Origin of the sequence: Streptomyces sp. NPDC017529, from assembly GCF_044329785.1 — a bacterium.
Taxonomy (GTDB): domain Bacteria; phylum Actinomycetota; class Actinomycetes; order Streptomycetales; family Streptomycetaceae; genus Streptomyces.
The window spans coordinates 1-41,368 of the sequence record NZ_JBIRJY010000036.1; the positions used below are offsets into that span (position 1 = coordinate 1).

The 41,368-nt window shown below is 72.7% G+C and carries 24 protein-coding genes; 4 read left to right on the plus strand and 20 right to left on the minus strand.

What is annotated here, in order from left to right:
- From ACH4K4_RS37775 to ACH4K4_RS37795, 5 genes are all read right to left on the minus strand, one after another.
- Positions 1-11,406, minus strand: an 11,406-nt coding sequence (locus ACH4K4_RS37775; protein WP_398174591.1) for an amino acid adenylation domain-containing protein, incomplete at its 3' end; no start/stop codon positions are given.
- Between the two features lie 55 nt (positions 11,407-11,461).
- The gene (locus tag ACH4K4_RS37780) at positions 11,462-12,289 is read right to left on the minus strand and encodes a 2OG-Fe(II) oxygenase (RefSeq protein ID WP_398174594.1); all 828 of its coding nucleotides are present in this window, start codon (positions 12,287-12,289) and stop codon (positions 11,462-11,464) included.
- Between the two features lie 191 nt (positions 12,290-12,480).
- Entirely contained in the window at positions 12,481-14,109 is a 1,629-nt protein-coding gene (locus tag ACH4K4_RS37785) for an ABC transporter substrate-binding protein (protein WP_398174597.1), read from the minus strand.
- 14 nt (positions 14,110-14,123) lie between these two features.
- Positions 14,124-16,262: a hypothetical protein gene (locus ACH4K4_RS37790; protein WP_398174600.1), complete on the minus strand. Its 2,139-nt coding sequence runs from the start codon at positions 16,260-16,262 to the stop codon at positions 14,124-14,126.
- Positions 16,263-16,389: 127 nt separating this feature from the next.
- Positions 16,390-16,878 (minus strand): DNA-binding protein, encoded by a 489-nt coding sequence (locus ACH4K4_RS37795; RefSeq protein ID WP_398174603.1) that lies wholly within the window; start codon positions 16,876-16,878, stop codon positions 16,390-16,392.
- A 124-nt stretch (positions 16,879-17,002) separates the two neighbouring features.
- On the opposite strand from ACH4K4_RS37795, the gene ACH4K4_RS37800 reads away from it, so the two are divergent.
- The gene (locus ACH4K4_RS37800; protein ID WP_398174606.1) at positions 17,003-17,464 is read left to right on the plus strand and encodes a MarR family winged helix-turn-helix transcriptional regulator; all 462 of its coding nucleotides are present in this window, start codon (positions 17,003-17,005) and stop codon (positions 17,462-17,464) included.
- Between the two features lie 153 nt (positions 17,465-17,617).
- Here the strand turns inward: ACH4K4_RS37800 and ACH4K4_RS37805 are convergent, their stop codons facing one another.
- The 3 genes from ACH4K4_RS37805 to ACH4K4_RS37815 all read right to left on the minus strand — a co-directional run bounded on the left by ACH4K4_RS37805 (position 17,618) and on the right by ACH4K4_RS37815 (position 20,616).
- On the minus strand, positions 17,618-19,162 hold the full coding sequence (locus ACH4K4_RS37805) for a SpoIIE family protein phosphatase (RefSeq protein ID WP_398174609.1): 1,545 nt from the start codon (positions 19,160-19,162) through the stop codon (positions 17,618-17,620).
- Positions 19,163-19,467: 305 nt separating this feature from the next.
- Positions 19,468-19,698 carry a cold shock domain-containing protein gene (locus ACH4K4_RS37810; RefSeq protein ID WP_360139717.1) on the minus strand — a complete coding sequence of 77 codons (231 nt, stop codon included), beginning with the start codon at positions 19,696-19,698 and terminating at the stop codon, positions 19,468-19,470.
- Between the two features lie 348 nt (positions 19,699-20,046).
- Positions 20,047-20,616 (minus strand): TetR/AcrR family transcriptional regulator, encoded by a 570-nt coding sequence (locus tag ACH4K4_RS37815; RefSeq protein WP_398174612.1) that lies wholly within the window; start codon positions 20,614-20,616, stop codon positions 20,047-20,049.
- Between the two features lie 205 nt (positions 20,617-20,821).
- Between ACH4K4_RS37815 and ACH4K4_RS37820 the strand changes: the two genes are divergently transcribed.
- Positions 20,822-21,850, plus strand: coding sequence for an alpha/beta fold hydrolase (locus ACH4K4_RS37820; RefSeq protein WP_398174615.1), 1,029 nt, complete (start codon positions 20,822-20,824; stop codon positions 21,848-21,850).
- Here the strand turns inward: ACH4K4_RS37820 and ACH4K4_RS37825 are convergent.
- The 3 genes from ACH4K4_RS37825 to ACH4K4_RS37835 form a co-directional block, all read right to left on the minus strand.
- On the minus strand, positions 21,811-22,362 hold the full coding sequence (locus tag ACH4K4_RS37825; protein WP_398174647.1) for a GNAT family N-acetyltransferase: 552 nt from the start codon (positions 22,360-22,362) through the stop codon (positions 21,811-21,813). The two genes, ACH4K4_RS37820 and ACH4K4_RS37825, sit on opposite strands and share 40 nt — an antisense overlap.
- A gap of 147 nt (positions 22,363-22,509) precedes the next feature.
- Positions 22,510-23,394: a DMT family transporter gene (locus ACH4K4_RS37830; protein WP_398174618.1), complete on the minus strand. Its 885-nt coding sequence runs from the start codon at positions 23,392-23,394 to the stop codon at positions 22,510-22,512.
- A 156-nt stretch (positions 23,395-23,550) separates the two neighbouring features.
- Positions 23,551-24,822, minus strand: a complete 1,272-nt coding sequence (locus tag ACH4K4_RS37835) for a sensor histidine kinase (RefSeq protein ID WP_398174621.1) — start codon at positions 24,820-24,822, stop codon at positions 23,551-23,553.
- A gap of 470 nt (positions 24,823-25,292) precedes the next feature.
- Between ACH4K4_RS37835 and ACH4K4_RS37840 the strand changes: the two genes are divergently transcribed.
- Complete coding sequence (locus ACH4K4_RS37840) at positions 25,293-25,487, plus strand: hypothetical protein (protein WP_030019622.1); 195 nt, start codon at positions 25,293-25,295, stop codon at positions 25,485-25,487.
- Positions 25,488-25,586: 99 nt separating this feature from the next.
- Complete coding sequence (locus ACH4K4_RS37845; protein ID WP_398174624.1) at positions 25,587-27,275, plus strand: hypothetical protein; 1,689 nt, start codon at positions 25,587-25,589, stop codon at positions 27,273-27,275.
- A 75-nt stretch (positions 27,276-27,350) separates the two neighbouring features.
- Here ACH4K4_RS37845 and ACH4K4_RS37850 read toward each other — a convergent pair whose 3' ends face one another.
- The 9 genes from ACH4K4_RS37850 to ACH4K4_RS37890 all read right to left on the minus strand — a co-directional run.
- A complete protein-coding gene (locus tag ACH4K4_RS37850; RefSeq protein ID WP_398174650.1) occupies positions 27,351-29,408 on the minus strand; it encodes an ABC transporter ATP-binding protein in 2,058 nt (685 codons plus the stop codon).
- Between the two features lie 49 nt (positions 29,409-29,457).
- Positions 29,458-29,682 (minus strand): MbtH family protein, encoded by a 225-nt coding sequence (locus ACH4K4_RS37855; protein ID WP_398174626.1) that lies wholly within the window; start codon positions 29,680-29,682, stop codon positions 29,458-29,460.
- A gap of 156 nt (positions 29,683-29,838) precedes the next feature.
- The gene (locus ACH4K4_RS37860) at positions 29,839-30,657 is read right to left on the minus strand and encodes an alpha/beta fold hydrolase (protein WP_398174629.1); all 819 of its coding nucleotides are present in this window, start codon (positions 30,655-30,657) and stop codon (positions 29,839-29,841) included.
- 44 nt (positions 30,658-30,701) lie between these two features.
- The gene (gene dpgC / locus ACH4K4_RS37865; RefSeq protein ID WP_398174632.1) at positions 30,702-32,009 is read right to left on the minus strand and encodes a (3,5-dihydroxyphenyl)acetyl-CoA 1,2-dioxygenase DpgC; all 1,308 of its coding nucleotides are present in this window, start codon (positions 32,007-32,009) and stop codon (positions 30,702-30,704) included.
- A complete protein-coding gene (dpgB, locus tag ACH4K4_RS37870; protein ID WP_398174635.1) occupies positions 32,006-32,665 on the minus strand; it encodes an enoyl-CoA-hydratase DpgB in 660 nt (219 codons plus the stop codon). Before dpgB ends, dpgC begins: the two co-directional genes overlap by 4 nt.
- Before the next feature lie 14 nt (positions 32,666-32,679).
- Complete coding sequence (locus tag ACH4K4_RS37875) at positions 32,680-34,050, minus strand: 3-oxoacyl-[acyl-carrier-protein] synthase III C-terminal domain-containing protein (RefSeq protein ID WP_398174653.1); 1,371 nt, start codon at positions 34,048-34,050, stop codon at positions 32,680-32,682.
- A 143-nt stretch (positions 34,051-34,193) separates the two neighbouring features.
- A complete protein-coding gene (locus tag ACH4K4_RS37880; RefSeq protein ID WP_398174638.1) occupies positions 34,194-35,555 on the minus strand; it encodes a PLP-dependent aminotransferase family protein in 1,362 nt (453 codons plus the stop codon).
- Between the two features lie 357 nt (positions 35,556-35,912).
- Positions 35,913-37,136, minus strand: a complete 1,224-nt coding sequence (locus tag ACH4K4_RS37885; RefSeq protein WP_398174641.1) for a cytochrome P450 — start codon at positions 37,134-37,136, stop codon at positions 35,913-35,915.
- 215 nt (positions 37,137-37,351) lie between these two features.
- Positions 37,352-41,368, minus strand: a 4,017-nt coding sequence (locus ACH4K4_RS37890; RefSeq protein WP_398174644.1) for a condensation domain-containing protein, incomplete at its 5' end; no start/stop codon positions are given.

Sequence of the window (41,368 nt, forward strand, 5' to 3'; positions counted from 1 at the left end):
CAACGGACCCAACGACCACCCATCCGCCGCAACATGATGCACCACCACCACCAACACCGACTCAACACCACAACCCACAAACAACTCAGCACGGATGGGAATCTCGGAGGCCAGGTCGAACGCGTACCGAGCGGCCTGCGTCACCTCGGGGCAGTCGGCCGATGGTCTCTCCACCTGCGTGACCTTCAGGTACGCGCGGTCCGCCGCGTGGTCACGGATCACCTGGTACGGCTCACCGTCCGCCGACTCGGCGAACACCGTACGCAACACCTCATGACGCTCCACCACATCACCCAACGCCGCATCCAACGCCCCGGCATCCACCACTCCCCGCAACCGCAACACCAACGGCACGTTGTACGTCGCACTCGGCCCCTCCAGCCGATGCAGGAACCACAAGCGCCGCTGCGCGAACGACAGCGGCAGCCGGGAAGGCCGCTCGGCGCGTACGACGGCGGGACGGGCGGCCGCCGCGCTGTCGAGACGCCGCGCCAGGGCGGCCGGGGTGCGCGCCTCGAACAGGGCGCGGATGGTCAGCTCGCGGCCCAGCGCCGGGCGGGCGAGACTGACGAGCCTGGTCGCGAGGAGCGAGTGGCCGCCCAGCTCGAAGAAGTCGTCCTCGGCACCGGCTGACGGCAGGCCGAGCACCTCGGCGAACAGGCCGCACAGGATGTCCTCGCGCGGGTCGCGCGGGCCGCGTCCGGCGGCGGCCCTCTCCGGCTCCGGCAGCGCCCGTCGGTCCAGCTTGCCGTTGGGCGTCAGGGGCAGCGCGTCCAGGACGACGACCGCCGAGGGCACCAGGTGGGCAGGGAGCCGCTCGGTCAGGTGCCGGCGCAGCTCCGCAGGGCCAGGGGGGTCGCCGGCGCCGGGGACAACGTACGCCACCAGCCGGACATCGCCCGGCCGGTCCTCCCGCGCCACGACCACAGCCCGACCCACACCCGGATGAGCACCCAACACCGCCTCGACCTCACCCGGCTCGACACGAAAACCCCGCACCTTCACCTGACCATCCGCCCGCCCCACAAACTCCAACTCCCCATCAACCCGCCACCGCACCACATCACCCGTCCGATACATCCGCTCTCCCACCCCACCAAACGGACACGCCACAAACCGCTCCGCAGTCAACCCACACCGCCCCACATACCCACGCGCCAACCCCACACCCCCCACATACAACTCCCCCACCACACCCACCGGCACCGGCCGCAACCCCCCATCCAACACAAACACACGCACACCCCACACCGGCCTACCAACCGGCGGCACACCACCCCCCAACGGCCCCGACATCGACACACACACCGTCGCCTCCGTCGGCCCGTACGCATTGACGAGGCGGTGCGTGGCGCACCATCGCGCCGCCAGTTCCGGCGGGCAGGGCTCGCCGGCCACCGCGAGCGAGACCCGCCGTGGCAGAGCGCCGGCGGGCAGTTCCGCGAGGACACTCGGCGGGAGTTTCAGGTGGGTCACGCCGAACCGGGCAACGACGTCGGCCAGTTGCTCGCCTGCGAGGAGGTCGTCGGCGGGTGCGACGGCGAGGGTGGCTCCGGAGAGCAGCGCGGTGCACAGGTCGGACACGGAGGCGTCGAAGCTGAGGGAGGCGAAGAGCAGGACGACGCTTTCCGGCCCGGTACCGAAGCGTTCGATCTGTGCCGTGGCCAGCGCGGCGATGCCTTGGTGCGGGACGAGTACGCCCTTCGGCCCGCCGGTCGAGCCGGAGGTGTGGATGACGTAGGCGGGGTGCTTGGGCAGCAGGGGCGCGTTGCGTTCGGTGTCACGGACAGGGGTGTCCGGTAGGTCGGCCAGCAGGGCGCGGGTGTCCGGGGCGTCCAGTGTGAGGCGGGGTTCCGTGCCGGGGGGCAGGGTTTTGGCCGTGGTGCTGTCTGTCAGCAACAGCGCCGGGCGGGTGGCGTCCAGCAGGTACGCGATGCGCGCGGCCGGGTAGGCCGGGTCCAAAGGTACGTAGGCGGCACCTGCCTTCAGTACCGCCAGGACGGCGACGACCATTTCGGCGGAGCGGGGCAGCGCGAGGGCCACCAGCTGCTCGGGGCCCGCGCCGCGCGGGACGAGCAGGCGGGCCAACCGGTTGGCGGCCGCGTCCAGTTGGGCGTAGGTCAGGGTGGTGTCGGCGCTCCGTACCGCTGTTGCCTGTGGTGTGCGAGCGGCCTGTGCTTCGAAGAGGGCGGGCCAGGTCTGCGGCTCGGGGGCGGGCCGGGGCGCGGCGCTCCAGGTGGTCAGTACGCGGGTTCGTTCACCGGGTGAGAGGACGGGGAGATCGGCCACCGGCCGGTCCGAGTCGGCCGCCGCCGCCTTCAGGACGCGGACCAGGCGGCCGAGGATGGCGGCCGCGGTGGTTCCGTCGAAGACGTCGGGGCGGTGGCCCAGTTTGAGGTGCAGCCGCTCGCCCGGGAGAGCGGCCAGGCTGAGTGGGTAGTGGGTGCCGTTGGTGACGCGGGTTTCCGTGACGCGGACCGGGCCTGTGTCCGGTGTGTCCGGCGGCAGGTTCTCGAAGACGAGGAGGGTGTCGAAGAGCTGGTCGTGGCCGCTCAGGCGGTGCAGGCCGGAGAGGCCGAGGTGCTGGTGGGGCAGCAGCCCGGCCTGCTCGTCCTGGAGACGGGAGAGCACCTGGGAGAACGGCTGTGCCGCTTTGAGGCGTACGCGTACCGGCAGGGTGTTGTTGAACATGCCGACCATGCCTTCCACACCGGGCACACCGGCGGGGCGGCCTGCGACCGTGGCGCCGAAGAGGACGTCGTCCTGCCCGGTCAGGCAGCGCAGCACCACGGCCCAGGCTCCCTGGAGCACGGTGTTGAGCGTCAGCCCATGGCGGCGGGCCAGCGCGCGCAGGCCGGCGGTCAGCCCTTCGGACAGTGTGGAGCGGACGCGCTGGTGTTCCACCGTCCCGTCGGCGGCGTGCCCGGACGCGACCAGGGTCGGTGCGTCCACCCCGGACAGCGCGTGCCGCCAGGCGGTTTCGGCTGCCGTGCGGTCCTGGGCGGCGAGCCAGCGCAGGTAGTCCTCGTACGGTGCCGGGGCCGCCAGGCTTGCGGGGTCGCCGCCTGCGGCGTGGACGGCGAGGAGGTCCCGCAGGACCAGCGGCGCGGACCAGCCGTCGAGGATCAGGTGCTGGACCGTCAGCAGCAGCCGGTGGTGTCCTGGGCCGAGGCGGAGCAGGGCGAGCCGCAGCAGCGGGCCGCGGGCGAGGTCGAAGCGGGTGGCTCGCTCGTCGGCCGCGATGCGGTCCGCTCGGGTGGCTTGCGCGTCGCCCGGCAGGTCCGACAGGTCGTGTTCGCTCCACGGGAGCGTCACCGCCCGCGCGTGGGGCACCACCTGTACGGGGGTGCGCAGGCCCTGGTGCCGGAAGGCGACGCGGAGCGCCGGGTGGCGCTCCAGCACGGCCCGGCCCGCCCTGCGCAGCGCGTCGGGGTCGAGGGGGCCGTGCAGGTCCACGGCGAGTTGGCTGGTGTAGACGTCCGGGGCCTGCTCGTCGTACAGGGTGTGGAAGAGCAGGCCCTCCTGGAGCGGGGTGAGGGGCCAGACGTCGGCCAGGTCCGGGCAGTCCCCGGCCAGCCGCGCGGTCTCGTCCTCGGTGAGGGCGACGAGCGGGAAGTCGGCGGGCGTGCGGCCGTCCGCGTCCGGGTCCGTGGCCCGGCCCGCGAACGCGGTGAGGAGGCCGGACCAGGTGTCCGCGAGGTCGCGTACCTCGTCCTCGGTGAACAAGGCGGCGGGCCAGGACCAGGCCGCCGTCAGCACCGGGCCGTCCGCCCGGTCCTCGACCAGCGCGTCGAGAGCGAGGAGGTGGGCGGCGGGCATCGCGGGGTCGGCGCCGCCGGTGATGCCTCCCGAGCCGGGGACCGGTGCCCAGTCCCCGCCGTTCCCGGGGAGCCGGCCGAGGTAGTTGTAGCCGACGAGCGGGCGGGCCCCGCGGGCGAGGGCCGGTCCGGTCTGGGTGTTGAGGTGGCGCAGCAGCCCGTAGCCGAGACCGTTGCCGGGAATCGCGCGCAGCTGTTCCTTGACGCGCCGGTAGGCCCGGTCCAGCGCGGGGCCGCCGGCGTGGAGCCGGGCCGCGTCGGCGTTGCCCGGGTCGAGGCGTACGGGGTGGACGCTGGTGAGCAGGCCGACGGTCCGCGCCAGGTCGGTGCAGCCTGCGGCAGTTCCGTCCGCGCCGGACAGGTCCTCGCGGCCGTGCCCTTCGACGTCCAGCAGTACGGCGGTGTCCTGGCATCCCGTACGGCGGCGGCGCCAGTCGGCCACGGCGATGCCGAGGGCGGTGAGCAGGATGTCGTCGGTCGTGCCGTGCAGGGTGCCGGGTACCGGGCCGAGCAGCGGGGCCGTATGTTCGGGCGGGAGGGTCAGCGTCAGCCGCCGCACCGTGCTCGTGAGGTCGCGCGCCTCGTCGTACGGCAGCCGGGAGAGGGGGGCGTCGGGGGCGCCGAGCATGCCGGTCCACAGGGGGAGCTCGGCGATGCGGTCGTGCCGCTGGGCCTGTTCCACCAGCCGCTGCGACCAGGCACGCAGGGAGGTGCCCACCGGTTCCGGTTCGGCGCGGCGGCCGGCTGCCGCGGCCTGCCAGGCGGCTTTCAGGTCGGACAGCAGGATGCGCCAGGAGACGCCGTCCACGGCGAGATGGTGGATCATCAGCAGCAGCCGCCCCGGCCGGGTGGGACCGGCGTCGAACCAGACGGCTTGCAAGAGGCCCGCTGTCTCGCCCGACTCCGGGTCGAGCCGGCTTTGGGCGGCGTCCTTGTGGTGGCGTACCGCCGCGTCGAGCGCCGCGTCGTCCAGGCCGGCGGTGTCCACCCGGTGGACGAAATCCGGGCCCGCCGGGTCCGTGCCGGGCGCGGCGATGTCCAGGGTCCAGACCACGCCGCCGACCCGGGTCAGCCGCAGGCGCAGCGCGTCGTGGTGGCCGGTCACCGTGTGCAGCGCGGTGGTCAGGTGCCGGGTGCCCACGCCGGGCGGCACCTGGAGCAGGACCGCCTGGTGGCAGCCGGCCACCGGCCCGCCGGTTTCCCGGAGGGCGTGCATGACGGGGGTCAGGGGCAGCGGGCCGCTGTCGTGGCCGGAGGGCCCGGAGGTCCCGGCCGGCCCGGCGGGCGTCTCCGTGACGTCGCCTGCCCGCGCGGCGAGGGCTTCGACGGTCCGGTGGCGGAAGACGTCGCGCGGGGTCAGGGCGAGGCCCGCCCGCCGGGCGCGGCTCACGAGCTGGATGGCGATGATGCTGTCGCCGCCGAGGTCGAAGAAGTTGTCGTCCACGCCCGCCGCGCCGGCGTCGAGGCCGAGTACGTCGGCGAAGAGGCGGCACAGCGTGCGCTCCCGGTCGTCGCGCGGCGCCCTGTGCGAGGAGGCCGCGGTGTAGTCCGGGGCCGGGAGCCGGGAGCGGTCCAGTTTGCCGTGGGCGGTCAGCGGCAGCGCGTCGAGGACGACGACCGCGGCGGGCACCATGTGGTCCGGCAGGCGTTCGGCGGCGTAGCCGCGCAGTTCCCGTGGGTCGGCGGCCGGCCCTGCGGCGGGCGTCACGTACGCCACCAGCCGCCGGTCGCCCGGCCGGTCCTCGCGGGCGACGACCTCGGCCGTGCCGACCGCCGGGTGCGCGGCCAGCACGGCCCGCACCTCGCCCGGTTCGACGCGGAAGCCCCGCACCTTGACCTGCTCGTCCGCGCGTCCCACGAACTCCAACAGGCCGTCCGGGCGCTGCCGCACCACGTCCCCGGTCCGGTACATGCGCTCGCCCGCGCCGTACGGGCACGCCACGAAACGCTCCGCCGTCAGTCCCGGCCGGTTCACGTAGCCCCGGGCCACCGCGGCGCCCGCGACGTACAGTTCCGCCGCGACGCCCGGCGGCACCGGGCGCAGCGCGTCGTCCAGGAGGTAGGCGCGGATGCCGTCCAGCGGCCGGCCGAGGGGTGGCGTCCCGGCGTCCGGCAGCGGCCCGTCGAGGAAACCGGCGACCACGAACACCGTGGTCTCCGTGGGCCCGTACGCGTGGCCGAAGCGCGCTCCGGGCAGCAGGTCACGGCCCTCCCGTGCGGTGCGGGCCGGCAGCGCCTCGGCGCCGAGTTCGACGCGGCGCAGCGCCAGCTTCGCGGCGAGGCCGGGGTTCTCGCGCAGGGCGTGCGTCAGCTGTGCGAAGGCGGAGGGGATCTGGTGGAGTTGGGTGACGCCTTCCTCGGCCAGCAGCCGCAGCAGCTCCGCCGGGGACCTGCTCTCCTCGTACGGCACGACGACCAGCCGGGCGCCGTGCGACAGGGGGCCCCACATCTCCCAGACGGAGAGGTCGAAGGTGTGGGAGTGGAGCAGGGGCGTGGCGTCGTCCGCACGGAAGTCGAAGGTGGCGGCGGTGAAGAGGTGGGCCGCACTGCGGTGCGACACCACCACGCCTTTGGGTTCACCGGTGGAACCCGAGGTGTGGATGACGTAGGCCGGGTGGTCCGGGAGCAGGGGGCCGCTGCGTTCGTGGTCGCGTACGGGCTCGCCGGAGCCCCGGCGGAAGGCCTCGGTCACCACCGGGCCGTCCCAGGCCAACAGCGGCCCGTCCCAGGCCGGGTGCGGCGCAGGGGGCGCCGTCGCCGGTACGCGGGTGGTGAGGAGCAGTACGGGGCGGGCGTCGCGCAGGATCTTCCCGGTGCGTTCGGCGGGCTGTGCCGGCTCCAGCGGCACGTAGGCCGCGCCGGTCTTCAGCACCGCGAGCACGGCGACGACGAGGTCCGCCGAGCGCTCCAGCTCCAGCGCCACGAACCGCTCGGGCCCGGCGCCCCGTTCGATGAGCAGCCGGGCCAGGCGGTTGGCCGCGGCGTCCAGTTCGCCGTAGGTCTTGGTGGTGCCGCGGAAGGTCACGGCGGGGGCGTGGGGTGTACGGGCCGCCTGGTTCCCGAAGCGTTCCGGCAGCAGGGTCGGCGGCCCGTCCCGGCCGGTGGTGACGTCCTCTCCCGGTGCCGCGCGGCGTTCTTCGGGCGTACGCACGTCCAGGTCGCCGATCGGCAGGCCGGGGTCCGCGGTCACGTCCTCCAGCAGGCGCCGCAGCCGGTCCACGAGCGCCGCGACGGCGGGCCGGTCGAAGAGGTCGGCGTTGAAGTGGGCGGTCCCGGTCAGCGTGTCCGTCCCGGCGATGCCTCCGGGCGTCTCCGTGATGCCGATTTCCAGGTCGGTGACGAGCGCGCCGGTCTCCAGCTCCTCGGCCTCGGCGGCGAGGCCGGGCAGCCGGGGTGTGGCGTCGGGGGTGTTCTGCCAGACCAGCAGCGTCTGGAACAGCGGATGCCGGCCGCCCGAGCGGTCCGGGTTGAGCGCCTCCACGACGCGGTCGAAGGGCAGGTCCTGGTGGGCGTACGCTTCCAGGCCGGTCTCGCGGACGCGGGCGAGCAGGGTACGGAAGTCCGGGGCGCCCGAGGTGTCGACGCGCAGCACCAGGGTGTTGACGAAGCAGCCGACCAGGTCGTGCAGCGCCTCGTCGGTGCGTCCTGCGACGGGCGTGCCGACCGGGATGTCCTCGCCGGCGCCGAGGCGCGTCAGCAGTGCGGCGAGCCCTGCCTGCACCACCATCGCGGGAGTGGCGCCGCACTCCCGCGCCAGTGCGCGTACCGCTCGCAGGAGGGCGCCGTCCCATCGGAAGCGGCAGCTCTCGCTGCGTCCGGTGGCGTCGGTCCGGCGTGGCCGGGCGCCGGGCAGCGGGACGTGCTCCGGGAGGCCGGCCAGTTTCCTCGTCCAGTAGGCGAGCTGTTCGGCCTCCCGAGTGCCGCCACCGCCCCCGGTGCCCAGCAGTGCGCGCTGCCAGAGGGTGTAGTCGGCGTACTGCGCGGGCAGCGGTGCCCAGGCCGGCGCACGCCCCTGCCGGCGTTCCTCGTAGGCGTACGAGAGATCACGCCACAAGGGAGCCAGCGACCAGCCGTCCGCCGCGATGTGGTGGAGCGTCAGCGACAGGAGGTGCTCTTCGGGGCCCAGGGCGAACAGGATCGCCCGTACGGGCGGTTGCGTCGCGAGGTCGAACGCCTGGCGCGCGGCCTCGCGCACCAGGCGCTGTACGGCGTACCCGGTGGTCTCGACGACCGGCAGCCCGGGCCGCACGGCCTCCGGGGGCAGCACGGACTGCCGGGGGCCCGCTTCGTCCTCCGGGAAGACGGTGCGCAGCGGCTCGTGGCGCACCGTGACGTCGCCCAGGGCGGCTTCCAGCGCCTTTCGGTCGAGCCGTCCGGAGAGCCTGAGGGTGAGCGGGATGTGGTGGGCCGGGCGCGGCCCTTCGAGCCGGTGCAGGAACCACAGGCGGCGCTGCGCGGAGGACAACGGCAGGACGGCGGGGCGGCGGTCCCCGGCGGTCAGCGCCGGGCGACGGCGGCCTCCGGAGCCCAGTCGCGTGGCGAGGCCCGCCGGGGTCGGTGTCTCGAACACCGCGCGCAGGGGCAGCTCCGTACCGAAGACCGACCGCGCCCGGTTCGCCAGCCCCGTGGCCAGCAACGAGTGCCCACCGAGGTCGAAGAAGTCCTGTTCGGGGCCTACTTCGGGCAGGCCCAGGGTCTCCGCGAAGAGGCCGCACAGGATCTCCTCGCGGGCGTCGCGGGGTGCGCGTCCGCCGGGGCCGCGGTGCGCGGCGTCCCGGTCGGGCTCGGGCAGCGCCCGCCGGTCCAGCTTGCCGTTGGCCGTCATGGGCAGCTCGTCGAGGACCGTGACGGCGGACGGGACCATGTAGTGCGGCAGCCGGGCCGCGGCGAACTTCCGGACGGCGGTGCCGAGCGCGGCGGCGGCGCGGCGGCGGGCCGGTTCGCTGGTCAGGGCGCGCAGCGAGCGCGCGTCCCCGCCGGCGCGCACCGCCGGGCGATGGACGTCGGTGTACACCGCTTCGCCCGGCGCCGGATCGGGTACGAATACGGCGTCCAGGCTCCCGTCCGCCGCGTCGGACCAGGTGACCAGCGCGCGGTAGCCGACGGCGGCGGCCAGTTCGTGCAGTTCCTCCGGGTCGGCCGCCGGTACGGTGCCGGGCGGCCCGGCCTCGTCCAGGCGCGCGTTGGGGATGCCGCTCACCCGTAGTGCGCCGGGCCGGTCCGCGCGCAGCCGGGCGGCCAGCGCGGGCAGGCCGGGTACCTGGCTCCCCCAGCGCACCCGGGGCGCGCCGGCGAGGGACACCGCCGCGACCGGCTTCTTGCGCAGCACCACGTCGTACCGGTAGCGGCTCAGCTCGTTGTGGTACCGCCCCCGTTTGACGCGGATGTCCACCGCGCCCGCCTCCGGAAGCGACCCGCCGGGCAGAGCGGCGAAGAACCCGGGGTCGATCAGCAGTTCCTTGTCGCGTGCCATGCTCCGCCGGACCGCGGCGTCGTCCGTCCCGTGCGCCTTCCGCCGCTGCGGCGCGGCGTGGAAGTGCCGGGCCGTCCTGAGGTCGCGCACGTCGCCGACGAAGAGGGCGCCGCCGGGCGCGAGGCGGTCCAGTGCGCCGCGCAGCACGGCGAGGAGGTAGCCGGAGCCCGGGAAGTACTGGACCACCGAGTTCAGCACGACGACGTCGAAGCCGCCCTCCGGGAGCCCCGCCATGTCGTCGGCGGCCTGGCAGGTGAGCGTGGTGCGGGCGGCCAGGCGGGGGTCGGCGGCCACCTTGCGGCGCAGCCCGGCGACGGCCGCGGCGGACAGGTCGGTGCCCCAGTAGCTCTCGCAGTGCGGGGCGAGCCCGGCCAGCAGGAGGCCGGTGCCCACGCCGATCTCCAGGATCCGGCGCGGCCGCAGGGCGCGCACCCGGCCGACCGCGGCGTCCCGCCACTCGCGCATCTCCTCCAGGGGAATCGGCCGCCCGTCGGCGCTGCTCCGCCAGCCCGCGAAGTCCTCGCCCAACGGGGCGGCCCGGTCCCCGGAGTACAGGTCGTCGTAGACCTGCCGCCAGGTCTCCACCGTCTCCTCGCCGCCCGCACCCGGCCCCGCGGCCGCACCGCCCGCGGTGTCCGGGTGCGGGACGACGTAGCCGACCAGGCTCGGCCCGCCGTCCGCGTCCCGGTGGACGGCCACCGCCGCCTGGGCGACGTCCTCGTGGGCCGCGAGCACGGACTCGACCTCGCCCGGTTCGACCCGGAAGCCGCGGATCTTGACCTGGTCGTCGGCGCGGCCGGCGAACTCCAGCCCGCCGCCGGGCCCGCGCCGCGCCAGGTCGCCGGTGCGGTACATCCGCGCGCCCGGCGGGCCGGACGGGCAGGCCACGAAGCGCTCGGCGGTCGGCCCGGGACGGTTGAGGTAGCCGCGCGCCAGTCCGGCGCCCGCGATGTACAGCTCGCCCGTCGCCCCGGCGGGCACCTCGGCCAGCCGGTCGTCCAGGACGTACGACCGCAGGTCGGGGACGGTGTGCCCGATGGTGCTCGCCGCGCCGGGCCGCGCGGTGCTCCGGCTGCAGGCGGCGTAGGTGGCGTGCACCGTGGTCTCGGTGGTGCCGTACATGTTGACCAGCAGCGGAGCGCCGTCCGGGTGCCGGGCGTACCAGTCGCCGAGCCGGGCGGGGTCGAGCGCCTCGCCGGCGAGGACGACCGTGCGCAGCGGGGCGCCGCGCAGCAGGCCGGGGTGCTCGCGGTCGGCGGCCGACAGCTGGAAGAAGGCGGTCGGTGTCTGGCACAGGACGGTGACCCGCTCGCGGGCGAGCAGGGCCAGGAACTCGGCGGGCGTCCGGCTGACGGCGTACGGGACGACCACGAGCCGGCCGCCGGTCAGCAGCGCGCCGAACATCTCCCACACCGAGACGTCGAAGGCGTAGGAGTGGAAGAGGCTCCAGGTGTCGTCCGGGCCGAAGCCGAACCAGTGCGCGGTCGCGGTGAGCAGCCGGGCGACGTTGTCGTGCGTGATCTCCACGCCTTTCGGGGTGCCCGTGGACCCCGACGTGTGGATGACGTACGCGCGGTCGTGCGGGCTCAGCCGCCCGCCCCGGTCGGCTTCGGTCAGGGGCGCGGGCGAGGCGTCCTCCAGGAGCCGCCGCGTACCGTCGTCGTCGAGCAGGATCCTGAGCGTGCCGCCCGCCCGGCCACCGGCCTCCTCGGACACCTCACGCGTCGTCAGTACGGCGACGGCCGCGGCGTCGCGCAGCAGGAACGCGATGCGCTCCGCCGGGTACCCGGGGTCCACCGGCAGATAGGCCGCGCCGGCCTTGAGCACCGCCAGGACGGCCACGACGAGATCCGCCGTACGGGGCAGCAGCAGCGCCACCACGCGCCCCGGGCCGGCGCCCCTGCCGCGCAGCACCCTGGCCAGCCGGTTGGCCGCGGCTTCCACCTCCGCGTACGTCATCCGCACGTCCTCGTGGACCACGGCGACGGCCCCGGCCGTCCGGTCCGCCTGCCGGGTGAACAGCTCCCCCAGGGTCGCGGGGGGCGGGCCCGGCCGGCCTGCCGGGCCACCGCCCTGCGGCGCACCGGGCGCCACGCTGTCCTGTGCTTCGAACATCACTCTTCGTAGACCTCTCGCACGGCCCGGGCCGACGGGACGCCGGTCCCGCAGGTCAGCTCCAGTACAGGAGGGGCTCGTCGGTCCCCTTGCAGGCGATGAACGCCGCGGTGCCGACCCGGTGCCCGTCCCGGGCCGGGGTGACCGCGTGCAGCATCCGGGAGCTGAAGACGACGAGGTCGCCCGCCTGCGGGTGGATCACGTGGCGTGGAGGCTCCACGGCGGACGGGTCCAGCCCCTCGACCTCCAGGATGATCCGGCTCTCATCGCTCGTGGGGTCGCGCCGCCACAGCTGGAGGTCGCCGCCCTCGTCCGGCACCTGGAGGTAGACGTTGGCGACCAGCTGCTCGGTCACCCCGGCGATCTCGGGGGCGTCCGTCTCCTGCTCGATGCGGTCGTTGTGCGGATGGAAGACCGAGGTCGTCGGCTGGAACACGCGCAGCGCGCCGACGAAGCACGGGCGCCCCCGCAACCGCAGCAGGTTGGCGCCGGCCGGCCAGCATTCCTGGAGCAGCAGCCGCACGTGGTCCACCGGGGACAGGTGCGGCGCGAACAGGGCGCGCACCTCACGGATCGAGGGCAGGGCGGCGTCGTGGTACCGGGCGGTCCGCTCGGGGTCCCACGCCGTGTCGATGTGCGGCATGAACACCCGCCCCACCGTGCTGGTGTACTTCTTGTGGTAATTCCCCAACGCCTCGTGCCGCACGGCCTTGCGGGCCACTTCCGCCGCGATCCGCCGGTCGCAGAAATTCCGTACGTGAATGGCCGCGATATCGCGGCGGACCAGTTGGAGTAAGGATTCCGTAGTCAGTTCACAGGCGAAGTCACCGTCCCCCGCAGCGTGTGCGACGCGCGTTCCGGTACCGGAAGCGGTCGAAGTCATGGCGTCACTCTCCACTCGGCGGCACACGGCGAGGGAAAGGTCCGGGCAGCCGCCTTCCGCTCGTGCGCACCTGCCCGTTCGAAAAGCCGGGGGTACGTCCCGCATGCTCTCCCGCCGCACCGTCCGCTACACCGTCCAGGCGGGCACCCCGCTCCAATGGGGGAACAACACGACACGCAATGGACGGAACCTCACCCGGTCGCGCTGGGCACGACGCAGTCGGCGGGCTGGGGTTTCCCCGCCGGCCAGCCCAGCCCCACGAACGCCACCCGGCGGGTCCGCGGTTCGAGTTGGACCACGGACACCGGTTTGTCGTACGCGTTGCCGCCGTTGGTCAGGCAGATCCAGCCGCTGGTGCCCTTCACCCTGTACGCGGCCTCCAGGCGCGGCCACTGGTCGGCGACGCGTTGGCGCGACGGGACGGCCGCGCCGGCCGCCTGGGAATTGGCCAGGAATACGGCCGCCGCGATGGTTTGCACTCCGTCGTGGACCAGCATGGTCCTGGAATCCCCCAGTTCCACCGGTCCGATATCGCCCGCGGTCTGCCGGTCGATCAGGCGGCGCAGTTCCCGCAACTGCTCCCGCGGCTCTGTCAGATAAGCCGGCCGGTCCTTTTCCTCCGGTTTCTTGCCCGTGCTCGCCTGCCGCTCCTTGTCCCACCTGCGCAGTGCCGCGTCCCAGGAATCCGGGTGGGCCGGCGCCGCGTACTGCACGGTGATCGTGGACTCTCCCGATCCGCCCTCCAGTTTCTGCCAGTCGCTCTTGCTCATGTACCGGTCGAGCGTCGCCGCGCCCGAGCCGCTGACCATGGTGTATTTCTTCCCGTGGCACGGCACCTCGGCCAGCTTGAGGGCGAACAGCCGCAGGTGGACCGGGCGGCCCGCGAAATAGACCACCTTCGCGTCCGAGGCGCAGATGTTGTGGCCGATGATGGTGAAGTCGTTTCCGGTGTCCCCCGGGTCCGTGATGCCGGGCGACCTGAATTCCTGGTCCTTCGGCCCCGGCGGTCCCGGTTCCGGCCGGCTGAACGCCTTGGCGAGCGATTCGACGTAGATGTCGTGCGGGCGGGTGTCCTTGACCAGGACGGTCTCCGCGTCCTTGAGGCCGCCGTGGAAGTCGGCGAGCGCGTCCGCCTGCTGCCGGTTGGTCGGGATGATCCGGGCCAGCCCGGGGAACGGGGGGCGGCCGTGGGGGTCGTCGGGGTTGGCGATCTCGTCGGCGCTGACCCGGCCGGCGAGCACCGGGATGCCCAGTTCGCCGGTCAGCCGCGCGATGGCCTCCTTGGTGGCGCCGAGGCTCAGGTTGAAGCCGGTCACGGCCCGCAGGTTGTCGCTCCCCGAGTCCGCCATCGCCGCGAGCCGGTCCACCACCTTCTTCTGCTGCGCGTACGCGTCGCCGGGGTTGGCGAGGACCAGGCGCAGCAACGGCTTGTTCTCCGTCCGGTTGGCCCGGTACTGCGCCAGGTACGCCCCTTGCAGCTCGCTGCGGAGCTGCTTGCGCTCGGCGGCCAGCTTCGGTTGCAGCGGCAGCATCATCGCCACGGTCACGCTGTCCGCCGGCTGCTCGGCGACCCGCTTGTTCTCGTTGTGGATCGCCTCGCTCACCTGCGCGATCTCCCGGGTCCCGAAGTCGTACCCGGAGCCGTTGACGCCGATGCACTCGCCGCCGATCCGCTCGACCCCCTCCGCGCAGTAGTCGGGTTGCCCGATCTTGCCCGGGACGAGGAAGGCCAGGGGTACGACCACGGCCAGGACGACGAGCACCGTGAACATCTTGCGGATCCAAGTGGCCCAGAACGTGTTGTACAGCCAGTTCAGCAACGCCGCTCCCTCCCCTACCCGATGTGTCTCGTGCACGTACACGGCTTGAGCGGCTGCTTGCCGGCGAGCCGGTCGCCCCAGTCGCGCGCCGTATGGGTCAGTACGCCGGCCCCTGCCGCCGGCTCCTCCCCCAGCCGTTCCAGCAGCTTGGGCAGGGCGTCGGCGACGGCTTCGTCGACGGGCTGCGTACGGTCCTCACACAGCCGTACGGCGTGCAGCAGCCGGTCGACGCGCTTGCGCCGCACGTCTCCGGCCACCTCGGTCTCGCCCAGTGCGCGGGCGCGCCGGTCGTCGGTACCGCCGAGCAGCGGCGCCTCCGCGATGGCCAGCAGCTCCGCGCACCATTCCCGCGCGCTGCGGGTGAGGAAAGTGCGGTCGAGGTAGTCCGTGACCGTATCGGCGTCGGCGGCGGCCAGGTGGTGGTGCATGCCGTGTGCGGCGGCGGAGCCGAAGAGTTCGTCGGCCGCGTCGTCGTCCAGTGCGCGGTAGTGATCCCGCAGCAGGGTCTGGTCGCCGCGCCAGGCCGCTCCGTCGGGCCGCATGCGGTACAGGCGCCGCATCAGCAGGCGGCGCAGGCCGAGGTCGCCGACGAAGTGCCGGGGGCAGTGCGGCCAGCCGCTGTCCCGCAGCAGCTCGGCGATCCGGTACGCGGACAGGCGCTCGTCCCGGCCTCCCTGCACCTCCCGCATCAGCACCTGGGCGCACTCCGCGTCGTGCGCCACCGACAGGTGGCTGAGCAGGTCGAGCCAGTGGCCGCGCTGCTCGGGCGGGAGCCCTTCCGGTGGCTGCCGGCCGACGAGGTCGTCCAGCAGGAGGTCCGCCACCGGCCGGCCCTCCGCGCCCTCGCCCGCGCGTACCCGGGCCTCCAGCAGGGCCCAGTCGGTGTCGTCGCCGGATTCCCGGAACGCCAGTGAGGCGGTGGCCTCCCCCAACCGGGTCACGAACCGGGGGCGCCCGCCGCTCAGCCGGTGGATTCCGCTGTCGATGCGCAGCTGCGCCGCGTTGTCGCCCCGCTCCCGCCGCACCTGTAGGCGGGCCGTCTCCCGCGACTGCTGGTCCCGCGTCAGCACCGGCATACGGACGAGGAGTACGCCCCGCGCCAAGGGCGTGAGGCCCGGTATGCCGCCGGACGGGCGGTTCCATCGCGGCAGTCCGCCGTCGGAGGGCCGCCAGCTGACGGGCGCGTCGTCCTCCGTGCCACCGGCGTCGCCGACGTGGTGGAGGAAGCGCCCGCCGTCCTCGCGCCGCGCGGTCGCCAGGACGACCAGCCGGTCGTACAGCCCCCGCTCGCGGTCCTCCAGCACCGGCTTGACCAGCCGTCTGCCCAGAGCGTTGTCCGCGTGGTCCAGCAGCAGGGCGGGGCGCCCGGCCCGGGACAGCCGGCCCACCAGCGAGACGTAGGCGGCCTCGACGTCCTCCCGCAGCGCGCGGAAGAGGAAGCCCTCCGCCACCTCGCGCGGTTCACCGCCCTGCTGGAAGTGGGAGGCCAGCGAGTGCAGTCCCAGTTTCGGATGCCCGCCCGCGCCCGGGTACTCGCCGTAACAGGCCGCCAGCAGGGCCTTGCCTTCCTGGGAGGTCCGGGCGAGCAGCTCGTCGAGTACGGCGTTGATGAACGGTACGGCCCCGGGGTGTGCCACCAGCCCGGCGACGACACCGACGTACGCCCTGCCCGCCCGGTTCAGCACCCCGCGCCAGAAGGAGCCCCGCGGCAGCAGCTCGTCGTGCCGCTGTACCTCGCTCACCAGGGTGGTCGTATCGGCCAGCGGGTCGCTCGCGGCGACGGCCGCGAGCCCCGCGTACAGGCGTGGCAGCGCGATCGGCCCGCCGTCGCCCTGCCACGCGCCGAGCTGGAGGGCGACCTCGCGCAGCACCTCGGTCAGTACCGAGCGCGTCTGCGCGTGCTGCTCGGCCTGCTCCCGGTAGACCGTCAGTCCGCAGTCGACGTGCGCCGTCGGCACATGGCGTCCGAACTCGTTGCGCACACAGCGCAGAAGCCGGCCCTTGCCCATGCCGGGCCCGCCGACGAGCAGGATCACGGGCAGGTCGGGCCCGTACAGCGGCTTGCGGTTGCGTCCCGCGCGGGTCTTGCCCAGCAGCCGGGCGACCAAGCCGTCGTCAACGAGCAGCTTGTCGAATCCGAGATCGTCAGGCACGGGCCCCCCGAGGCGTCACCAACCGTACCGGCTTGTGATGACACGTCAGGTTAGTGCAGGCTCCGGGCTTTAGGGAGAGAAGCTCCCGGACGAACCTGCCGTGCCACCAACCCCTTGCGCCCCGCCGCTACCCCTCTCCCTTCGCCTCCGTCTCCGTATGCGCATCCGTCTCCGCATGGATACGGCTGATCAGCCGCTCGTACCGCTGCCGGGCCGCCTGCGGAGTCCCCAGCCCCAGCCCGAAGGCCACCTCCGGCCAGGTCATGCCCCGCCCCCGCGCCATACGCAGCAGGCCGGCCTCCAGCTCGTCCAGTTCTCCCCGTACGAGCGGGACCAGGCTCAGTGCGGCGGTGACGTCCGCCCGGTCCACCTCCGGCTCGCCCTCCTCCAGCCGCGCGGCCCCGCTCATCAGGAACGACACCAGCCGCACCGCCTCGTGCGGCCCGAGCACCGAGGGGTGCGCCTGCCGTCCTCGCTGCTCCTCGGTGGCCGCGTGCCGCTCCGCGATCCGGAACAGCGAAGCGTGCACCCGCCGCGCCCGCGCCTCTTGCGCGTCCGGCAGCGAGAAGGGGTCGGAGCCGGTCGCGGCGCTGTCTTGCTCGGAATTCGACACCATGCGGACCAGCATGCGCGAGCACACAATTCACTGTCAACGCTTTGATGCAAACATTATGTTTGCACGTGGTGACCGCGCAGCCTCCGCCTGTACGCACACCAACGCCCTGTGTCAAGATCCTGACATGAAAGACCAGAATCCCGTGGCGCCGCCCCACCCCGCCCAGGACGTCACCGAACATGTGGGGTACCGCCTCAAACGCTCCGCGGCGGCACTGCGCGGCGCCATGGACAGAGCGCTGCGCGAGCACGACCTGACGGTGCCGCAGTACGCGTGCCTCGAACTTCTCGACCAGCGGCCCGGCCTGTCCAACGCCGAACTCGCCCGCGGCGCGTTCGTCACACGGCAGTCCATGAACGTCGTCCTGCGCGGCCTCCAGGACGCGGGGCTGATCTCCCGGCCCCGTACCACCGACCACGGCCGCGCCCTCCCCGCCCACCTCACCCCGGAGGGCGGCAGCCGGCTCGAAGCGGCCAGGTCCGTCGTCTACGCCATCGAACGGCAGATGATCGAGGCGGTACCGGAGCGGCGCCTGGCCGACCTCCTCGCCGACCTCGACCGCATGGCGGCGGCCCTGGGCGGGTGACCGGGTCGCGGGCGGCGGGCCGGGGCGCCGTCGTCACCGGCTCTTCACCGCCGAACGCCCACGGCCCGCCTGGGACTTCGTTCGTCTTCCCCGAGGAACGAAGCGAGTCGATACTGCCCACCGCGCGTGCCGCCATGCGCGGCGCCGCGACGATCACCCGGTCAGCGCAGTGGCGGCGGTGTGCACCGATGCCGTCAGGAGGGTGAACCAGACGGTCTTGCCCACGGTCTCGGCGCGGGTGCCCCAGGCGTCGGCGAGGGCCTCGACGAGCATCAGGCCGCGCCCGCTCTCCTCCGCGTCGTCCGCGATCCGGGCGCGGGGCCGGGGCGTGGTACTGCGGTCGGTGACCTCCACGCCCAGTTCGCGGGGGCTGTACCAGACGCGCAGCGTCAGCGGCCCCCGTGCGTGGCAGACCGCGTTGGTCAGAAGTTCGGAGGCGAGCAGCAGCGCGGTGTCGGCCAGCGTGGCCAGGCCCCACGTCCGCAGCGTCCGGAGCAGGAAGTGCCGGCCCTCCGGCACCGAGGACGCCTCGCCGGCCAGGTCCGCCGTGGCCGTGTCCAGCAGGGCCGTGGGAAAGCCGACCAGCAGGAGCGTGACGTCGTCGGAGTACGCGGCGGTGTCCGGCAGTATCGCGTGCATGATCTGGTCGGCGGCGTCCTCAAGGCCTTCGGCGCCGGCGAAGACCTTCGCCAGGGTGGTGGTCAGCAGGTCCAGTTGCGCGTCGATGTCGCTGTACGGCGTCTCCACCAGGCCGTCGGTGTAGAGGACCAGGGTCGTGCCGGCGCGCAGGGGCAGGCGGACTTCCTGGTGCGGGACACCGCCCACGCCCAGCGGGATGCCGGTCGGCACCGGCAGCGCGCTGACCGTGGCGTCCGGGGCGACGAGCCAGACCGGCAGGTGGCCGGCCGAACAGGCCGTCACCTCGCCCTGCGCCGGGTCCGCTTCCAGGTACGTACAGGTGACGAATTGTTCCGGCAGCCCGCGCGTGAACGTGTCGAGCGTCTGGATCAGCTCGCACGGCGGCGTCCCGGCCAACGCCAGGGCCCGCGCAGCCGACCGCAACTGGCCCATGACCACGGCCGCGTCCAGGCCGCGCCCCATGACGTCCCCGATGATCACACCGACCCGTCCGGCGCCCAGGTCGATCAGGTCGAGCCAGTCCCCGCCCACCCCCTGCCCCTGCGTGGAGGGCAGGTAGCGGGTGGCCGCGCGGGCGCCGGGGATCTGTTCGGAGGTTCCCATCAGGCGCAGGGCCAGGGCGATGTGCCGCTGCTGTGCGTACAGTTCGGCGAGTTCCCGTTCGGCCTTCTTGCGCCCGGTGATGTCCCGCGTGGTCGAGCAGGCCGCGCTGATGGTGCCCCGCCGGTTGCGGATCGGCCACAGCGACACGTCGACGTCCAGGACCCGGCCGTCACTGGTGGCCCGCCGCGTCTCGTAGTGCTCGATCCGCTCCCCCCGCCCGATCCGCTCCAGCAGCTCGGCCTCCTCGTCCTTGAGGTCCGGCGGAATCAGCAGACCGATGTGCCGGCCGACCACCTCGCTCGCACCGTAGCCGTACAGCCGCTGCGCGGCACCGTTCCAGAAGGTGATCCGCCCGTCGAGGGTCTTGATGAGGATCGCGTCCTGCGCACTCTCCACCAGACCACGGAACAGTTCCTGCTTACCCGCGGTGCCCCGCAGGGCCTCCACTGACGCCATTGGTGCCTCATCTCACATGACGCATCCGCGCCCGGGCGCAGGAGTCACGGCTTCCCGTCACGAAACCCGCGGCCGGCCCGGATACATCCCCGCTGTCCCCCGCCGTCCCTTTTCTGCGAGGGTGCGGACATTGGAGCACGAGCGGCCGGGCCTCACCGAGGTTGTTCGTTTTTGGATGTCCCCGGCACGAGGGTTGCCGGTTTTCCGTCGGTTTCCGCAAGTCTTGCTGCGCTTGACGGGTGCAGCCATGACAGACGGGGCCCCGGGACTGCCGGGCCGTCGGCGGTGACGCCACGGCGCCGCCGTCAGGCCCGGGGCCGGCCCCGGCCGGGAAGACGGTAGATGTTCTCCGCGCGGATGCCTTCGAAGTCCTCGACGAGATTGAAGGAGACGCTCTCCCCCGACGTCAGCGTGCGGGCCTGCTCGTCACCCTGGATCGCCGAACGGTAGGCCAGCACGTCCGGCCCCCCGTCGGCCTGGGCCACCAGGCCGGCACCTCGTTCGTGGTCGAACCACTTCACGATGCCACGGGGCACAGCAATCACCTCTGTCGGGCCGGGTCGGTGCGGTACACCCATCGGGTGCCCCGTCACCGGTGGTTAAGGGGGCGCACTGCCGGGCGCACGTAGCTCGCACCCGGCGCCCGGACAGGCCTTCACGGAGGGCGCGAGCCGCCCCCCGCCCCGGAGCGTGTAGCGTCCAGCCCAGCCCCCACCCGTCGGACGCCACCGTCCACTTGTCGGGGCAGTCGGCCTCCCGTCCCTGCATCGCCGCGCCGGTCTCCGGGGCCGGTACCCGGGGACCGTCCGGCACGAGGCCCCCCCCATCTGACGCACTGAGCGGCCGCTCCCGGGTGGTGGGGGCGGCAAGTAGGACCGGCCGGGTTATTCCATGCCCGCCGCGTCGAGCAGTGCGGCCGCCGTGTGTACGGCCAGTCCGCGCAGGCTCTCGACCTTTGCCCCGGCGCGAGCGCTCGCGCCGTCGAACACCAGGGTCAACTGGCGTGCCAGCAGGGCGGGGTCGCGGGCGCCGCCCCGCTCGGCCTCGGCGCGGAAGGCGTCGGTCAGATGCCGTTTGACCTCTTCGGCGACGATGCTGGCCGGGTGCCCCGGGTTCTTCAGTTCGACCTGCGCGGCGAGGAAGGGGCAGCCCCGGTAGCCGACCGTCTCCGCGAGTTCCTCCAGCCGTTCGAAGACGTACAGGATGCGCGCACGCGGCGGTCCGGGATCGGCCGTACGGAGGGCGAGCTGCTCCTCGTACGCCGGTGCGCGCCGCTTCAAACTGGCCGCGAAGACCTCGTCCTTGCTGTCGAACAGCTGGTACATGGAGCGCTTGGACACCCCGGCCGTCCTGCACAGCGCCTCGACCCCGATGGAGACGCCCTCGCGGTAGAAGAGTTCGGCCGCCGCGTCGAGCAGCCGGTCCCTGGTGGACGCCTTGTCGGTACTGGGCATACCGGGAGATTACCGCGGCGGGGGAAGCCCGGAAACCGACCGGTATACGGGTGGGGCCGGGCGGCGTCCGCTGCGTCGCGAGTGATGAAGCCGACACCTCTGGCGGTGTCTTCCGACGGCCGTCCGGCTTACGGTTCACCTGGCGGAAACCGATCGGTTTCCCGCCTGGCCCGGTGCCCTCGTACGTCTGGGAGGACAAGGACAAGTGACCAGCACACCCCGGCACAGCTACGTCGAAGTCAACGGAATCACCCTGCACATCGCCGAGCAGGGCGAGGGACCGCTGGTCCTGCTGCTGCACGGCTTCCCGGAGAGCTGGTACTCCTGGCGGCACCAGTTCGGGCCGCTGGCCGAAGCCGGGTACCGGGTGGTGGCCCCCGACCAGCGGGGCTACGCCCGAAGCGAGCAGCCCGGCGACCCCGACGCGTACAGCCTGCTCCATCTCGCCGGTGACGTCGTCGCGTTGGTCCGCGCCCTCGGCGAGGAACAGGCCATCGTCGTGGGCCACGACTGGGGCGCGCCCGTCGCCTGGGTCACGGCCATGCTCCGCCCGGACGTCGTACGGGCCGTCGCGGGACTGAGCGTGCCGCCGGCGCTGCCCGCGGGCCTGGCGCAGCCGCAGGTCACCCGGCAGCGGTACGGTGACGGTTTCTACCAGGTCTACTTCCAGCAACCGGGCGTCGCCGACGCGGAACTGGCACGGGACCCGGCATCGACGTTCCGGCGCATCCTGTTCAGCGGATCGGGCGACAACCCTTCCAACACGTCACCGCGCCCGTGGATCGTCCCCGAAGGGTCGACCCTCATCGACTCGGTTCCCGAACCGCGGCAGCTGCCCGGCTGGCTCACCGAGGACGACATCGACGCCTTCGTACGCGACTACGCCGGGCACGGGGAGCGGGCCTTCACCGGCCCCCTGAACTGGTACCGCAACATCCAGCGGAACCACGAGCTGCTCACGGCGTTCCAGGGCCGCGGCATCGACGTACCCGCGCTGTACGTCGGCGGGGACCGCGACATGGTGATGTCCCTGCACGGCGTCAGGGAACTTCTCGCGTCCCTCGAAACGGTCGCGCCGAAGCTGCACCGCAGCGTGGTGCTCCCCGGCTGCGGTCACTGGACCCAGCAGGAACGTCCCGCCGAGGTCAACGCCGCCCTTCTCGACTTTCTCGGCCACCTGCCGGGCGCGGCGGATCACTCCTCCCCCGGTTCCGCCGGGCGTTCCACCCGGTAGAGGTAGTGGGCGCGGCCGGCGGCGGGACTGTCCGGTTCGAGTTCACCTTCCGCGACGCGGCGCAGCCCGGCCTTCTCCAGTGCCCGCCAGGACGCCCGGTTGGCCACCGGCACCGGCACCAGGACGGCGGGAGCGCGCGGGTGGTCGTGCCATGTCGTCCGTACGAGCGCCCGGATCATGTGCGCGCCGAGGCCCCGCCCCACCTGCTCCGGGTCGCCGATGAGGTAGTCCAGGGTCACCGTTTCGCCGGGCACCGCGAGCAGCGCGGCCACCTCGGCGCGGTACTCCGGGTAGTCGGCGAAACGGGATCGCTGGACCAGGCCGAGGGGGTGGCCGTCGAGGAAGACGAGCAGGTCCTGCGACGGTTCCTCGCCGCGGGCCGCCGGGCCGAAGTCACGTGCCACCGCCTCCGGCGAGGTGTCGTGATGCCACCACCGGGCCACGTGCGGCTGCGCCAGCCAGCGTCGCACCAGCGGGAAATCGCTCTCCCGGAGCCGCCGCCAGGTCATCATCGCGTCGCGTCCCGTGCCTGCTCCGGCCACCTGTCGCGCCGCCGGACTGCCAGATCGCCGCCGATACGGAACACACTCGGTGTCACGCGCCACCCCTCCCCTCACCCAACGGGCCACGCTAGCAGCGGAGTTGGACGCCGGAACGGTTCACGCCGTGCCCTCGGTCCGTTCCGTGCCCTCTGTCCCCTCCGTGTCGGCCCGGGGCAGAACGACCACGCCCCACGTGACCATGACCGCCCCGACCGCCTCCGGGACCAGCCACCAGCCGCCGCGCACCCGCTCCCCGTACACCATGATCCCGAGCGCCAGGCTGACCAGCGCCTCGCCCAGGGTCAGGGCGGGCTGCGAGGCCACCAGCGGGCCCGACTCCATGGCGTTGGCCAGCAGGAAGAGCGCACACGCCCCGGCCGCCACGAAGGCGTACGTCTGCCAGCAGGCGAAGAAGGCGCCCGCGCCCTCGCGTTCGAAGGTGCCGGTCGCGGCCTTCATCAGGGTCGCGGTCAGGGCGTAGCCGATCGCGGAGGCGGAACTGAAGAGCGCCGCACGTGCCTTGCCGCGGGCCCGCGGCAAGGCGGCGAGTACGCAGGCGGCCATGGCGCCGCCGGAGGCGAGCAGCGTCACGACCCACATCCCGGCGGACGCCTCGCTGCCGCCCCCGGACGGCGCGGCCGCGGCCAGCGCGAGGCCGAGCCCGGCGGCCACCATGACCGACGCCACCCAGCCGGCCGCCGGCAGCGGCCGTCGCGACACCGCGGCGGCGATGAGCAGCGTGAACGGCAGTTCGGTCACCAGAATGGGCTGGACCAGTGACAGCGACCCCAGCGTCAGGGCCAGCGCCTGGCACGCCGCGGCACCGACGATGACGGCGATCCCGCCCAGCCACGCCGGGCTGCGCAGCAGGTGCCGGACCAGCCGGACGCTGAAGGCGTCGCCCGGCGGCACCCGGCGTGCCGCGATCCGCTGCAACACGGTGCCGGTGGCGTTGGCCACCGCCGTCAGCAGGGCGAACAGCGCGGAGAGCACAACTGACACGAAACGCTCCTGCGGTCCGGCGCAGCGGTCACCGGCCGCCACTCCCCCCACCGTGCCAGACCCGCCCGCCGCCCCGGAACCGCAGCACCGCACCGGGCCGCCGATCACACGATCGGCCCCTGGCCGGCAGCCCCCGGCCCCGGCGGGAGCGCGTGCTCACTCCGGCAAGGAGATCCGCATGACCAGGCCGCCGCCCTCGCGGGGCGTGGCGGTGATGCTGCCGTCGTGGGCGCGCACCACGGAGCGCACGATGGACAGGCCCAGGCCCACGCCCTTGTCGCTGCCCGTACGCTCGGTCCGCAGCCGCCGGAAGGGCTCGAAGAGGTTTTCCACCTCGTACGCCGGAACGGCCGGGCCGGTGTTGGAGACCACCAGCACCGCACACCCCTGCTGCGGCTCGGTGGTCACCTCGACCCAGCCCGCCTGCCGCCCACCACCCCCCTCCGCCGGAAGCGCTTCGCGCCGCCCCTCCGGTGGCACGTTGTAGCGCACCGCGTTCTGCACCAGATTCAGCGCGATGCGCTCCAGCAGGACGCCGTTGCCCTGCACGAACGCCTGCTGCCGTACGCCCCGGATCTCCACCCCCTTGGCCTGCGCCTCCGCGCGCGCCTGGTCGAGGGCCTGCGAGGCCACCTCCGCCAGATCCACCGGCTTCTTGTCCACGATCTTGTTCTCGCTGCGGGCCAGCAGCAACAAGCCCTCCACCAGCTGCTCACTGCGCTCGTTGGTCGCCAGCAGCGTCTTGCCCAGCTGCGCCAGCTCCGGCGACGCGTCCGGATCGGCGAGCTGCACCTCCAGCAGCGTCCGGTTGATCGCCAGCGGCGTGCGCAGCTCGTGCGAGGCGTTGGCCACGAAACGGCGCTGCGACTCGAAGGCCCGGTCCAGCCGGTCCAGCATCTCGTCGAAGGTGTCCGCCAGCTCCTTGAGCTCGTCGTCCGGACCGCCCAGCTCGATACGCCGGTGCAGATCCGAACCGGCGACCCGCTGGGCGGTACGGGTGATACGACCCAGCGGCGACAGCACCCGCCCCGCCATCGCGTACCCGAACGCGAACGCCACCACGGTCAGCCCCAGCAACGCCAGCAGCGAACGGTTCAGGAAGTCGCGGAGGGCCGCCGCGCGGTGGTTCTGGAGGCAGTCGCTGATCCCCGCGTTGATCTCGTCGATCGTGCCGACCGACGGCACGTTGGGACAGCTGATGTTGAGCAGCTTGACGTTGCTGCCGAAGACCCGGAACTCCGGGATGCCGCTCTTGAGGATGTTGGCCACGAACAGGTAGATGATGGCGAGCAGCACGACGCCGGCCATCAGGAACATGCCGCCGTACAGCAGCGTGAGCCGTATCCGGATGGTCGGCCGCAGCCACGGCACCGGGCGGGGGCGCGGTTCGGGACTCCGGGTGGGCTTCGGAGATATGGTCACCGGCACCGCCGGCCGGGTGGAGGAGGACGACACGGCGCTCAGCTCCGGTCATCCGGCGAAGCGGACACAGCGCCTGGTACCGGGACGATGAAGAGCCGCACGGTGGTTCCTTCCTCAAATGCCACAACGCACGCGGCAGTCGCCAAGCCTTGTCCATCCTGCACAGCGTGCCCGTAAGTCCGCGGTAAACCGGGGTCCGTCCAGGTCGGCCAGGGGTCGCGGCAGCAAGGGGCACCGACGGCGGAAACGGGGGCGACACGCCCGGCCGCCGGACCGTCCCGCGTGTCGGGCGGACCCCGAAAGAAGGTACCTGACCTGCAATTATGTGAGCCCTGGTGGCCGGCTGGACAGCTGGGTTGCGCCAGCTGGGGGGTTTCGGCGGTGAATCACCCGTTCGCAGCTTTTTGCGGCTTGGTACTTGCTGTGAGGCTGGAAGGACTCATGGTGACCGTCCCCACCACCGAGGAGAGAACTCCATGATTCTGTCCATCTCCGGCGTCGTTCTGCTCGGCATCATCGTCTTTCTGTTCTTCCGCAAGGACGGGCTCAAGGTGTCCCACGCCCTCGTCTGCGCGCTCTTCGGCTTCTACCTCGCGGGCTCCGCGATCGCGCCGAGCATCAAGGCCGGCGGTGCGAGCCTGGCCAACCTCCTGGGTGGCATCAAGCTCTGACCGTGGCCCGCCCCGGCCGTCCGCCGTCCCCGGCGGCCCGGTGCGGCCAGGCCCGCGCACCCACCGCATGTCCCGCATCCCGAACCCCCAGGAGACGATGTGGCCCGGCGTCCACTGCCCCGCATCCTGAGCAACAGCGCGCCCATCGCGCGCGGCCGCGAGTTCGCGCGTACCGCCGCCGACAGCGCCGCCGACGTGTTCCACCCGCTGATCACGATCAGCCGGGGGCTGCGGCGGCTGCTGGCCGCCGGGGGGCGGCGCTGGTCCACGACGCCCAAGGAGCGGCGCGGCACGCTGCTGTTCATCGCCGGCGGCAGCGTCCTGGCGATGGCGGTGGTGCCCTACGGTCCGCTGCTCGCCGTCATCGCGGTGATGGCGGCGGCCGCCTGGGCGGGCCGGGAGCAGCCGCCGGAGGAGCCCGCCGGGCCGGGCGACGAGGAGACCGGCCGGCTGCGGGCGCTGTACGAGGCGCTGGTGCCGTACTTCGCGGTCGAGGGCGACCCCAGTCCCCTGTACGCCCACGACGGGGACTGGGAGAGCGTCTTCGCCGAGTACGAGTTCGACGACGGCGGGCGGCTGTCCCGGCTGTGCCTGACCTACCCGGCGTACTTCACCGACGGCGAGGCCGCGTCCCGTGACCGGATCGAGCAGGTGCTGTACGCCAAGTCGGGGCGCGGCAGGGAGTACCACTTCACCTGGCACGAGGAGTCGAACCGGCTGGTGCTGGCCGTGCTGCCGCCGCTGCCGACCGACATCGCGGCGCAGCGGTTCGTGGCGACGCAGGGAGAGACCGTGCTCGGGTTCACCGACCCCGACGCCGTACAGCGCACGCTGCCGGTGGTGGCGGGCGAGGAGGTGCGGGACGTGCCGCCGGTGGTGTGGCGGACCGGCCCGCGCTCGACCGAGCCGCATCTGCTCGCGCTGGGGCAGCCGGGCGCCGGCACCACGACGCTGCTGCGGGCCGTCGCCCTGCAGGCGCTGGCGCACGGCGACGTCCTGGTGATCGACGGCAGCGGCACCGGCGAGTACGCGTGTCTGGCGGGGCGGGCGGGCGTCATGGGCGTCGAGACCGGGCTGTCGGGCGCGCTCGCGACCCTGGAGTGGGCGGCGCACGAGACCGAGCGGCGGCTGATCACCGCCAACCGCGCGCGGCAGGTCGGGCAGCAGGCCCCGGAGGACACCCGCCGGCCACTGTGGATCATCCTGGACCGGCCGACGGCGCTGGCCCATCTCGCGGCGGCCGAGGGCCGGGAGGACCCGCAGAACCTGCTGCAGGTGCCGTTGCGGCACGGCCGGGCGGCGTACGTGACGGTGGTGGTGGCCGACCAGCTCGACAGCACCGCGCTCCTCGGCGAGCCGGTACTGACGCACACCCGGGCCCGGGTCGTGCTCGGTCCGGCCGCCCCGGAGGAGGTGCAGGCGGTGCTCGGGGCGCCGCCGCACACCACGCCGACGTCCGACGTGCCGCCGGGCCGCGGCTACGCCAGGCTCGGCGGCGGGCCGGTGCTCCGCCTCCAGGTCCCGGCCACGCCCGACCCGTTCGACGACGCGACGAGCGAAGCGCACCGGCAGGCCGTGCTGGCGCTGCTTCCGGAGCGTACGGTCCTGGCGGCGGCTCCGCCGGAGACGGCGGCCGGCGGCACCGGCGAGGAACCGGGCGGCGAGCCGGCCGGGGCGGACCGTGCCGGTGGGGCGCGGCGGGCCACCGGGGTCGACGTGCTGTTCGGAGCCGCCGGCTCGGCCACGCCGCGGGAGTCCGCGGTGGAGGCCGGTCGCGCCGAAGGGTGAGAGCCGGCGCACGCGAAGCGGTGCCCGGTCCGTCGCGTACGACGTCGCGGACACCGCCAGGGCGCTTCAGACGGGTCACCCCGGACCGGGGCCCATCGGTCCCGGGCCGCCGGGGCCGCCGAAGAAGCCCGGTCCTCCGGGACCACCGGGGCCGCCGGGACCACCGGGGCCGCCGGGGCCCGGCCCCATGAACCGGACCGGGCCGGTGCCGACCGGCTCGGGGTCCGGTGGCGGGGCGGCGCCGTTCCTCGACTGCCCCGAGAACTGCGTGCGGTACAGCTCCGCGTAGGCCCCGTCCAGCGCCAGCAGTTCCTCGTGGGTTCCGCTCTCCTGGACCCGCCCCTCGCGGATGACGAGAATCTGGTCGGCGTCCCGGATGGTGGAGAGCCGGTGGGCGATCACCAGCGAGGTCCGGCCGGCCAGCGCGATCTTCAGCGCCCGCTGGAGCGCCGCCTCGGACTCCGAGTCGAGGTGCGCGGTGGCCTCGTCCAGCACGACGACCGGCGGTGCCTTGAGCAGCAGCCGCGCCATGGCGATGCGCTGCTTCTCACCGCCGGAGAGCCGGTACCCGCGGTCGCCGACCACGGTGTCCAGGCCGTCGGGCAGCAGCTCGATCAGGTTCCAGATCTGGGCCGCCTTGCAGGCGTCGACCAGTTCCTGTTCGGTGGCGTCCGGCCGGGCGTAGGCCAGGTTCTCGCGGATGGTCGTGTGGAAGAGGTGCGCGTCCTGGGTGACCATGCCGACCGTGTCGTTCAGCGACCGCAGGGTCAGGTCCCTGAGGTCGTGGCCGCCGATGCGGACGGTGCCCTCCACCGGGTCGTACAGGCGCGGCACCAGGTGGGTGATGGTCGTCTTGCCGGCGCCCGAGAGGCCGACCAGCGCGGTGAGTTTCCCGGCCGGCACGGTGAAGGTCAGGTCGCGCAGCGTCCATGCGTTGTCGGTGCGCTCCTGTGCGGGCAGGGCGATCGTCTCCAGTGAGGCGAGCGAGACGTCGGACGCCTTCGGGTAGCGGAACGACACGCCGTCGAACTCGATGGCCGGCGCCTTCGTGGTGCCGCCTGGAGCGGGCAGGGCGATCGCGTCCGGTTTCTCGGCGATCAGCGGTTTGAGGTCGAGGACCTCGAAGAGCCGGTCGAAGCTGACGAGCGCGGTCATCAGGTCCGCCTGGGCGTTGGAGAGCTGTCCGACCGGGGCCATCAGGCGGGTCAGCAGCGTGGCCAGCGCCACCAGCGAACCGAGCTGGAAGGCGCCGTTGATGACCAGGGCGCCGCCGACGCCGTACACCGCGGCGGTGGCCAGGGAGCCCACGAACATCGTCGAGAGGAAGAGCATCTTCATGGCGACGGAGTGCCGGATGCCGACCTCGCGTCCCCTGGCGGCCAGCTTCGAGAACTGGCCCGTCTCGGTCTCCGGGCGGCCGTACAGCTTGGCCAGCAGCGCGCCGATCACGTTGAAGCGCTCCTGCATCATGGAGCCCATCTCGGCGTTGATCTGCATGTGCTGCCGCACGAGCCGCTGCATCCGGCGGCCGATGACCCGGCCGGGCAGGATGAAGAACGGGATCAGCGCCAGGGACAGCAGGGTGACGACCCAGGACAGGTAGAACATCGTGACCAGCACGAATACCAGGGTGAGTCCGGCGGAGAACGCCGTCGAGAGCAGCTGTGTGACCGCCTGTTGGGCGCCGATCACGTCGGTGTTCAGCCTGCTGACCAGTGCGCCGGTCTGGGCCCGGGTGAAGAACGCGAGCGGCTGCCGCTGCACGTGGTCGAAGACTTTGGTGCGCAGATCGTAGACGAGTCCTTCACTGACACGGGCCGAATACCAGGTCTCGGCATATCCCAGGAGAACGGCCAGGATCGCCTGCACGGCGACCGCGACGGCAGCCCAGACGACGATCGAGACATCGCGGACGAGAATACCGTTGTCAATGAGGTACTTGAGCAGGAGCGGTGGAGCCACAGCGCTGGCGGCGTTCAACGTCGTCATGACCAGCAGAAGGGTGATTTGGCGGCGGTGCGGATGCGTGTAAGGCAGAATCCGTTTCACCGTGCCGCGTTTGACCTGCTGCCTGGCTGCCGTGGGGTCCGGCGCGTCCCCTCTCATTATGATCGGCCCTGGGCCACCCATCATGGCCACAGATAACACCTCCGTCTTGTCGTCATGGTCGGGTGGGCCCGGTTCAGCCGGCGGCTTCCTGCTTGTTCATCTCGTCGATGAGGCTCTGCGGACGCAGGTCCGTCCAGTTCTCCTCGACGTACGCCAGGCACGCCGTGCGGGTGTCCTCTCCGAAAACGACCCGCCAGCCGGCCGGAACCTCGGCGAAGGCGGGCCAGAGCGAATGCTGGTTCTCCTCGTTCACCAGAACCAGGAAAGTACCGTTTTCGTCGTCGAACGGATTAGCCACGATCACTCCTGTTCAGTACACCCTGGTGGGTTCTGCTTTGTGACTTGGAACCTGATTGACGATAAACCGGGCCCGGCGGGCCCGACAAGGACGGCACTGCCAACCGGTTGGACAGGCACGCCCCTTCACCATTCACCGGCAGCCGTCCGCCGTAATTCACGGCGTTCGCAGCGTCCGGCCGGCGAAGAAATCGATGATCGCGGAATTCACCGCTTCCGGTTTTTCGAGGTATCCGTAGTGACCGCATCCGGATATCTCGGTGTACCTGCCGCCCGGAATGCTGTCGGCGACCTCGCGCGCCAGGTGCGGCCTGACGACCAGGTCCTCCCGGAATCCGATGACCAGGCAGGGGCAGCGGATGGCCCGGTACGCCGGCCGCCGGTCCGGGATCACCTGGATCTCCAGCTGCCCCCGGACCGCGGAGAGGTCGGCCACCGACATCTCGAAGACGTCCAGCCAGCCGCTGAGCCGTTCCTCGTCGTTGAGGCTCTGCGGTGACAGGTTTTGTAGGGCCTGCACATGGGCCGCGTAGCGGGGAGGGAGCTTGATCCCGCTGTCGCACAGTTCGACGTCGGCGGCCGCCATGGCGCGGATGAAGGTGTCGGCCCGGCCGCTCGTCGCCATCAGCACGGCCTCGCTGACGAGTTCGGGCCGGGCGACGAGCAGTTCCTGCAACGCGATCGCGCCCAGCGAGAACCCCACGGCCCGGCACGGTCCCGTACCGAGGTGTTCGATCAGCCCGGCGACGTCCGCCACCATGTCGTCGAGGGTGAAGTCCGGCCCGCACCCGTCGCTCGGCGGGATGCCGCGGTTGTCGATGGTGACGACCCGGTACCCCGCCGCCTTCAACGCGGGTACCTGGTAGGCGCGCCACACGCGGCCGGGCGCCCCGGTGCCGGTGATCATCACGACCGGTTCCCCGGCGCCGTACTCGTCGTAGCTGAGGGCGATGTCGTTGATCCTCGCCACCGGCATCTGCTTCTCCCTTCACCCGCCGCGCGGCGGTGCGGCGGCTCCGGTCATGCGGAACGCTCCGTGAAGCGGCCGACCTTGGCGATGACGTCCTCGCCGTAGAGCCGCAGGGCCTGTTGCAGCGCGAACTCGGCCATGTAGCGCCGGAACTCCTCCGGCGGTTCCTCGGCGAGGTTGAGCATCCTGCGGTTGGCGAGGACCGCCTCGCCGCGCAGCCGCGCGACGCTGCCGGCGACGGCGGCGTCCATCTCCTCCGGTTCCACCACCTCGTCGGCCACCAGCCGGGCGTCGGGCTCGGTGGCCCGGAGCCGGCGCCCCTGGAGGATGACCTGCCGGGAGACGCGCGGTCCCGTGTGCCGGCCCAGCCGGAAGTTGCCGGCCCCCGGCACGATGCCCTCGCGGGCGGCGGGGAGGGTGAAGTAGGCGTCCGAGGCGGCCAGTACGTGGTCGCAGACCAGGAGCAGCTGCATGCCGCCGCCGATGGCGAACGTGTCGACGGCGGCGATCCAGGGCTTGTCGACGGTGCGCGCGTGCCAGGCCCCGTCGTGGTCGGCCAGCACCCCCCTGACGATCTTGTGGAGGTAGCCCAGTTCGCGGCGGAGCAGGAAGCCGACCAGCGAGATCTCGCCGGCGTGCAGGCTCTTGAGGTTGATGCCCGCGCTGAAGACCCGTTTCCCCCGGTAGCGGGGGTGCGTCATCTCGCCTCCGCGCAGCACTCCCACCCGCACGTCCGGGTCGAGCAGCGCGAGGTCGACGGCGGTCTCCATGTCGTCGACCTGCCGGACGTCCTCGGCGTTGAGGCAGTCGTCGCGGCACATCGTCAGGTACGCCGCCCCGTCCCGCCGCTCCAGCAGGACCGACGGTGTCCGTACGACGCCCGTGCGGCGGAACCCGGGCAGCAGTTCCAGAGCCCGTGGTGTGGGCCGCAGCATGGCGTCGATCAGGTGCGGGCCGGCGGACGGGGACCCGAGCACCGCCTTGAGGAAGATGCCCTGGTCGATCTCGTGCCCCTCCTTGTCCGCCTGGCGGCGGCCGCGGTCCCCGGCCAGCTGCGCGGCCGTCGGCACCAAGGAGGGGAACGCGGCCGCGGCGGCCTCCACCAGTTCCGCGAGCCGCAGGTGCACGGTGCGGCCCTCGGTGAGTTCGTCGTACACGGCGTCGGCATGCGCCTCCAGGAAGCGGACCCGCAGGGCGCGGGCCGCGTCCTTCGCCGCCGCGGCCCCGGCCCGCTGGGCGGCGGTGCGCGAGCCGGGCACCGGCAGCGACGCCACCAGTTCCTCGGCTCGCGCGGCGGCCTCGCGCAGCGCCGGCCAGACCTCCAGGGCCGGTGCCCTGGGAGAGTCCAGGGTGGTCATGAGGCCTCCTGCGCGGTGCCCCGCAGGGCCCGGTCGCAGGCGGCCAGGTGTGCGCCGAGGGCCTCCTCGAAGCTGGTCGTCCCGGCGTCGAACAGCAGTTGCCTGCGGATTGCGAGCTCCTTGCCGGACAGGCCGCTGACCAGCCCGGCGGCGGCCGCGACGGCCTTCTCCGGGTCGTCGACCAACTCGTCGACGACGCCGAGCGCCAGGGCCTCGGGCGCCTCGATCGGCAGGCCGAACAGAACGGCTTTGCGGGGCCGGGCGGCACCCGCCAGCTGGACGAGCCGGTAGCCGGCCATGCCGGGCCAGGTGGCCGAACCGTCGCTCTGCAACACCAGTCTGGTGCCGAGCACCGCGACGCGGATGTCGGCGGCCAGGAAGGCGTCGAGCGCCGGGCCGCCGCACTCCCCGCGGGCCACCGCGAGGGTGGCCATCGGGAGCCGCTCCAGGCGGCGCAGCGCGCGTTCCCACTTGCTGACCAGTGTCACGTCCAGCCCGCCGGCCCAGCCCCGGTCCGGGACTCCGGTGACGTGCAGCGTGACGACGCCGGACCCGCCCTGGTCCTCGGCCCGGTCGCAGAGGCTGGTGAGGGCCTTGACGGACGCCGGCGTCAGCGGCTCGCTCCCGTCGATCTCCAGCGTGAGCGTGTACTCCATAGCACCCTCCGGGGTCACCATCGGACCAGCGCCGTTTCGATCGTGGAGCCCGGCCCCATGGTCATGAGCACTCCGTACTCACCGGGCTTGGCGGCCTCCTCTTCGAGGAGGCGTTCGTAGGAGAAGAGGAACGAGCCGCTGGACACGTTGCCGTAGTCCCGCAGCACGCCGGTGGTGTGCCGCACGTCGTGCCGGGTCAGCCCGAGGTTGACCACGACGGCGTCGATCACCTTCTTGCCGCCCGAGTGCACCAGCCAGTGGCCGATGTCGCTCCGGCGCAGTCCCGTGCCCGCCAGCAGGCGGTCGACGGCGATCTCGGCGTGCGCGCCCACCACGTACGGGATCAGCGGGTCGAGGTAGAAGCTGAACCTGCCCTGGTCGCGGTCCCAGTCGTACCGCATGGCGTCGACCGCCTCGGGGATGATGCAGCTGGCGAACTTCAGGATGCTGGGGCCCTCGCGGACGGCCGGCACGGCGGCCAGGGCCTCGGGAACGGTGACCGGCTCCTCCGCGGCCGGCACCGCTGCCAGGGTCCTGGCACCCGCGGCCACTGCGCGAGGTGCGGGTGACTTGACCGTGTCCGGGCTCGTCATCAGCACGATGACGGCCGCGGCGGGCGCGTCGGCCAACTCCTCGGACGCGGTGGCCTGCTCCGCCGTGGGCGGCAGCGCGGGGACGGCCCTGACACGGGTGGCCGGCGCCTCGGGGGCGGCAGGCCGGACCGTGACCGGGTTGGTCATCAGCGCCACGGCCGCGGCGCCGTCACCGAACAGGCTGTTGACGACGGCGGTCCGCATCGTCGAGTCCACCGCGTAGGCCGCCGAGCACGCTTCCACGCACAGGACGACGGCGAGTTCGCCCGGGTTCGCGGCGGACCAGCCGGACACCACGTTGAGGGCGTTCAGGCCCGCGTTGCAGCCCATGCCCACGATGTCGGAGCGGCTGCAGTGCCGGTCGATGCCCAGTTCCCGGATGAGAAGCGCGCTGAGACCGGGAGTGAGGAAGCCGGTGGTGGTCACGCAGCACAGGTGGCGCAGGTCCGACAGTTGGGCGCCGGCGCGCTTCAGGCAGGCGAGCAGGGCCTCGGCTCCCATGTCCAGGGCCATGCGCTTGTGTTTGTCGAGCAGGTCGCCCTGCGGCTCCGGGGCCCGGACGCCGTTGCTGTCAGGGGCGGGGAGCGCGAGGTGACGCCGGTCGATGGCGCTGTTGAGGAAGACGGAACGGATACGGGGATCGGTGATCCCGAAGGCGTCCAGTACTTCTTGCTGCGAGTAGGACGTGGCGCTCGTCGCCGTGCCCACTCCGATCATCCGGGGCCGGCCGAGTGCCACCGCGGTGCGGTGCTCGGTCGCCAGGATTCCTGCTTCCAGGGTTCCCGTGTCCAGGAACTCCGGAGATTCCACGATGACGGTCATCGGAACGTCCACCCCCACATACGTCGCCTGCTACGCGGCTGCCGTGCGCCACTGATACTGGTCATTTCCGCCGCCCTTCTTACGAAGACCCTTTCGGCACGGGTCATAGGCCGTCATGACGGCTCGCTCTGCGCCTCGATGAAGCGCGCGAGCCTTGCGACGCCCTCCGCGATGTCGGCGGGCGTCACATAGCTGATCGACAGCCTCAGTTCGTCGAGGCCGCCACCGTCCGGATGGAAGTAGTGCATCGGTGTCCAGATGACACCGAAGTCCTCGGCGGACCGTGCCAGTGCGGCGTTGTCCGCGCGGAAGGGCACCCGTACTCCCAGGAAGAAGCCGCCCGCCGGCCGGTTCCAGCGCACTCCCAGGGCGGCCCGCCGGGCCGCGGGCAAGCACTGGTCCAGGTGCCGGAGCGTCAGCCGCATGGCCGCGTCGTAGTGGACGGCCGCCCGCGCGTTCAGCTCCGAGAGCCGGCCGTTCGCGGCCAGCAGGGTGCCCGCCACCACGGCCTGGCTCAGTGCGGGCGTGTTGACCGTCACCATGCTTTTGATCTTGGCGAGTTCGTCCGCGAGCAGCGTGGTGCGGCCCGCGTCGTCCACGACCGGCTGGTCGGCGACGACGAAGCCCAGGCGGGCGCCGGGAAAGACCGTCTTGGCGAAGGACCCCAGGTGCACGACCCGGCGGTCCTTGTCCAGGACCTTCAGCGTCGGCAGCGGCGGCCCCGGGCTGACCAGCCGGTACGGGCTGTCCTCCACGACGAGGATGTCGTGGCGCGCCGCGCAGTCCAGCAGTTCGGCGCGGGCCCGCAGGCTCATCGTGGCCCCGCTGGGATTGGAGTGGTCGGGTATCACGTAGAAGGCCCGGGGGCGGCGGCCCCGCGACCGCTCCTTCGCGATCGCCGCCTCCAGCGCGGCGCGGGAGAACCCGTCCTCGCTCTCCGCCACCGGCGTCACGGGGATGTCCAGGAGCCGGGCCGCGCCGGTGATGCCCATGAAGCACGGGCTGGAGACCAGGAAGGCGTCCTCGGGGCCGGTGACGAGCGCCCGCAGCACCAGCAGCATGGCCTCCTGGGCGCCGACGGTCACCACGATGGACTCGGCCGGGACGTCGATGCGCTCGTCCTCGCGCAGGGAGTCGGCGATGATCTCGCGGATCTGGCCGGCGACCGGCCCGTACTGGTACATGAGGGTGCGCAGTTGCTCCGGTGTCCGCCCCTGCCCGGCCTCGTGGTCGAGGTACCTGCGGAGGTGGCCGAAGATCTGCTCGATGTCGAAGAAGCCGTCGTACGGGCGGCCCGGCGCGAAGGAGATCGCGTCGGGATAGCGGTAGGTGACCTCGTTCAGGAAGGTCATCGTTTCCAGGACCGGATCACGGACGCTGGCGTGCAGATCGGCCTTGCGCAGCGTCGGCGCCGCACCGGATTGCGCGATGTCGCGCACCGGCAGCGCATCGTGGACTACACCCTTTACAGCCATAGATTCCCCCGCGGGCATCAGTTGTTGAAAGAGCCCGTTCCCGGCCGCTTCGGACAGGACGCTCAGGATGGCACTCTTACCGGGCCCCTACAAAGCTGTCCAAAATCCGGCATGCCCCCTTGCACAGCGGGCTCGGGAACCATTTCTTTTCTCTCTTTTCCCGCCCGGCATGGGAAGTGCGCAGGGCACACGAGGCCGGTCGGGAATCGTTGGGAATACAGGACGCGGGGTGTACGGCACGAGGGCGGTCCGTCCGCGGCAGGGGCCGCTGTCCAACGGACCGATTGCGCCACTTGGACAGTCCGCGCGTACCCGTGCGCGGCCCTCGTCGCTCCGGCGTCCCGCGTGGTACTCCCCCTACCAGGCGAGCGGCAGCGTCTCGATGCCGTAGACCGACAGCCCCTGCGGCCGGTAGCGCACTTCCTCCGCCGGTACGGCCAGCCGCAGGCCGGGGAAGCGCTCCAGCAGCCTGGTGAAGGCGATCCGCAGCTCCATCCGGGCCAGTGCCGCGCCGACGCAGTGGTGGATGCCGTGCCCGAAGGCCATGTGGTTGTTGTTCTCGCGGGCGATGTCGAAGCCGTCCCGCGACGCGTCGGGGCACTGGGAGCGGTTGACCGCGAGCAGTGAGCAGGACACGATCTCGCCGGCCTTCATCGTGCGGCCCGCCATCGGCACGTCCACCAGGGCGGTGCGGGGCGAGGCCATCGGCGCGACGGAAGAGTAGCGGAGCATCTCCTCCACCGCCTGGCCCATCAGCTCCGGCCGCTCCCTGAGCAGGGCGAGCTGGTCGGGGTGTTCCAGCAGGGTCAGCGTGCCGAGTCCGAGCATCCCGGCCATGTTCTCCAGCCCGCCGGCCAGGAGGGAGTCGGAGAACCCCACCAGCTCCTTGTCGCTGACGCCGTCCCCGTACTCCTTGATCAGCATGCTGATCAGGTCGTCTCCGCCGGGGTCGGCGCGCTTTTGCGCGATGAACCTGTCCAGGTACCCCTCGAAGGCGTTCACCGCGGCCTGTACCAGTCTGCGCGGCCGGTCGTTGCGCCGGCTCAGGTCCAGGTTGCGCGCCAGTTCGGCCTGGTCGTCACGGGGTACGCCGAGCAGCCCGCAGGCGACCAGGCCGGGCACGGGCCAGGCGACGTGCCGCATGAGGTCGGCGGGCCGGCCGGCCCGCTCCATGACGTCCAGCCGGTCCGCCACGACGCCTTCGATGATGGGTTCCATCCTGCGCATCCGCCGCATGGTGAACTCCGGCGTCAGCATCTTGCGCAGCCGGGTGTGCTCGGGCGGGTCGTACTGCAGCAGGTTGCCGACCTGGGTCAGCCGGCGGGAGTCCGCCTCGCTGTCCGCGGGCGGCCGCGTGCTGAACCGTTGCGCGTCGCCGAGGATCGCCCGCACCTCTTCGCGGCCGGTGGCGATCCAGTCGCTGGGGCCGGGCCCCGTCTCCTCGACGAGCGGTGTTTCCGCGCTCATCCGGCTCAGTTCGGGCGACGGGTTCTGCCCGTTCCGCTGCATGAAAGCGGGGGGCTCCATCGCCTTGGCCCCGATACGGTGCTGTCGTTTGGGAGATTCTGCCGGCTTCGTCATGTGCGGGCCCCCTTCGGCCTTTTCTCGCACCCTCGCCTTTCCGCGAGGGTAATTCGCTGCGCCTGCCGCTTCTCCGGCACATGCATCACCTGCCGCGCCGCTTTTCTCGAACGCCGCAAATGTTCACGGATTCGGCTTTTCCGCGCACCCGCGGGCCGGCGATACGCGCGGGCCGGCGGGCGCGGCGGCCTGAACTGCCGCGCCCGCCGGGTTCCTCACCTCGTACGGTCCGCTCGCCCCGGTTCCGCCGGGGCCGTCCCTTGCGGTGCCTCGCTCGCCCCGCGGAGGGTGTCCGCGATGACGCGCCCGATGCGCGACAAGTGGGCCCGCTGGAGCATGTCGTTGTGGTTGGCGTCGACTTCGTGCGTCACGATCGCACCGGCCGTGTAGGGCCGCCACGTCTCGACCGCCTCCGGTATCGGCAGTTCCGCCGGCCGGTCCTGGGTCGCGACGAAGAGCATGAGGTCGCCCCGGAACAGCCGCGGTGTGTGGTCCCATGCGATCTGGACCGTGTGCTGCGTGACCTCCCGCATGTTCGTCATGAGCGGGCCGCTCACGCCTGCCGTGGGGGGCGCCTCCTCCCCGGGTGGCATCTGGAGTTCACGCCCCGGACGCGTGGCCCCGCCGGGCCCGCCGGCGGCGTCCTCGCCGACGGCGAGCCTGCCGGGGGCGGTGGGATAGCCGTCGAGCACCGCGAGCAGCGCCACCTCCGCGCCCAGTTCCTCCAGCCTGGTGGCGACCGCCTGCGCGAACACCCCGCCGACGGACCACCCGAGGAGGTGGTACGGGCCGTCGGGCTGGACGTCCCGGATCCGGTCGGCGTAGTCGGCCGCCATCTCCTCGACGCTCCGCGGCAGCGGCTCGGGACCGGCGAGGCCGCGCGCCTGCACCCCGTAGACCGGCCGGTCCGGCGGCAGGTGCTGGAGGATGGCCGCGTAGCCCCAGGCCAGTCCGGTGGTGTGATGCACGCAGAACAGCGGCGGGCGGCTGCCTTCCGAGCGCAGCGGCAGCAGCACCCCGAGGTCGTCGCGGTTCCTGACGACGCTCAGGGCCGCTGCCGGCCCGGCCCCGTCCCGGCTCTGCTCCGACACCGTCAGCAAGCCGTCGCCGGTCCACTTGGCCCGCTCGCCGGTACGGAGCATCCGCGCCCCGTCGGGACCGAACGGGCAGGCGACGAACCGTGCGCCGGTCAGCCCCGGCGCCCCGCCGTAACCGCGCGCCAGCGAGGCCCCCGCGACGTACAGGTCGCCGGTGACGGCCGGCGGCACCGGGCGCAGCCGATCGTCCAGTACGAACGCGCGGGTGTTCCACACCGGCCGCCCGGCGGACGCGTCCGCGGGCAGCGGCTCCCCGGACTCGTGCCGCCGGGCCAGCCACGAGCCGGCCGTCTCCGCCGCGCCGTGTCCCCTGACCAGCGCACCGTCCGGATGGTGTGCCCGCCACTTCGCCAGGTCGCCGGTGGACGGGTGTTCGCCGTCCACCACCACGACCTCCGCGTACGGTGACCGGCCGGCCTGGGGGCGCCCGACGGCCGGCAGCTGCTCACGGGTGGTGACCAGCAGAGCCGTACCTTCTGCTGTGCCGGACGGCGGGAGGTCCTGGCCGGGCACGCCGAGCAGGACCTCGTGCCCGGCGCACAGGGCCGCGAGCAGCGGCGTGACCAGCGCGGAGGCGGGTGCCCTGACGTCCAGGGTCACCCTGTGGTCCGCCTGCGTGGTGTGCATCTGATGCGCCACTTGATTGACCAGGGCACGGTGTTCGACCACCGCCCCCGCCGTGGCGCCGAGCACCAGGGCCGCCTGGCCGGGCAGGGGCGTACGGGCGGGAGACGCCTGGTACGGCACGCCGTACACCGCGGACGGCGCCGGGTGGGCTGCCACGACCGGGATCGCATAGTCGGCGGGCAGCAGTCGGGCCGTGGCCGGTGTGCAGACCAGTGCGGTCGGACGCCTCCGGCGCAGGGCGGGGAACCGCTCGCCGACCGGCTGGGCGGGGTCGACGAAGTGGCAGGCGGCACCGGCCTTGAAAACGGCCAGCAGTGCCGCCACGAGCCTGGCGCCGGGCGGCAGCGCCACCACCACGACATCCTCCGGCCCGGTCCCTCGCTCGGCCAGCCGCCTGGCGAGCAGACCGGCCGCCGTGTCCAGCGCGCCGTAGGTGAGGGCACCGTCCCGGTCCGTGACGGCGAGGGCCTCGGGCGTACGGGCCGCCCGCTCGGCCAGCAACTCGACCACGGTGCCGTCCGGAACCTCGGCCGCCGTGTCGTTCCAGGTCTCCACCACCTGACGGTGCTCGAACCGGTCCAGCAGCACGTCCACCTGGCTCACCCGCAGCTGCGGTTCGGCCGCGACCTGTTCCAGGACGCGCACGAGCCGGTTCGCGAGGGAAGCGGCGGTGGACCGGTCGAAGAGCTCCGTGGCGTAGTGCAGGGCGCCGTCGATGCCGTCCGGGGTGCCGTCGTCCTCCTGCCGCTCGACGAGGTCGAACGACAGGTCCATCGCCGACGTCGCGGCCGCCAGCGGGAGGCGCGTGGTGTCCAGGCCCGGCAGCTCCGGCGTGTCCCACTTCTCGGCGATGTCGTCCCGCATGTCCAGCAGGATCTGAAACACCGGGTGCGCCCCTTCCGCAGGGGGCGACGCCAACGCGTCCACCACGTGCTCGAAGGGCACGTCCTTGTACGCGTGCGCGGACAAGGTGATCTCCCGGACCCGGCCGAGCAGCTCGCTGAACGCGGGATCACCCGAGGTGTCCGTGCGCAGCGGCAGCCAGTCGGTGAGGGGGCCCACCACGGCGTCCAGGCCCTCTTCTTCGTCCCGGCGCAGGAGCATGGTCCCGAACGTGAGGTCGGTGCCCGCACCGAGCCGGGTGAGCAGGAGGGCGAGTGCGGCGTGCACCGCCATGAAGGCCGTCGCACCCGCGTCTTCGGCGGCTTCCATCAGTTGGTCGTGCGCCTCGGCGTCCAGGCTCAGCGGAACGGAGTCCATCCGGTGGACGGGCCGCGGGGGCCGCGGCCGGTCGGTGGGCAGCGGCGTCCACGCCGGCACGTCGGCCAGGGTGTTCTTCCAGTAGGTGAGCTGGTCGCTGATCAGGCTGTCCGGGTCCTGCTCGCTCCGGAACAGCTCCTGCTCCCACAGCGCGTAGTCGGCGAACTGGAGGGGCAGCGGAGCTCGTTCCGGGGCCCGCCCCTCACGCCGGGCGCCGTAGGCGGCCGCCAGGTCGCGGACGAGCACGTCCAACGAAGCGTCGTCCGCGGCGATCCGGTGCAGGACGAGAAGCAGTACGTGCTCGGTGTCCGACAGCGCGAACAGGTGCTGCGACCAGGGCGTCTCCCGTACGAGGTCGAACCGGCGCCGGGCGTGGGAGCGCAGCAGACCCGGCAGCTGATCCTCGGCCGCGGGGACCACCGCGAGGGAGGGACGCGCGGCATCGGCGTCCAGGACCCGCTGGTACGCGTCGCCGCCGTCGGTGTCGGTGTCAGTGTCGGTGTCGGAGAAGACCGTACGCAGGATGTCGTGGCGTGCCGCGACATCCGTGAGGGCTTCCTCCAGCGCGGCCGGGTCCAGCTCACCGACCAGGCGCAGCGCGAGCGGGAGTTGCTGCTCCGCCGCCTCGCCCGGCTGGGCCGGCGGCCACAGGCGCGACTGGCCCGCCGAGAGGGGAATGGCGTCCGGGTGATCGACCGGCCGTAGCTCCGGACGTACCTTCGACTCCAGGAGCCGTGCCACACCGATCGGTGTCGGCGCGCCGAAGAAGTGCCGCATGCTCAGCTCGGCGCCGAGTTCGGTCCTGATGCGGCCGGCCAGGCGCATCGCCAGTGTCGAGTTGCCGCCGACGTCGAAGAAGTTGTCGTCCACGCTGACGCGTTCGAGCCCGAGGACTTCGGCGAACAGCGCGCAGAGCGCCTTCTCCGTCTCGCTCTCCGGCGCCCGCCCGGCACCCCGTTCGGCGGGGTCGGACGCCGGCAGCGCGGCCTGGTCCAGCTTGCCGTTCGCGGTCAGCGGCAGCGCCTCCAGGAGCATGATCGCGGCCGGGACCATGTAGTCGGGCAGCGTCGTGGCCACATGCTCACGCAGGAGCTGCGGGTCGAGGTCGCGCCCGGCGCCGGGGACGACATAGGCGACGAGGCGCTGGTCGCCCGGCCGGTCCTCGCGCGCCACGACCGCGGCCTGGGCCACGTCGGGGTGCGCGGCGAGGACGGACTCGATCTCGCCCGGCTCCACCCGGAACCCACG

What these genes read in the sequence shown, in the direction of transcription:
- ACH4K4_RS37780 (WP_398174594.1), bottom strand. Translation starts at nt 12,289, where the DNA reads ATGACTTCGACCGCTTCCGGTACCGGAACGCGCGTCGCACACGCTGCG.
- ACH4K4_RS37795 (WP_398174603.1), bottom strand. Translation starts at nt 16,878, where the DNA reads ATGGTGTCGAATTCCGAGCAAGACAGCGCCGCGACCGGCTCCGACCCC.
- ACH4K4_RS37800 (WP_398174606.1), top strand. Translation starts at nt 17,003, where the DNA reads ATGAAAGACCAGAATCCCGTGGCGCCGCCCCACCCCGCCCAGGACGTC.
- ACH4K4_RS37805 (WP_398174609.1), bottom strand. Translation starts at nt 19,162, where the DNA reads ATGGCGTCAGTGGAGGCCCTGCGGGGCACCGCGGGTAAGCAGGAACTG.
- ACH4K4_RS37815 (WP_398174612.1), bottom strand. Translation starts at nt 20,616, where the DNA reads ATGCCCAGTACCGACAAGGCGTCCACCAGGGACCGGCTGCTCGACGCG.
- ACH4K4_RS37825 (WP_398174647.1), bottom strand. Translation starts at nt 22,362, where the DNA reads ATGATGACCTGGCGGCGGCTCCGGGAGAGCGATTTCCCGCTGGTGCGA.
- ACH4K4_RS37840 (WP_030019622.1), top strand. Translation starts at nt 25,293, where the DNA reads ATGATTCTGTCCATCTCCGGCGTCGTTCTGCTCGGCATCATCGTCTTT.
- ACH4K4_RS37850 (WP_398174650.1), bottom strand. Translation starts at nt 29,408, where the DNA reads ATGATGGGTGGCCCAGGGCCGATCATAATGAGAGGGGACGCGCCGGAC.
- ACH4K4_RS37860 (WP_398174629.1), bottom strand. Translation starts at nt 30,657, where the DNA reads ATGCCGGTGGCGAGGATCAACGACATCGCCCTCAGCTACGACGAGTAC.
- dpgC (WP_398174632.1), bottom strand. Translation starts at nt 32,009, where the DNA reads ATGACCACCCTGGACTCTCCCAGGGCACCGGCCCTGGAGGTCTGGCCG.
- dpgB (WP_398174635.1), bottom strand. Translation starts at nt 32,665, where the DNA reads ATGGAGTACACGCTCACGCTGGAGATCGACGGGAGCGAGCCGCTGACG.
- ACH4K4_RS37880 (WP_398174638.1), bottom strand. Translation starts at nt 35,555, where the DNA reads ATGGCTGTAAAGGGTGTAGTCCACGATGCGCTGCCGGTGCGCGACATC.
- ACH4K4_RS37885 (WP_398174641.1), bottom strand. Translation starts at nt 37,136, where the DNA reads ATGACGAAGCCGGCAGAATCTCCCAAACGACAGCACCGTATCGGGGCC.